Source organism: Virgibacillus sp. M23 (assembly GCF_034190895.1).
GTDB classification, from domain to species: domain Bacteria; phylum Bacillota; class Bacilli; order Bacillales; family Amphibacillaceae; genus Virgibacillus; species Virgibacillus salarius.
Map to the genome: position 1 here is coordinate 1 of NZ_JAWDHA010000027.1, position 50,379 is coordinate 50,379.

A 50,379-nucleotide genomic window follows, 5' to 3' on the forward strand; every position below is an offset into this window, starting at 1 on the left:
CTTCACTTCCATTTAGTGACGCTTGTTTATAATGCCTCGAGATTAGCCGCGGATCGGATTAGACTAGAAATGAAACATAAGACGCTAAAAGCTGCATAAATAAAATTGATCTTTATTAAAAAAACTTAAAAATCATCAAGGAACAACTCTATGCATTTTTAAAAACAGCAATTATGAAATTGATTCAATAAATTAAATTAATAAAATCATCTTTAGAAATTTTTCCTAAGTAATGAGATACATCAACATTTGCCAATGCTTCTTCCAGAGCTTGGCGATTATGACGAACACCTACTAACTTTTCTTCCATGACTTTTATTTCACCAATACCAAAGAAATCCCCATAAATTTTACAATTTCCAATGACACCTTTTTTAACATCTAGTCGCACATCAACAAGACCAGCAGGGAATTTATGTGATGCTTGAATGTTGAAGGATGGTGATTTCCCATAGTTCCATTCCCAATTTTGATAGCGCTCACGCGATATTTGATGGACATTTTCCCAATCTTCCTCAGTTAACTCATAGCGCGGAACATCAGCAACATCCTCTACGTCGAATACATGTCGCAGAATAATCTCTTTAAATTCATCAACGGTAATTTTTTTCTCAAGAAATTCTGAAATGTTAGCAACACGACTACGGATTGACTTAATTCCCTTTGACTCAATCTTTTCTTTTTTAACTTTTAATGCAGAAACAACATTTTCTATTTCAGAATCCAGCATAAGTGTACCATGGCTGAACATTTTCCCTTTGGTTGAATACATGGCATTCCCTGAAATTTTCCGACCTTCTACAGTAAGGTCATTTCTCCCTTGTAGTTCAGCTGGCACACCAAGTTTATTTAAAGCATCAACCACTGGTTGTGTAAATTTAGCAAAATTTTGAAAGCTATTTCCATCATCTTTCGTTATGAAGCTAAAGTTTAAGTTACCTTCATCATGGTATACTGCTCCGCCACCTGATAATCTACGGACGACTTTAATGCCGTTATCATCTACATATTGTGTATTTATTTCTTCGATCGTATTTTGATTCCGACCGATAATAATAGATGGAGCATTCACATAAAATAGTAAATATGTATCTTTCTCACCAAAATTTTGCAATACATATTCTTCAAGTGCAAGATTAATTGATGGGTCTGTAATCCCTTTATTGTCAATAAACTTCATCGTTTATACTCCCTTCAACATAAAAATAGGTATTTGGTATAGCTTTAGTTTAATGTAAATAAGAGTAGTAATCAAAAAATAAACCTAGCGCTCCCAAACCAAACCTTCTTTTGCAATTTGTATTACACCTTGATAAATCTGTTCCGCCTCTTCTTTTAATTGATTCTTATCACCGTACTGAGGCAAATGACTTAAAATTAGCTGTTTAACATTAGCTTGTTGTGCAATTGATGCTCCTTCACTACTAGTCATATGCCCTACATTTGTCCCATCTTGTTCCGCATAAAGATTGCAATCTGTAATCAAAAGATCTGCATTCTTCGCAAAATCAATCCAGTCTATATGATAACTAGTGTCTGCTGTATATACAATAACATGTTGACCATCTGTAATACGCATTCCATAACAAGGGACTGGGTGCTTCGTTTTTAGAAAAGTAATGGTAAACGGTCCTACGCTTAAAGGCAATGCTGGGTCATATTCTATTCCCTTTGTAAATGAATGTGTCAATGAATCAAATGCGTCTCTATCCTCTGTATGTGCAAAAATGGGTAATACACGGCCTACTCCTGTTATATAATAGTTGACCAATCTTGCATACTGTAGAACTCCAATATCAGCGATATGGTCGTAATGATAATGAGACAATAGGACAACGTCCAAATCTGAAATTGCTTTAAACTGTTGCAATTTTGATAAAGCTCCACTACCCATATCTAGCACCATGCTATAACCTCTCGTTTCTAGTAAATAGCATGAAGTTGCTCCATTTGGCGCAGGATACCCACCCCAGCAGCCAATAACAGTAAATTTCATAAGCATACACTCCTATTTTTTATTTTGTTGTAACACAGTATTGACTAATTGAATACTGTTATATTACAATGAGTTTAATTCAATCAAGAGGAGGAATCACATGATAAACGTCATGGAGTTTTTTAGAAATCTACCTAAGAAAAAGTGTAGTAAATGTGGTCATGAAATGGTTGAGAAAGCAGATTGCTACGGTAATTTATGTGACGATTGTGATCATCCAGCTAGATAATGTTATCATTTAATTCTTGATAAAGAAATAATCTTTGTAAGTGCTATTTCCATCAGTGGGGGTTTTGCCTTCACCCCCACGTATTATTTACGATACCGTCGACCTTTGTAATGTGGATAAATCAAAATCACCAGAAACCAACAGCTTTAACCTACCATAAAGTGAGTTTTTATTGCCAAGCTATAAGCTCTCTAGCCCCCAGCCAGAGGTTTTCTCCTTAAAACAAAAGCACAAGCGCCTGATTAGAAGCCTAGCGACTGGAGCGAGTCAACGGAGATAGAGCTTGCGAGCCGATGTTGACTTAGATTAGGGCGGTTCGTGAAGTCGCGTAGTTTCTAGGCGCTGGAGCTGGACGAGGCTCAACACGCCCATCTTTATCCACTTGGGCAAATTTTATAATTTCCTAGACTAAAAAAGCCGAATAGAATTTCAGCTTCTATCCGGCCCACTGTATATATGATTACTGTAAGAATGATATGACATCTTGTGCGGTTTGCTCACCTTGTTCAATACAATCGGGAATACCAGCCCCATCAAAGGAACATCCTGTTAAAAACACTCCTGGTACATGTTTATTAGCCTCATTACGCACTTCAGAAAGACGCTCCAAATGTCCTACAGTATATTGCGGTCGTGAATTCTTCCATCGAGTAATGACGCGAAACTCTGGCTTTGCTTTAATTTTCATGGTCTTATTTAAATCATTTAAAACAACATCCGTCAATTCATCGTCAGATAAGTCGACTACAGACTCGTCATTTGGTCTCCCTACATAGCACCGTAGTAAGATCTTTCCTTTAGGTGTCGTTGTTGGCCATTTCTTATGCGTCCATGTACAAGCTGTGATTTGATAATCGCTGCTTCTTGACACTAGAAAGCCTGTACCATTAATATCCTTTTTAATAGCTGACTGATCGAATGCTAAAACAACATTTGCTGTAGATGTAGATGGAACAGTAGTAAATGGTTTAAAGAAATCATACTGGCTAAAAATTTTTGGTATTGTAAAATGCGGTGTAGCCATGATGATTGCATCAGCTTTATACACATTTCCATTGCTTAGTAACAAATGGTACCCATGCTCCTTTTTTTCCACATGATCAACAGATGTTTGCAAGGAGATGATGTCGTCGTCAAGTACTTCTTCCAAACGATTCACAAGTGTTTCCAATCCATTTGTAAAGGAAAAGAATACGCCTTCTGGATTTTTCTTTTTACGCTTATCCGCCTTTGGCATCGTTTTCTGCAAGCCCTTTATTACACTACCATATTTTTGCTCCAATTGATAAAAGTTCGGATAGGTTGCCTTTAAACTCATTTGGTCAATATCCCCAGAGTGAATTCCAGATAATAATGCCTCAATTTGATTTACTAATAACTCATTTCCAAATCGACGGCGGAAAAAAGCACCTAGTGATTGATCGTCCTTTTGTTTCCCTTTAGGCAATACCAAATCAAATAACGCGCGAGCCTTACCCTTTGGTGAAATTAACTTAGAAGTGAGTAACGGTCCGATATCCTTTGGAACTCCCATAAACGTTCCTTTAGGCATCTTATGTAATCTATCATTAACCAATATATAGGATTGTCCTGTTGCATTACGGACGATTTGCTCTTGTAACCCTAATTCTTCCACAAGTTTAACAGCAGGCTGTTTTCTGACAAGAAGTGAATCCGGACCTTGTTCAATCGTAAACCCATCACGTCTCAAGGTTTTTATTTTTCCACCTAAGCGGCTATTTGCTTCAATTAGCTTAATCTCATAGGGTAGATTTTTTGCTTTTATCTCTTTTTGTAAATAGTAGGCAGCAGATAAGCCTGTTATTCCGCCACCCACAATTGCAATCGTCTTGGTTGGCTTCATTGTACTTCACGCTTTACTTTTTTCAAAACAACTTCAGACAATGTACGAATGAACTGGGGATGAACATTCGGCATTTCCGGACGATAGTATGTTGCTCCTAGCTCGTCACAAACTACTTTGCATTCATAATCATTATCAAATAGTACTTCTAAATGATCCGCAATAAAGCCGACAGGCGCATAGACAAATGTACGATATCCCTTTTGCTCATAAAGATCTCTTGTTAGATCTTGTACATCAGGTCCAAGCCAAGGATCAGGAGTATTCCCTTCACTTTGCCAACCAATTTCATAATTACGAATACCCGTTTCTTTAGCAATTAACTTCGCTGTTTCTTCTAACTGTTGTGGGTATGGGTCACCATTTTGCAAGATTTTTTCTGGCAGGCTATGTGCTGAAACAATTAGGACTGCTTTTTCACGCTCATCCTCTGTCATTTTATCGTAGACAGCAGATATTTGATCTGCCCAATACTTAATAAATCCTGGCTCGTCATACCAGCTTTCTACAGAAGTAATGGATGTCACGCCATGCTTAGCAGCTTCATCATTCGCTCGTTGATTATAAGATTTAACACTAAAGGTAGAATAGTGAGGAGCTAATACAATGGAAACAGCTTCCTCAATACCATCATTTGCCATTTGCTGTACAGCATCCTCAATGAATGGTTCGATATGCTTTAGACCGATGTAAGCTTTAAATTCAACTTCATCCTGTAAAGCATTTAAATTTTCTTCTAATGCCGCTGCTTGCTGCTCTGTTATTTTTGCTAATGGAGAAATTCCGCCAATTGCTTTGTAACGATCTTTTAAATCCTGTAATGCAGCTTCATCTGGTTTTCTCCCATGGCGAATATGCGTGTAATAACGTTCGATATCCTCCTCTTTATAAGGTGTTCCATAAGCCATTACTAATAATCCCAATTTTTGTTTTCCCATTACCAAGCACCTCTTCATTTAGATTTCTTGCTTAAAGATTATTTGTTCTTTCCTGTATATTCATGAATAAAGGCCGTCAGTTTTTCTAATGTAGCCGGTTTGATATCCGGCGTAACCCCGTGACCAAGGTTAAATACATGATTGCCATCTGCAAGGCCTTCATCCAGAATAGTTTTGGTTTTCGTTTTAATCATTTCCCAATTCGTTAGTAGAATCGTTGGATCAAGATTTCCTTGGACTACTTTGGTTACCCCGATTTGTCTAGCTTCAGCAATTGAGGTACGCCAATCCAAACCAATAACATCCACCGGCAAGTCATTCCATTCAAGTAATAAGTGCCGTGCACCAACCCCAAAAATGATTAGTGGTACTTGATGCTTTCTCAACTCGGAGAAAATACGCGTCATTACTGGTTTTATAAACACACGATAATCAGCAGCATTTAAGTTACCTACCCAGGAATCGAAGATTTGAATAACTCGAGCTCCCGCTTCAACCTGGGCATCCACATACGCTATCACCATATCTGATAGTTTGTCCATTAAAGCAAACCATGCATCTGCTTGCTGATACATGAATGCTTTCGTTTTATTGTAATTTTTAGAAGGTCCGCCTTCGATCATATAACTAGCTAACGTAAACGGGGCACCGCTAAATCCAATTAAAGGCACATCTAGCTGCTCTTCCGTCAATAGGCGAATTGTGTCCAACACGTATGGAACATCTGCTTTCGGATTAATTGCACCAAGCTTTTCTACATCATGAAAAGATGTAATTGGATTATGAATAACTGGACCAATTCCCGATTTAATTTCAACATCGACGCCAATAGCAGGTAATGGCGACATAATATCTTTATATAAAATCGCAGCATCCACGCCATAATTTTCAACGGGCAATCTAGTAACATAGGCACATAATTCTGGTTGATGCGTAATTTCAAATAATGAATACTTCTCCTTTAGAGCCCTGTATTCTGGTTGGGATCTCCCCGCCTGACGCATAAACCAAGCTGGTGTATAATCGGTAACTTCCCCCTTATATGCGCGAATTATCGTATCATTTATTTTCTTTGACATACCATCCATCCTTTTCACGTACTTCATTAGCCACTAATAACTATATCGATTAATAGTAAACCTGTATAGTAATGCTTACTGATTGTCATGAATTTGTCTAAATTATCACGTTAATTGTACTGATTTAGAGCGTTTACCTTCTACTTTTGTTAATGGGTTATAAGGAACAATATAATACCTTTTCGATCTAAATAATGCGTCATCGATCGTAAATTCTGTAACACCTTCAACTTCGCCAATTCGCTCATCTATGCCAGCTTTATCACGGTAAATTCGATAGATGACACGTTTATCCGTAGACCCCTCCCATGTCAGCTTACCCCTTACTAGTGATATACTCCCAAAGGAATAACTAGCTTGTAAATTCTTGATTTCAGGGAGGACTATCGGCTTCGGAACAGCTGTAACCTTTTCTGGTTTTGTAAATGACTGGACAAGTGAATCCTGTTTATCCAACTCCGTTAAAATGCTTTTTACAAGCCTTGTTGGGTATTCACTACCACCAGTTAAGTAATGCTCCTTATCCGATTTATCATATCCCATCCATAATGCCATGACGTATTCTGGTGTATAACCGGCAAACCACGCATCTTTTGTCTTTCCTTTGACTTGCAAATGTTGTGTCGACCCTGTCTTTCCAGCTAATGCTTTAGAAAAATCTCCAGCACTTGCAGTTCCACTGGCCACTGTTTCTATAAGCATCTCCGTCATGTTCCAGGCAACCTGGGAATCAAACACTTTCGTAGACTTTGGCTTAGCATGGAATAATAGCTTTTGATTACGATTATAGATACGGTCTATCGCATTCGATTCGATCACTTTTCCTTTCCGTGGAAAAACGCTATAGCTTTCCATTAGCTCAATGGGGGTTATTCCCTCCGTCAGTCCTCCTAAGGCAATTGCAAGTCCTTCATCCTTTATAGAAAGGTTTAGTTTGCTTAAATATTGCTTAGCATTTGTGATGCCAATCTCATTTAAAAGCCAAACAGCCGGTGCATTTTTTGAGTGAATGACTGCATCATAAATAGAAACAGCTCCTTCATAATTATCGTCATAATTTTTGGCCGTATAACCATCATAATCAATTTCTTGATCTGGTATAAGTGTATAAGGCTGAAATTTTTCTTTTTGCATCATAGCTGGTCCATATACTGCAATAGGCTTCATCGTCGAACCTGGTTGTCTTGATACTGTAGCACGGTTCAGGTCACCTAGTTGATAATCTCTACCTCCGATAATGGATACGATCTTTCCGGTTTTCTGCTCCATCATAGCAAAGGCTCCTTGTGTACCAGCAGTATTACCTGGGAAATAATTCTCGTTTTTAAACTGATCATATGCTACTTTTTGTGCAGTATCATTCATATTTACAATAATTCGATAGCCTCCGCGCTTCAGTTCTTCCAATGATAGATCATGCTCAGCTGCGGCTTCTTTCATGACAAAGTCAACATAGCTCGCAGCCCATGGTTTTGGATCCCATTTATTCACATCTAACCCAAGAGATCTCTGTTCCTCTTTAACGCGCTGTTCTGTAGTAATTACACCTGCATCCTCCATCGATCTTAAAACAGTATTACGTCTATCCTTAGCCTTGTCAGGGTGGTTTATTGGAGAATACCCATTTGGTGCCTTAGCAAGCCCTGCCAGCAAAGCTCCTTCGGCAATCGTTAATTCTTCAATTGGTTTGGAAAAGTAATAATTTGCAGCAGTTGCTACACCATATACCCCTTGTCCAAAATAAATTTCATTTAAGTACAATTCAAGAATGCGTTCCTTAGGAAGTGTTTGTTCTAGGTAAACAGCTGCCATCACTTCTTTCGTCTTACGTAACCATGTTTTATCATTCGTGAGAAACAGGTTCTTAGCAAGCTGTTGTGTGATGGTGCTAGCTCCTTCCACTTTACTCATTGCAATAATATCTTTGTATATCGCCCGAAACACAGAACGGAAATCGACACCAGCATGACCATAAAACCGCTTATCTTCAATCGAAATAAACGCCTCTTGAACATGCTTTGGGATATCAGCAAGTGAAGCAAGGGTGCGGTTCTCATTGTATAATCGACCTATGATTTCTCCATCCTCAGTTTCAATCGTAGTTGTAGCATTTAATAAAAATTTCTCATCATCAACTACTAGCCTACCTGCAAATACAATGGCAGCAAAACTTAAGAATCCAATAAAAATAATAAATAGACAGCTATAAAGTATTACCTTTAATTTACGAACAAGGTGGGAACGCTTGGACTTCCTTCTTTCTATTCTGCTCATTTGTTCACCTCTACACATTCACACCTACATTATACGACACAAATCTACAATCTTAAAGTTTTATACTTCATATTAATTAATAATTATTTCAAATAGATTCTAAAGAAAGATTTATGTGAATGCAAACAAAAAACAACCCCTATAGCAAAGCAGAGTTTGTTTTAATCACGATTAAAGATTAACTGATTTGTTAGATAACCATTATTTATAATTTCTTCTAAAATTTTCTCCTTCACTGATTCTTCTACTTTATATTCTGTCCAAACATTTATCTCAAGCTCCTTAGCTTGTAGTGATATTAGTTCAACAGAAATCTTAGCTTTGGAAAGATGCATGTCGATGATGGCAGTTACATCAGCTTGTGCTGCTTGAGTTATTTTCTCAATATCGTATGCATCACTAATTTTTTTGTCGGCGATATTCTCACCAACATAAAACAATAATTCAGGTTCACTGACCTCATATGCAGTAGCATGATACGCTCCATGCATCACATCAAAAGAAAGTTCTTTAATAAGGAAGTTGCTATCGTATTTAGCTTCTAAATAATCCCTAAAACTAGCTTTGGCATTGGCCATCCCCCATGGTGTTCCATGAGCAACAAAAAAAATAAGACATATAGATAAAACCAAAAGAATGGGGACCGTAATTAACACGTTTTTAGAAAGTTTCATAGTGCTTCCACCTTTCCTAGTGTATAGCATAGCATATTTTCTAAATTGACAAATATTTATTTTTCCACGTGTAAGATTTAATAAGAAAAGATATTGACTAACTAGTATCTGTATAGGGTATGATGACTATAAGAGCATTCAAGAAAGGGGAAATATAATGAAAGCTTTTATGACTAATGGAACTGCAGATTTTCTAAAGAAGCTTGAAGAAAAACATACGGATAAACAACTTTGGATCATGAGTTCAAATTCAGGATCACTTGCCTATTATGAAGATGAAAAGAAAAGCATATTTGCATCAGGAAGAGAATACGACATTCTAATCCACAAAGGAAATTTACAGGAAGAGGGATATGTCGTTATGAATAATATTCCAGTAACGGAAGAGGGGCAGCCAGTATTCGAGGATCGTTTTAAAAAACGTAAACACGAAGTAGACATGATGCCTGGCTTTCAAGCATTCCGGTTGTTAAAGCCCAAAAAAGGGAATACGTACGTTGTATTCACACAATGGAAGTCAGTACAAGATTTTGAAAACTGGAAAAACTCGGATCAGTTTAAGCAATCCCATAAAGGACAATCAACAAAACCACCGGCTTATTTCGCAGATAGACCATTCCTTACTACGTATCATATGTTAAGTGACGAATAAGGATATACTAAACTGGGGAGGTCTCAGAAGATGACATTTTCAACACAGTTGGAATAAAATACCTTTCTATGGACAGTTATTCAGCATCCTCGTGAGGTCACGAATTCCGGGGATTTTTACACGATTGCCTTTCCCATAGTAGGTTGGGCATATTCTATGCCCATATGAACACTTGTAGATTCCCTCGTTATAATCCGTAATTAATGGAACTTCCTCTATGTTGTCTTTGCTTAGATACCTTTGATATTCACAACCATTATTGGGGATAAACAAAACACCTAATGATGGAAGTTTCACTTTATACAGTAATTTTCAAGAATAGTCGTTTCTGAATCCGCAGCGAATATACACTGCTTTTGTCGATACGGACCTTTCTCTAAAATTTATAGCACATATTCTATGTACCACAAGGGTGACCTAAAAGCCTTTAAACCAATCGAACATTTACTGGCAGCCGCCCCACTTACCTATATTGAGATTTCACCTTATTACTTGAAGTGGGGGATTACTGCCAGCTATATGTGGAATACAGCCTCTTTCTAAACCATAAGAAAAACGGAGCAAAATTCGCTCAGTCCTTATCACTAAATGCTCAGATTTACGCTTCCTCTAGTAGCTATTATGGAATAATAGCTACTGCTTGCTTGACCACCACTCCGGCTTGCCCACTTCCCTTTCCGTGGGGTTTGTCCTTCAGCTAACTTTTTTAGCAAAACCCGCTCAAAAAAGTGGATCTTCAGGTCAAACATTTCCCACAGGAGTTGAAGCGACCGGCCTTCGCTATTATCAGGCTCTACAACGCTAGCATGAAGTAACACAGCTGTTTTTATACTCACGGATAGCGATTTTCACTTTACCCATTGTAAAAAAAGTCAACCTATTTCTTATGACAAGAATTGTTGCACTTTCTCATAGCGGAGACGAATTACGTAGACTCCTGCGGGATTAGCGCGAGCCGAAAATCCACTTTGCAACGTGTTCTTCTTTGCAAAGTTAGTTGAGGCCGCGCCCGTGGAAAGCGAAGTAATTAGTCGGAGCATTGCCCAATATACATCAAACATTTCAAAATAACTACTTGGCTTAACCAGTCATTGCACTGATTTTATACTTTCTTAACTTATAAGAAAAGCAAGCTAACTGTCATACAGTTGCTTGCTCTCGTTTACTAATTTTTTATAACTGTTAAACCATGATTATGAAAAAAATACATGACTTACTAGTTTTTTACATATTGATCAAAAAACGATTGAAAATTTTCTTCCCCTTTATCTCCTACAATACGAGCTACTTCTTTACCACCTTCGAAATGAATTAAGGTTGGAGTTGATTCTATTCCATACGCACTCCACTGATCATTAAATTCACGAAGATTCATTTTTTTCATATCCACGTTATTATCTTCAGCCAATGGCACAAGATAAGGCGTTGTATTCTGACAATGTACACATAATGGATCATAAAAATAGACAGTAACTGGATCGCCACTCTCCACCTTTTGACTTAAGTCATCTGGTAGAATTTGATTCCCGTAATTTGGATCATCTAACTGATCAATTGTCCCTTGATGAAGCTCCTTGTCACCATAAGGATTTTCATTTGACTCAACCGTTTTATTATTTTTATAATCAATAACAAAATATAGACCGGCAAATAATAGTACGATAACGCCAATAAATACTAGCATTTTTTTCTTCACTTATTTCATCTCCTTTTGCTCTTTCCATAAAATAAGGTGTAACACAAAAATAATGATGAATGCAGTACCTGCTAAAAACGGTATGGATACAAAACCAAAGTAGTTTACATAAGTAAGGTTACACGGAACAAGACCACAAGCTCCTCCTGTATCCTGCAATGCTGGTAACTTTTGCACCAAATAGTGGTAGGTTGAAACAAACATTCCAATTCCACTCATAATTAATCCGGGCAAAGCAATGGAAAGGTCTTTCTTTACTGCTGCAACACCATAGATAATGACTAATGGATACATTAATATGCGCTGAAACCAGCAAAGCTCACACGGTTCATAGTTCATAACTTCTGAAAAAAATAAGCTTCCTAGCAGTGCAATAAAAGCCTGAGCCCAAATAAGTAATAATAAATTCTCTGCTCTTTTAGAAATTTTCCCCATCGAAGAAGTCCTTTCTTTTTTGATAGGATCGACACCAAAATACTGTTCTTTATAAGTAAGCACCCTTTAAAAGCACAACAGTGGATAATATGCAGTCAAGGAACTATAAAGTCAGTCTTATCGCACTATCGAATACTATCCTATTAGTTTACTACATATGTATTATACAAATCTAGGGGGTGAATGACAAAAGGCTAGCTTAAAATCACTCCTATTCTGTGACAATTTTATGAAATTTGCTAGTTAATTACCTGACAAATGATTACGATGAACATACACAGCAGCTTGTGTACGATCATGGACCTCTAGTTTAGATAAAATATTACTCACATGTGTCTTTACCGTTTTAATACCAATAAATAATTTCTCACTAATTTCTTGATTGGTCATTCCATTGCCAATACATAATAACACCTCTAATTCACGTTCTGTTAATTCATCATGCCGTTTTTTTTCAACAGAACGAAAGCTCGACATCATTTTTCCAGCTACTTTCGGCTCAATCACTGTTTCACCTGCAGCAGCCTTTTTAATTGCGTCCGTAATCTCAGTAGCTGAAGATGTCTTTAATAGATAGCTAAAAGCACCTGCTTCTAGTGCTGGAAATACCTGCTCATCATCATAGTAACTTGTCAAGATAATGATCCTACATGGAGGATTCGTAGCCATGATTTTCTGTGTGGCATCAATACCAGTTCCATCCTCCATAATTAAGTCCATTAACACGACATCTGGCTTGGTTTCACGAATAAGTTCTACTCCTTCATTACCACTTGAAGCTTCCCCTACTACATCTATAGCATCGTCTGTTTGCAAATATGCAGTTAATCCCTTCCTCACGATTTCATGATCGTCTACAACAACCACTCGTATCATCGCCTCATTCCCCCTTTAACACGGAATTCGAATATCAATGTAAGTTCCTTCTTGTAAATTAGAACGAACAGAGAATGTCCCTCCTAGCTCTTCACTACGCTCTTTCATTGTTTTTAATCCATAGGATGTTTTTCTTTCATGTAATACATCAAAGCCTTTTCCGTTATCACGAACATGCATAAATAACTCATTGGATCGTTTCGCAATATCAATACGTACTTCGGTTGCATTTGCATGACGCAAGATATTTGATAATGATTCTTGAACTATTCGGAAAACTTGTTCTTCAATTGTTGAAGAAACCGATAACTGATTAGGAATACTAATATGGAATTCAATATTGCTTTTCTGTTGTAATTCATTTATTAATTTAGAAATACCATCTGACAATGACTCTCCAGAAAGGTATACGGGACGTAAGTGCAATAACAATGCACGCATTTCTGCCTGTGATTGAAGTGCGGCTTTAGACACTTCAATCATTTGTGTTTTTGCTTTTTCTGGGTGTTTGTCAAATTGCTTAATCGCCGCTTCCGATAACATCGTTAACGCAAATAGCTGTTGACTGACTGCGTCATGCAAATCTCTAGCAATTCGCTGCCTTTCCTCTATAACAGCTGCTTTATGTGCTGATTTAGCAAATTCAGACTTTTCATCCGCCATTCGTTGTAAGGAACGTACTTGATTTTGTAATTTTTCACCGAGCTCATTCATTTCATTACCAATACGCGTAATCTCGTCTCCTTCGTTAAAATAAACTTTTGTCGTATAATTACCATTAGCAAATTGGGTGATTTGTACAGAAAGATAGTCAAAACGATCCTTAACATCTCCACCAGACTTAAACCCTGCATATACCGAAATAATTAGTGCTAATCCAATATATAACGAGATAAATAAAAATATACTTGCAGCAGATAACCAATTTGGATGAAATAATACATAGATAGAGAGTAATATAGATAAAATCGTTACACATGTTAGAAACAATCCATATATATGTGAACGAATATAACTGTAACGAATACTAGCAAACCGCTGATTCATGTGGTTAACCTCCTACACATAATCTATTCGAATCGATCCAGCTTTTAATTTGATATTAAAGTCAATTTTTCGAAGGGATGTATCATAAGCTTTTGTTTCATAGGTTAAGGAACGATTAATCCCCTCTGCCGTTTGACCAATAACATTTACTTCCCCTGCCTTCACAGAAGCGTACACCTTGAACTCAACACTTTCAGGCATTAGAATTGTTACATCACCTGCGAGTGAATGAATGGTTATCGGTATTTCTTTATCTGGAATAAATGCCTTGGAAAAGTCAAAGTAGAAATCACCAGCCCAGTTACTTAGCTTCATTGGCTCTACTTTCCAATTCTGATTAATAAATTCATGACTACCAAACGAAAACATAGAGGTATGATCCCCATGATCTCCTTTATATTCAACCTTCATTTTTTTTCTACCTACAAGCATAAAGCCAATATAAATAATTAATAATGGCCATAACTTAAATATATCCCCAAATGTAAAGGAAATGATTTCGAATCGATCCAATAGAAGTAACGTTCCGAATAGGATAAAAAAGGAGCCAAAGATCCAGCTCCCCCCAATTTTTTTTAAAAAATCAAATAACCACTTTAATCCAATTACGATGAAAAATATTGGATAAATATATGACCAAGCCAAAGAAAAATTGAAATGAATTACTCCAATATTAGCTAATACGAGCATGACGCCTATTGCAATGAAAGTAATCGCAATAAAATAGCGCACCATATTTTTCATTCTGTTCACCCTTTTATGAAGAGATTAATGTTCGTAGTTTCTTGTTCTTTAAATTATATATGGCAATGAACATAACGACGATTCCACTGACGATAATAATTGTCTGTATCGACACGCCGACAGCAATTAATAATGATGTAATAACATAAGAGATTGGAACAAGTCCTGTTGATACAGTCATTAATAGACTCATCATTCTGCCAAGCATTCGTTTCTCCGTCGACTTTTGTAAAATCGTCATGATTGGTATGTTTACTAATTGTAAAAGGAATGCCAGGCTAGCAACTAAGCCAGCAGTTAGGTAAAGATAGGATGACATACCGATAGAAGTATAGATAACTCCTAATACGATTAAACTAATAATGACAGTTAATCCCTGCTTTTTTAGCTTTATCGATGCTAGGAAAATAGCACCAATCAATGCACCTATCCCCATTGCTGTTTGTACAGTGGCCAAGCTAATTGCATTACCAGCAAAAATGTCCTTTACAATGATAGGCATCCCTATTGAAAATGGCCCTGTAAAAAAGAAGTTCAAGAAGAATGCAGTAAAAACAATGGACATAATCAGTTCATTTTTTCTAGCGTAGGAGAAGCCTTCCTTTAAATCCTCCAACGGTGTCTTCTTCTCCCCTGTCGCGTCCGCTTGCTTCAATCGCATAAATAATACAGTCAAAGAAGCGATAAGTAACATGACAAATGCTACAGAAAAAACGCCTTTAAACCCAAGTAACGCTATTAATGTTCCGCCTAGTGCAGGTCCTAAAATCGGGCTAATCTGTGTCGTCATTTGAATAAGAGAATTACCTCGCTGTAACTGCTCTTTTTCCAAGATCATTGGCGTTAGTGAATTAATAACTGGGTAACTAAAAGCATCGGAAATGCCAAATAATGCAGCAAGCACAATTAAGTGCCATACGGTGACCGCATCCATAAATAAAAATAATAGTAAAACGAAAATTAAAATTGCCCTTGTAAAATCAGAAATAAATAAAATCGTACGCTTATTAAAGCGATCTGCTACTATTCCTCCAACTGTCAATAATAATAACCGTGGTACAGAGGCTGCGAAGAATAACATCCCAAAATAAAATCGATTGTCATCTAATGAGAGCATAAGCCATTCTGCACCAATTAAATAGACATAATATCCTGGTGCAGAAAACAATGATCCAATAAATAATAATATAAAATTACGATTTTTAAATATCGGTAAACCTTCTTGTTGATTTTGTTGTACTGTAGCATCCATTGAAAAAACTCCCCCTCGTCAAATTCGAACTATTCTTAGCTTACTTATATTTATAAACGAGAGAAACCTTCCAAAGGATGCTTTTAATTCAGCCTCGAGACGGATAACAGCGTTTCTTTTGTAACCACTGGTAGAGATTAATACTCACTAGTAAACAAAGAAAACCAATAAGAAACCCAGCGAGCACATCTGTTAAATAATGGACATTAATAATATAACGGCTTATTCCTATTAAAAATATGAGCATAGCAAAGAAAAATTCAATGATAAACCGCCTCTTGGACGATTGTAATCGTTGAGATAGAAAATAAGCGCATAAACCATAACAAACCATCGGTATCATGGCATGACCTGAAGGGAAACTATGACCTTCTGCATTTGCGGCAACTAATATGCTAGGTCTTTCTCTATCAACAAGATGTTTGATCGCAACGTTTATGTAATGCGTTAAGAGTGTGCCACCACTAAGTATTACAGCTGGTAACCAATCCTGATAGAGGAACCAAAATACAACTGCCATAATAATCACGAATGGAATAGTGAATGGCCAAGAGCCTAAATCTGTAAGAAAACGGAAAACCTCATAAAGTATGGAATCTTCGTCTAATCCGATGACAGGATCCCTTGTCCATTGGTCTAGATAAGGAAGTTTATGATTCATGATTTGATATATCCACCAACCGTTAATACACAGAGCTATCATTAAAAGTAGAAGGATATATTTACGGCTATACTGCATGCTTATCCCTCCTATTTCTATTTATAATACATGAAAATAGGTTTTAAAAAAACCAGATAGGGAAATGTATCTATAGAACAAACAAATTTTATAAAGGGTGAGTAATAAATGGAAAAAGAACTACAATTATTAATCGATGGACTAAATGAAGACTTATCGCATGAATATGCAGCTGTCATACAGTATACTTATAGTGCTTCCGTTGTATACGGATTATACCGCTCAGCCCTCAAGCCTTTCTTTGAAGCAGAAATCAATGATGAATTAGGTCATGCTTTATATTTGTCTGAGAAAATAAAATCACTTGGAGGTAATCCGACAACAAAAGCTGCAGATATTCCTCAGCCTACGGAAGTAAAGGATTTATTAGAAGCCACACTTCAATCAGAGGCTGCTACCATTGAACGATATGAAAAACGTAAAAAGCAAGCGGAGAATTTAGGTTATACGGAGCTAGTTGTTAAGCTTGAGGATCTAATTACTGACGAAACACAACATAAAGAGGAAATTGAGCGTCTATTAGCTGACCCTCGATTAGCATCATAAATAAACAGTTTGCTTTCGGAACAAAATTTATTAGCGATTAACCCCTACCTCAAATGAAATGGAGGTAGGGGTTTTTCTCTATATGTATTTACATATATCCGTCCATACATGAAATTATCCTCAATTTTCATGTATACATGCCTAATAAATATTTTTCAATGTTATAATAAGTGAAAAAACATCGAGGAGGTCTTTTGCTTGTTAGAAAAAGTCCATCAGTCCATTGATCAGCTCTATTCAGAAATGGTTCATATACGTAGACATTTGCATCAGTATCCAGAGGTTTCTTTTCAAGAAACAAAAACCGCTGCATTTATTGCTAATTATTATAACGAGCTAGGTATTCCTTGTGACACAAACGTAGGGGGAAACGGTGTAATCGCAACCCTGAAGGGGAAAAAGGCAGGCAAAACGATCGCGTTACGTGCTGATTTTGATGCACTCCCTATTCAAGATGAAAAGGATGTTCCCTACAAATCCAAAGTTGATGGTGTCATGCACGCTTGTGGGCATGACGGCCATACCGCTACCTTACTAATACTGGCAAAGGTTATGAAAGAATATCAAGATCAACTTCCAGGAACCATTGTATTTTTACATCAGCATGCAGAGGAATATGCACCAGGTGGAGCTAAGCCAATTATTGAATCAGGAGCCATAGATCACGTCGATGCGGTATTCGGCACCCATTTATGGGCAACAACACCTGTTGGTGTTCTGCAGACTTCCAAACAAGCATTTATGGCAGGAACGGATCGATTCGAGATTATTATTCAAGGAAAAGGTGGTCACGGGGCTTACCCACATGAAACAAAGGATGCGATTGTGATCGGCTCTCATTTAATTACTCAGCTTCAACAAATAGTAAGTAGACGTGTAGATCCATTAGATACGGCCGTTGTAACTGTAGGCGTATTTGAGGCTGGTGAGGCCTTTAATGTCATTGCAGACAAAGCAAAGATTGTTGGCACTGTACGCTATATTAATCCCGAACTCCAAGACAAGATTATTGAGGATATGAAATGCATTATAAACGGAGTATGTATAAGCAGTGAAGCAACCTACTCCTTTAACTATGTGAAAGGCTATCCTCCGCTTATTAATCATGCAAAAGAAGCTGAATTAGTTCTGCGAATTGCCGAGAAAGATGTTGAGGATATTTATAAAGCAGAGGAAATTAATCCGTCTATGGCAGGAGAGGATTTCGCTTATTACCTCATGGAAAAGCCTGGAGCCTTTTTCTTTACCGGTGCGCAAAAGCATGCAGATCCTTATCCACACCATCATCCTAAATTTGATATTGATGAGAGATCTATGCCTATTGCTGCAAAAACACTCATTCAAGCCTACTTTGCTTATCAGGACCAGGAATAATTACAATTAAGGATTTTATCTCTCAAAGAGCTTGGAACGATTCCGCAGCCTAAGATATAATCGTTTTCCACCGGCAGAGCCCTCTCGCTGGATACGGAAGGTTTCGGTAGTGATTCATCGCACGTAGAAAAGCGCGCCTCTTTTCCAAGGAATCTCGCATTTATTTTAATAACTATCCGCCCGTAAAACGGGCGGTTTTAGTTTCGCCCTATAAGGGCACTTTACCAACGAGACCCCTAAAGGGGCTTCTGAATTGACCGTCAACCGTTTATCTTCCTACCTATTTTTAAATGGATCGACGTATTCACGTTTACTCATGTTGTCTCGTAGTCTATCCTCCGATTCTTGTTCACGAATGTATTTTGCCACAGTTTTTTGATTGAGCCCTACTGTACTGACATAGTAACCTTTAGCCCAAAATGTGCGGTTTCCATGATTGTATTTTAAGTTGGCATGTCTATCATGGATCATTAAAGAGCTTTTACCTTTTAAGTAGCCCATAAAGTAAGACACTGACATTTTTGGTGGTATTTTAACCAGCATATGGATGTGGTCAGTCATGGCATGAGCCTCAATAATTTCTACATCTTTCATCTCACATAAACGTCTTAAGATCACCCCGATGTCTCTTCTGAACTTGCCATAAATTTCTTTCCTTCTGTACTTGGGTATAAAGACTATGTGATACTTACAATTCCATCGGGTGTGTGATAAACTATTGTCACTCGACATGAGTAGATCTCCTTTCTATATATAGAGTCGGTTTGACGGCCAACTCTATTATATCGAAAGGAGATTTTTCTGTTACAACTCTACAAGTTTAATTCTCACACAGGCAGAGCCTGTGGTTTAAAAAACATCAATCAGAAAACAAACTATAATTAGTTTTAACTAATAACTAATTATAGTTTGTTTTTTATTGGTTCTTATTTACTTTCGTCCAAGATTCTTTTTCTTTATATTAATTTTTTCTTTACATACCCAAGAATAAATAGAAAATTAAACAAGCTTCCACTGATAAGGACGATTACCATTCCTAAGTATTGACCTAAAGCGATAAATACAATGGAAAATATAACGGTTTGTATACCAGTTAACTGAAATAACAGTTTCATTAATGACGCTTGACGCACAGCCTTAGAAACTGGATAAAGGTCTATCCACATCACCGTTCTATGATGCTGATAAAGTGCCATCATCTGAAAACTGCTTAAGTATAAAAACAAAATAGCAAAAACTACTTTTAACCAGAATGATGGAATAAAATATATAAACAGTCCGCCTATTACAATCAGTCTTACAAACATACCTAAATAATCGCCGCTTCTAATAAAGGTAACTCGATATAGATAATCATACGTGTATTTCTGCATAAATGGCAAGCTGCTTACCAACTTTACAAGCCATTGTCGCTTGCGTACACGACTCTTTAAATGAGGTACATCAGCAAACATATTAGCAAGACGATAAAATGCTTGCATTCTATTCTGGTCTTTTTCTACGAGTAAATCCCAAACAATTCCTGGCTGCTTACGGCAAGTTTGATAAATATAGAGGAATAATGCTGTAAATAAGACAGTGCTTATACCCGCTAACAGCATATTACCATCGATTAAGAAGTAAAATACCGCTACATTTAGCACTGTTCTAACTGTAATATCTGTTCGACGTACGCCAGGTTCTCGAACCTTAAGCATCCACCAATTTGCAATTAAATTTCCTGCTTTAAATAGGAGTAGAACAGCAATGGTAACCATATAGACTTGACCTGATCGCCTATCATAGATAGTACTATACAGTGGTCCCAATGCTGCAGCAGCTAATAAAACAAGATAAAGTTGAATGATAAAGCTATAAAGCAAGGTATTCCGAAAATAAGGACCCATTTTATGTTCTGCAGCAATTAAAAATACAAGATCAGGCTCTTTAAGTAATGTGCGTACAGGACTATAGCTAGCAATCATACCGAATACTGTACCAATAATTATTGCAGCAGGGAAATTTTCTGGTATTTCTAGGAGCCACTTTTGATAATAAAACGCAAGCGCAGAAATGAAAAAAAGCAGAGCTACAGCAATATGTCCATTAAAAATGTAGCGTAGATAACGGCTTGTCTCTTTTACATGAGCAGCAAATCGATTTTTAAAGAAAGCATGTGAATCAAACATGGCTATCTTCTTCCTTTGTTAATTGAACATATAAATCATCTAATGTTGCACCTGGCATATTAAAGCTTTCACGTAATTCTTCAAGCGTACCCATTGCCCTAATTTCACCATCGTGTAATATTACAAAGCGATCACAATATCGTTCAGCAGTTGCCAATATATGTGTAGACATTAGAACACCAGAACCATTATTCTTCATTTCCTCCATAAGTTGTAAATATGACTGAATACCTAAGGGATCTAATCCAACAAACGGTTCATCTACAATGTACAATGGTGGTTCTATTAAGAAAGCACACATAATCATTACTTTCTGTCTCATACCTTTAGAAAAGTGAACCGGGAACCAATTTAGCTTTTTCTCCATTCTAAATTCTTTAAGTAATGGCTGTAATCTCTTTTCAAAAACTTCTTCTGGTATATCATAAGCCATTGCCGTTAAGCGAAGATGCTCATAAAGCGTTAATTCATCATAAAGTATTGGCATCTCAGGGATATAGGCCATTTGGTTACGATAACTTTCCGCATTTTCTTTAAACGTCTTGCCATTAACAGAGACTGTCCCCTTTTTTGCCTGCATTAAACCAATGACATGCTTAATAGTCGTACTTTTCCCTGCTCCATTTAACCCGATTAATCCAACTATTTCACCTGAATGCACGTCAAAAGATATTCCATGAAGTACATTTTTATGCGTGTATCCGCCGTATAGATTGTTAATATGTAATAATGCTTCCACGATTGGCTCCTCCTCTTCGTCTAGTGTATATTTTATCATTTGTGGAAGGGAAAACCAAAGTAAACTATATGCTTTTTTTCGACAAAACGAATAATACTAGCCTGTTTAACATTCATTGTTAAGGAATAGGTGACTCCCTCTCTAGTAGAGGGCAAATGATTTACAAAAAAATTGTATAATTTTTAAACTCGCGTAAACACTATTTAGTGAAGGGATAAGGATGTAACCAAGTTCACCAGAAACAAGTATTTTTCGTGTGATAAACACAAATGAGGTGTCAGCGATCGAGTATCTAATGTAAATTTCGTGTATTCTTACACAAATGAGGTGTTAGTGATCGATATCTAACTGAATTCGTGGATTAAACACAAAAATGAGGTGTTTGTGAACGGTAATCTAATGATATAAATCCTTTTTTTGAGCACATCTTCCATTAAGAAGATACAACAAAAAGGTTTTGTAAATGAGCGTAGCAAAAAGCTAATTGCTTTTAAGACAGTTGTTTACAATGTCCCCGCGTTAGAAGACATCCTTTTCCTTCATCAGACTAGTCCTTTGGGCTAGTCTGTTTTTGTACAGATCACTTCTATTTCAACTTTCTGTTATTTTCACAATAGAATTCTTTACAATGACGGCTATTCCTATATACAATAAAATAAAAAGCAGAGGAATGGTGATACGAATGAGTCATGAAGATTGTATTTTTTGTAAAATTATTGATGGAGAGATACCCTCCGCTAAGGTGTATGAGGATGAAGACGTCTATGCATTTCTCGATATTAGTCAAGTAGCTAAAGGCCACACATTGGTTATTCCAAAAACACATGTGAAAAATATTTACGAAACACCAGCAGAAGTAGCTTCTAAGCTATTTGAACGCGTACCCAAAATTGCGAATGCAATTAAAGATACGTATAAACCGATTGGAATGAACTTACTAAATAATAATGAGAAGGCTGCCGATCAGTCCGTATTTCACCTACATATCCATATTTTACCTCGCTACGTGGAGAATGACGGATTTTCTTCTAATTGGACAGTGCATACTGACGACTATACATCAAATGATTTACAACAAATTGCAAGCGAAATCAATAGCGCTATTAAATTGTAATAAACTGGCTAAAAATAAAGCTACGAATCTTTATATTCGATGACAAATTTGTTATAATAGCATTATACTCCTGCAGCTGACAATCAGTGTACAGTTGAGGAGCAAAGCGTTACTTGTTTAGAGCAGAGATAGCTGAGAAGAGGAGAGGTATAAATGAATACAAAAGCGCTGGTTACTTTGTCCCTATTAGTAGGTGTTGGTGCAGTACTGCATACAGTAGTTCCGCCGATAATTTTTGGAGTTAAACCCGACATGCTACTTTCTATGATGTTTTTAGGAATCCTTTTGTTTCCTACGTTAAAGCATGTAGCGATAGTAGCGATTGTAACAGGAATTGTGTCTGCATTAACGACGACAGCACCGGGAGGGCAAATCGCAAATCTTATTGATAAGCCAATTACTGCAGTTATTTTTTTACTTTTGTACCTGCTTTTGAAAAATCGCTTAAATAATTCGATTAGTGCCCCACTACTTACAGCAGTGGGTACCATGATTTCTGGTGCAATTTTCTTAAGTATAGCTTTATTCATTATCGGTTTAATGGATGGCTCATTCTTGGCATTATTTGGGCTTGCTGTATTACCAGCTGCATTACTTAATACAATTATTATGGCTGTCGTTTTTCCGATTGTACAGCGTATTATAAAGAGGTCACAGCCACTTGTATCTACTTAATCGATATCAAATCCTCTGGCACAATGTCGGAGGATTTTTTAAAAATTACTTATTAATTACGTTTGACACTATACCCCTTAAAGGTAAATATAACTATGAGGGGAAAGGAGCGAATAAATAATGACTAACAGTAAATCATTATTATTAGGTATCCTAGTTGGAGGGAGTGTTAGTGCAGCAGTTACTTTATTAAGCACTCCATCAACAGGTAGAGACTTTCGCAGCCAAGTAAAAAGCAAAAGTCTAGAATGGAAAGACATGTTATTGAATTTAAAACAAGATGGACTTCGTTTAAAAAAACAAATTCGTGCCACTTCTCAGGAGGGTGCGTCCTTAATTAAGGAGCTCACCCAAGATATGAAAAAATCTGTAGGTGATTGGAAAGCAACTGTAGAACCCCATCAAGAAAATATTCACCATTATTTAGAACAAATTGAGTCGAGTTTAAAAGATTTAGAGGAAAAAGTAAAAACACAGTAATCCCAAAAGGTTAAATCAATAGGAAAAGCACAAAAAGCTTACGCAAGGTTCCCCCTCAGTAAGCTTTTTGTGCTTTTTGAACAAATGTAGGAACTTCAGCGTCACTATCTTGCATAAGATATTCTTCTCCTACTTACTTTGACTTTGCTTGCAAGTCTTCAATCGAATCAATATCCATGTATTCTGGTACAACAAGCCCTATTTTTGCTCCTTCTAGATTTGCACCCATATCTACAAAGTCCTCCTTGAATTCATCATAGAAATCTTTGTGTGTCATAGGCATCCATGCAGCTAAGGTAGCATCTGCATCACCATTGGCAATAGCCTCAAATACAACTGCCACATCTACCGGAGTGATGGTCACATCAAATCCTTTTTGACGTAATACCTCTGCTACAACATTTGCTGATGAGCGTTCTGAATCCCATGGAGTAGACACTAACTCAATGGATACGCCATCTACATCTTCTACGCCTTCTGTCCAGGCTTTTACTTTTTCAGGATTGTCTTTTACCCATTGCTTCGCAACTTCTGCAATATCCTTACCACTTTCAGAGGCTTCATACATGATACCTTCCATGTCTTCAACGCTCCAATTGAATTGATCAATTAATTTATAAGCATTAGGCTTATCCTCTTTTAATCCTTTACGAGCTAATGATTTGATAACCTCTACATCGCCATAAATTCCTTTTGGATCTTCTAAATATTTAATATTATCAAATTTCGCAAACATCCAATGTGGATTCCAGCCAGTAACAACAATCGGCTCTTCATTTTTAATAGCATCTTCCAACTCTGTTACCATCGCAGCTGTTGATGACTGCTCTAATTCCCAGCCAGACAATGTTTCATATTCTTCAATTGCTTTTTCTGTCGTAACCGTTATACCTGCTCCTGGTTCAATACCAGTGATCGTGTAATTCACTGCTTCACTATAATTCGTTTCTTCACTAGCTTCCTTTGAACCATCTGCTTGCTTATCTTCCGATTCACTTGAACCACAAGCAGCTAATACAAATACAGATAGTAATCCAACACATAACATGGCTAACCATTTCTTATTACTCACCTAAACATCCTCTCATTAATTTATATCAATAGGAAAGCTGATACGATTTGTATCAGCTTGTCATTTTACTTATTCTACTCCTTTAACCCATTCATCTACTTTTTCTTGGTTTTCCTCTACCCATGCAGCAGCTGCATCTTCAGGAGAGGTTCCGTTAGAAATTTCAAGCATTACAGCTTCCATATCTTCAGTAGTCCAGTTAAATTGGTCTAGAATTTTATATGCATTTGGCATATCATCTTTAAGCCCTTTACGAACCATCGTATCAATGGTTTCTGCTTCACCAAATGTACCTTTTGGATCTTCTAAATATTTTAATTCATATTTAGCAAATTTCCAGTGAGGAGTCCAACCAGTAACAATAATATCTTCTTCGTTTTCAATAGCTGAACCTAATTCCGTTGCCATTGCTCCACTAGATGAGGTTTGTACTTCCCATCCCTTCAGATTGTCATAATCTGTTAAGGCTTGTTCAGCGGCTCCAACAACACCAGCTCCTGGTTCAATACCAGTAATCGTTTTGTTGGCTTGTGCATCTAAGTCTTCAATGCTATTTACATCCATATATTTAGGCACAACTAATCCAATTTTTGCACCTTCAAGGTTTGTACCAAGTTCTTCTACTTGATCACCATATTCTTCATATTGGTCAGCATGTGTTGCTGGTAACCACGCAGCCACCATACCGTCTGCTTCACCATTTGCGACAGCTTCCCACATTACAGCGTTATCAAGTGGTGTTAATTTCACATCAAAGCCTTGATCTTCTAAAACCTTTCCAACGACGTGTGTAGAAGCAATTTCTGAATCCCATTCAACATAAGCTAATTCAATTTCTTTTGCTTCACCTTCAGAAGCTGTTCCTTCATCAGAACCATTACCTGTTGACTCATCATCAGAGCCACAACCAGCTGCAAATAATGATAATGAAAGCCCTGCTACTAGACCAAGGCGTTTCCAATTACGTTTAAACATAATGCTAATCTCCCCTTTTATTTAAAATTTATATATGGAAACTTTTCATTAGAAAAGATACCAACATAGGTTATTGTTTTTGCTTATTCATATTTTGAGTAATTCGATCGATAATAATCGCAAGAATTACAATTCCCACTCCAGCAACAAAACCAGTTCCTACTTGAGCTCGTTGCAATGCAGATAGTACTTCTCTACCAAGCCCAGGTGCACCAATCATAGAAGCAATAACTACCATAGATAGTGCAAGCATCACGGTTTGGTTTATCCCTGCCATAATCGTCGTTTTTGCCATTGGTAATTCTACCTTAAATAACTTTTGTGCTCCTGTACTACCAAATGCCTCGGAAGCTTCAACTAATTCCTGAGAAACTTGACGAATTCCTAAATTTGTAAATCGAACGGTTGGTGGTGTTGCAAAAATCAGTGATGCAAAAACACCAGGGACCATACCAATTCCGAAAAAGGCAACAGCCGGTATTAAATATACAAAGGCTGGCATTGTCTGCATAAAGTCAAGAATCGGCGTAATAATTGCTGATGCTATTCTACTTTTTGACATCAGAATTCCTACAGGCACACCAATAATTACCGATAAAATACTAGCAAGTAATACAAGTGTAAAGGTACTCATTAAGTGCTCCCATAATTCTTGGTTATAAATAAACCAAAGTCCAACAATCGAAAAAGTAGCTAGACCAAATTTCTTACCGGAAATAAAGAATGCAATAACTGCAACTAAAAGAATTATGATAACCGGCGGAACAGATATTAGAAATTCAGATGTACTCTCCATAAAACTTCCGAAATGTTCTTTGATCGGGTCAAATAAAAAGGAAAACTTCTCCGTAATCCATTCCGTTGCGTCTTTCGTTTTCTCTGCAATCGGTAATTTTGGAACAAAATCTAATACATTATTAAGCATTTTCTAAATTCACCTCTCCATCACTGGATAGTGCAGCAAGAACTGCACCTCGAACAATAATTCCAATTAATTTTTCATTTTCCACTACAGCTACTGGAATTGGTGAATCATGGATAATGTCAAAAATCTCATGCATCGGTGTTTCTCTTTCGACTTTCGGAATATCATTCTTCAAAACCTCTGTTAAGTTATTAATTTCTTTTTTGCGAGCTTCTGATGCATCATCGGCGGTTATATAGCCTTTCAGGTTACGCTTGCTATCTACTACAAAAATGCTAGATAATCCTTCTTCGCGCATGCGTTCTAAAGCTACACGTGGACCATGCTTCTCCATGTTTACTGTTTCTGGGCGTTTCATAATATGCTGTGCAGTCAATACCTTTGAACGGTCAACGTCTTCAACAAACTTTTCAACATAATCATTTTCAGGATTGACTAAGATTTCTTCAGGTGTTCCGATCTGAACAATTGATCCATCCTTCATGAGTGCAATCCGATCTCCAATCCGTAATGCTTCATCTAAATCATGCGTAATAAACAAGATCGTTTTCTGCATAGTCGTTTGTAAATCTAGTAATTCATCTTGCATTTCTTTACGAATTAATGGATCTAATGCAGAGAAAGCCTCATCCATTAAAAGGACTTCAGGATCGTTAGCCAATGCTCGAGCAAGACCAACTCGTTGCTGCATTCCACCTGATAACTGACTTGGTTTCTGATGAATATAATCTCCTAAACCTACTAACTCTAGTGCTTCCTGCGCTTTTTTCTTACGATCTTCCTTTGGAACCTTTTGAATTTCCAAACCGTATTCAGCATTTTCTAGAATGGTACGATGTGGAAACAATGCAAACTTTTGAAATACCATACTTAGCTTTTCTCGACGGACTTCGCGCAATGATTTTTTATCCATCGTTGCTAAATTGTCTCCATCTATCATAATGGTTCCTTCAGTAGGCTCTATCAAGCGATTGATTAGCCGTACTAATGTTGATTTACCACTTCCAGATAACCCCATAATGACAAAGATTTCCCCTTCTTCAACAGAAAAGGACGCCCGATTCACCCCTACTGTGTTGCCTGTTTCTTTTAAGATGGCATCCTTTGACAAACCTTTATCGAGAAGCTTTAGCGTTTGCTTCGGATTTTTACCGAAAACTTTTGATAGATTTTTCGCTTCTATTACTGGCAATTCATTCACCTCTTTTTTCTATTTCAGCCCATGACCCATGATGAAGGGACTAATACTTTTCTATCAGGATAGCTACACAAAAATACGCGTGCAAAACTATCTTGCATGTTATATAGATTTCCACGAGCTCCGAACAAATTATTCAATTACTTTATCTACTATAACGATTTTAAAGATACAATACAAACTTTAAATTCTATTAGTTTTGTATATATTTTTTGTACAGTTTATACTGTAAGAACATTACATTAAATTTGCTTTGTATACCTCCGATTTCCTTTAAAATACTAGTAGATAAACAGTTTTTAATCATTGGGTAATTAGTGTAATCTTGATATATCAAGGCTTTAGGAGGATTTTATGAATAGACCTCAAACAGAAATAATCACCAATAAAATCATGTTGGAATTTTCAAAAACGGTAGAGATGTTCGGATTTACCCCGTTAGAGTCACGATTGTTTGCCTTTTTATACTTATCAGAAAAGCCAAAAACATTAGACGAAATGGCTGAAGCCCTCGGAAAAAGCAAAACTTCCATGAGTACGAGCATACGCTCACTTTCAGATCAGAATCTTGTAACACGTGTTTGGAAAAAAGGGGTCAGAAAAGATCTTTATGAAGCACATACGCAATTATTCAAGTCATTTATGAATTCCTATATTAGCAAATGGATAGATGCAGCGAATCAGCAAAAAGTATCTCTAGAAGATATTAATGACATCATTAAAGAAGGAAAGGATTCTGATTCCAATGCTAAGCTTTATCTTCATATGGAATCAAGGTTACATCATTTAATACAGTTCCATCAGCAAGTCGAGGATTTATTTCGCGAGATGAAGCAGGAATAGTATTTAGGTGCAATAAGCATGAAAAGAAATAATCGCGGACCATTGTTTATAGCAGAACAAAAGTAGCGACTGGAGCAAGTCAACGGGGGATAAGGAATTACGATGAGCTTGCGAGCTGATGATGACTTAGATTAGGGCGATTCATGAAGTCACCTAGTTTCTGGGCGCTTGCGCTGGACGCGGATCAACATACCCATATTTATCCACATGTTAATTTTTATAGTTTCCAGACAATAAAAAAGAAGATAATTTCAGTACATTATCTTCTTTTCTAACCCTTATTATTTTGTTTGATTATACGAATAAATTCATTCATGAGAGAGGGGTAGAAGCCTTCTCGTTGCAGCGCATTAATCGTACTATCCGGTTCAAGCTTTTCTGTTAACATACCTGCAAAATGAATAAGTAATGATGAGAAATGAATCAGACCTTCTTCTTTTTGTGCTTCATATTGTTCGTTAAGCTTCTCGAGGCGCTCCATTAGAATAGCAAATTCTTCTCTTGTTAAATTTCTTTCAATCACTAATTTCGTAAAGGGATATTCATCCATATCAATTATTTTGGAAAGTAGTTGTAAATGAAAAGCTGCTGTCTCAGCCTCATTGAAAGTGCCCACTTTATCATACTCCTCCCCTACTAGCACGCTTTACGTCTACCTTACATAGGCTTAATATTAAACGATCTATAGCAGCATGTCCTTACTTGTATTATAAACTTTTCTTAACGTCCAAAAAAAGTATAAAAAAAGTATTGATTTTTCCCTTTAATCGTACTATCATTCTTGAAGGATAAAAACTTCTAAGAAGCATGATGGAGGGATCAAAAATGAATTGCTGGAAATCAATCAACCTTGCAAAAGAATTTGGCAAAAGTCGTTTGTACCTTGTGTCTTTTTTAACTGCCTTACTCTCATTTATTTTTCTCTATGTACCTATTACATTGGCCCAAGGAACAAATGAAGTGAATGAACAGGGTATTATTCCTTTCCTGCTATTGCTTGTGCTGTTACCGACAGTTCATTCATGTATGCATATACTTCCTTTGATCCTGATGAATAAACGAATAAAAGTAATTTTTAAGATGAAATATAACGTTTTTCCTGTATTTTATTATTATACGAAATATCACTTAACAAAAAAAGCATATTTATTAGTTGCGCTAGCACCTACTATCTTAATTACGATACCTGGGCTAGTTGCAAGCTATTATTTTATCGATTACTCTGTCTATATTATCATATTGACGTCGGCCAATATCGGTATCGCATTTATTGATTTACTTTATGTAGCATATCTTTGGAAAGCACCTAAGCGATCACTAATAGAAAATAGAGAAGATGGTAATGGATTTGATATTTTAATAAGAGCGCATCAACACTAAGATTCTTCTGAGACAAAAGTAAATAAGAAACAATAAAAAAGAACTATAATTAGTTGTGATATTAATTATAGTTCTTTTTTAATTAAAATAAATGATTTAGCATCTGACTCCTGAATAAATGCGTAATCGCCCGATTAGAAACGTAGCGACTGGAGCTAGTCAACGGAGATAAAAGCATCACGGTGTGCTTGCGAGCCGATGATGATTTAGATTAGGGCGATTCGTGAAGTCACCTAGTTTCTGGGCGCCAGAGTTGGAGCACGCCCACATGAACAAATTTTATGATTTCTTATCTTTTGAAAAAGAAGCGCGCTTCTTCTCTGAGTGATGTATTGCTTCCGAAGTCTTCGTAACCCTACGGGAACAGCACAAGTCCGATGACCACTTGTAACTTTTTCCTTTATCAACTTAGTTGAGGCCATCTACGGAAAGCGAGTATATTTCTCAGGATATGGCGATGATACCTATATTAATAAAACGATTATACATATTTATAGTAATTTGTCCCATCCTCTTTCCTTTTTTCTTGAAACTTAGAATATTCTTCTCTGTTCAGAATGTTAATCTTTTGATACAGTAATGAATAGGATATTGTAGAATGTAATTATAGAGGAGAAAAACAAGTTGTTTGTTAAGTACGACAAGGGGGTCCTACGATGAATATTATCTTTCTCTTATATGGATTTATTATATTACTTATTTTTAATTCATTAACGCATCAATTCTGTCTAAAAATGGAAATGGAGACCTTAAAGCAAGGAAAAATGTTTCGAGTTATAAACATTATGGTAACCGTCTTACTTGTGTGTTCCTACGTACGAGTAATGAATGTAATGGTATAAGCACACCCTACTGTTTCATATAAGGCTGTATTTTTTATATCCTAATATGTTATATTTATTGTTAGGGGAGATTATTGTACAAGCAGATTAGGAGTGTTCATGTATGAAGAAAACAGCAATTGCTGTCACATTGACTGCAGGATTATTCACACTTGCAGCATGTAGCTCAGGTGACGATGAAGCGGTCGTGAAAACTAACGCAGGAGATGTGACAAAGGAAGAATTTTACCAAGAATTAAAAGATCGTTATGGTGAAAAGATTCTTCAAGAAATGGTAACTATCGAAGTACTTGAAGATAAGTACGATGTATCCGATGACAAAGTAGATGAAGAAATCAAGAAAATGAAAGACCAGCTTGGTGATCAGTTTGACGCTGCCGTACAACAGCAATTTGGCAGTGAAGACGCATTACGTAGTGTCATCAAAATCAGTCTACTTCAAGAAGCTGCTGTCTCAGAAGATGTAGACATTAAAGAAGAAGAACTAAAAGATCTTTATGAACGAAAAAACACTGAAATTAAAGCACAGCATATCTTAGTAGAAGATGAAAAAACAGCAAAAGAAGTCAAAAAGAAAGTTGATGACGGTGGTGACTTTGCAAAGTTAGCTAAAGAATATTCTACTGATACTGGGAGCGCCGAACAGGGTGGTGACCTTGGTTACTTCTCATCAGGTCAAATGGTACCCGAATTTGAGGATGCTGCTTATAGCATGAAAAAGGGCGAAGTAAGTGATCCAGTTAAAACCCAACATGGTTACCATATCATTAAAGTAAATGATATTCGTGATAAAGAAGAAAATATTGGGAAATATGAAGATGTAAAAGAAGATTTACGTCGTGAACTATTATCACAAAAAATGGATGCAACAAAAGCGCAAGAGAAAATTGATAATATTCTTAAAGATGCAGACATTGAAGTGAAGATTGATAAATATAAGGATATGTTCGAAAAGGAAGAAGCAAAGGAATCTAAAGAGGATACCGAAGCTAAAGGATAACTTTCAAACTTTAAAGGACTAGTCACAATTCGTGGACTAGTCCTTTTGCATACCATATGTCAAGATTTCTCTGTTAAACAGAAGCCCTTAATTAAGATGTTTCTTTTTCTTGCTCCTGCCTTTGCTTCCTTTCCCTTTCTGCCCGTAAACGATCCATATACACCTTTCCCTCTTTTTCAATAAATTGGTGCTCCAATTTTTTCTCGGCATGCATTGCTCGAAATGCCATAAAACCGCTTAGAAAAATAAATATGATCATTACGAATACCCACCAAGGCACTCCTAGTATCATCATTTAGGCCTCCTTGTCCATCTTCTCTACAAAATATATATGAAAAGAACATGAAAAAAATGCCCGTAACTTCATTTCTGTTTATTCTTCAAATAACGGCTTATAGAATGAACGATTGTCCATAGCAAATAGCCGTTCCGTAAATTCCCCTGGATTCACTTTATCAAGTGCCCGATTAAGCATATTCATTTTAGCATCAAATAAATCAATAAGATGCAATATTTCAGCTTCACGAACTAATGGTGGCTTTGGACTCCCCCATTCTGGTTTTCCGTGATGACTTAATACGAGATGCTGTAAGATCACAACCTCCTCTCCCTCAATCTGCATTTCTTTTGCTATCATTCCAATTTCCTCTACCATCATGGGAATATGTCCAAGTAATTTACCTTCGAGCGTATATGTCGTTGTCACAACACCAGACAATTCTTTGACCTTACCAATATCATGGAGGATAATTCCCGCATACAGTAAATCCTTATTCAATTCTGGATATAATTTATGCATTTCTTTCGCAATTGCCAGCATACTCACAATGTGGTGGGCTAAGCCTGATGCATAGTCATGATGATTTTTAGCAGCTGCTGGATAGATGAGTAATGCTTCCTGATACTTCTTTATAAAAGCCCGAACTATTCGTTGTAACGTAGGGTTTTGCATTTCAAATATAGCTTCTGTTAACTTCTCTATTAATCTATCTTTTTCAATAGGTGCTTTTTCTATAAAGTCAGAAACATGTACACCGTCTGTAGGCTGTGCAGGACGTAATGACAAAATTTTCAACTGTGCTTTTCCGCGAAATTGATTCACTTCTCCTGAGACTTTCACTATTTGTTCAGCAATGAAGGTGGCTTCATCTTCTTTTGTACTATCCCAAAGCTTTGCTTCAATCTCTCCCGTTGCGTCGCTTAGTATAAGTGTCAAAAAAGGTTTTCCATTACTTGTTAATCCTTTTGTAGCTTCTCTTATAAGTAGAAATCCATCATAGGAATCGCCAATGGTGACTTGGCCAATTCCTTTTTTAAGGTCACTATTCATTTGATTCTCCCCCTTAGATATTCGTGCCTGTTCTAGATTATCTAAACAAAAAGAGACTGACATTAAATAGCCAAAGCCCATTTATCTGTCAATCTCCGTTGTCCATTAATGTTTTGGAATATAGTCGAAGATCTTTCCGGATTCAATTACCTGAATAAACTTCATTAACCATTCATAATAATTCTGTGCATATCGTAGACGTTCAATATCTTTACTTATTTTATTTTTTAGGTTTTCATCATCTGTCTCTTCATAAATCTTTTCCAATTCCGCAATAGCTTCATCGGCTTCCTCGATGTTTGTCTCTGTATGATGGCGCCAACGGTTACCAAATAATGAAGTAAATGATTTATACCAATCTTCTTCTGATTGATACAAATCCTTTCGTATGCCTTTCTTAAATGTTGATTCAACCATCTTCATATCAGATAATGATCGAACACCTGTAGACATACTTGTTTTACTCATTTCTAAGGCATCGCGCATATCGTCCAACGTCATCGGTTGATCTGCAAAATATAAAACACCGTATAATCTTCCAACAGAAGATGTGATACCATATAAATTCATATTTTTAGCAATGACTTGAATGAATTTTTCTATTGTCTCATCATATAATTCCCAATCTTTTGATACATTTTCCTCTGGCAATGGATGTCCCTCCACCTGCATATATATATAATCTGCAAATAGTTTATCATTATTTGTTAATTAATGCGAACAGAATTTCATAGATGTATATAACTTTTATTTTCTGAAGCTTCAACCATTTCTTTTTTACATGTAAAAACAAGGACTTGCTGCTGTTTAGCAATACGATTTAAAATGTTTATTATACGTTGCGTACGAATAGAATCAAAATGGACAAATGCATCATCTATCATAAACGGTAGTGCATGCCTTTCACTCATACTACTACTAATCGCTAATCGCAAGGAAACATATAACTGATCAATCGTTCCCTGTGATAACTCCTTTATCGTAAAGCGCGTGCCATCATTTCTCTCTACCTTAAACGGAACATCCTGTGATGGAGGATATACTTTTTGATATCGATTTCCGGTCAATTCTGCAAAAAATAATGACGTTTCCTCGATAATTTCGCTCAAATATTTATCGCGGTAAGACCGCTTCGTTCTGAGTAGTAATTCTTTGGCCGTTTTCATAACAGCCCATTTTTTTACTAACTGGTTTAGTTTTTCCTTATCTTGCTCTATAAGATGTATGGAATCTGAATATTCTTCAGACATTTCTATTGAGGTTATCATGGCATTACGATCTGCCAAAGTCTGTCTGCCTTTTTCTAGAGCTTCTTCTAAATTGCTTATGCGTTCTTTTGTTTGCTCTAACTCCATTCGTAAGGAATCTGCATCCATGTCCTCTTGCGTATAATGCTGCCAAGTAGTAGCCTTAAACAAGGCAGAGAGTTGACTTTCCAGCTTTGCTCTGCTATTAGTTAAGGTACGTTTTTCGTCTACTATTTTGGCCTTCTTATAGAAATCCTCCTCTGAATTAACCTCGGCAATTGTAAATAACTTTGCCATTTCTTGTTCATAGGTTTTCATTTTTTCATTCAGATTATATTGATTTTCCATTGTCTCCTGAAGTAGTTGCTGATTAAAGTCTAGTTGCTTTATCGTTTCATCGTTTTCCTCAACGATATGGATAATCCAATCATACTGCTGTTTAATGGGTTTACCTTTCCCATCCCGATTTACTTTTGATAAAAACATTGATATTCTATCTGACATTTTTTCTAATGCTTCTTGATTTTCCGTAATTCTGTCTCTATATTCCTGCAATTGCTTCGACATTCTAATACTATTTTTTAGTTCATGGAAAAATTCCGGCCAGTAAGTCGGATTAATCTCCTGTAAAAAGGGATATTGTTCGTGTTGTTCCTTCATTTGATTTTCGATCCGTTGATATCTTTCCATATGCTGGAACTGTTTTTCTTCCCATTGTAATAAGGATATTTCGGTTGTTTTTAGCTGCTCTTGTAATGACCGAATCTCATTCTTTAACTGCTGTTGCTGTTCAAGCTTACTTTCTAATTCTAAACATTCCTTCTCCGTGACGTTATTACTTGGCTGCGGTTTTTCTGAATGTAGCATATGATCAATTTCAGCTATTGATTTTTTTTGCCAAAACCATTGACCTACACCTGTCATCAACACAAACATAGCAATTACCAAGAATAAATTTCGTTCTATTGTTATTGCGACCAGTAAACAAATCAAAGCTGCTGAAATTGCTGCTAACACAATGTATTTTGCTTTTCTTTCTTTCATTAATTTCTTATACTGCCAGTCTTTACTTCGTTGGTTTTGAACATGGTTTATTTGCTGTAGCATTTCCGAATGCTTAACAGATTTCAACTGATGTTGCCATTCATCGATTGTTCTCTCTGGATAAAGATTTTCTCTTCCAGTATCTATTTGATTCCATAAGATCGTTCGCTGTTTGTTAAGTTGGTTACGTTCTATATCTAATTGCTCTTTTTCAAGATCAAGCTTATCCAAGTCGTTTTTTATATGCTTCCAATGCTTTTCTGTGTGAAAGGATAGATGAGTGTTTTGTAAGTCTTCTTCATTTAAAGAAATGTTTAGATTTTCTAACGTTTTTTCAATATGTAGCTGTTGCTTTTGTAATGCAACCTGCAGTCTGTTATTTTCTTGTTGGTACGCTTCATAAGAAGCTTTATCCGCTAATAAATCCTTTGCTTCCTGTATAATAACTTCGTTTACTTTTCTCTCCTCTAATGAATGAATCGTTTCGGATAACCGACGTATATTTTCATGTGAAACTGCATTTTCACTTTTAAGTGGTAGTAACAACTCTTTTTGCTTTTCCAATCTCTCTCTGCCACTCTCCGGAAAAGCTAACACTTCAGGTAAGTGTTGTAACCGTTCCATAACTGCTTGATATTCCTGAATAATTGGCCAAGCATGATGCTTCTTTTCCAACTTAATTCGCTTTGCCGTTTCTTGTTCTAAATCAATTCGAAGCGCCTGTAGTTCCTTTTCTATTTGCTGAGCTTCTAATTTCTTATTTCGATAGGAACCTTCCGATTTTTTCCATTTATCTAAACGTTCTTGCATTTGCTGTAAATTACTTAATTGCTGGTTAATCGCTGGTTTTTTGCCGTATGGTTTATATAACTCACCTATTTTAGAATCCAATTGCTTCTCAACGGTATACAAATTCGTAGAGCCCGTCATACCAATGCCTAAAATAACATCCCCCAGATCATCTTCTTTCATCGTTGTTATAGTAGCTAAATCATTTGCAGAAAATGAAAAGATTGATTGGTAGATAGCATAATTCATTCCTTTTAAACGTTCTTTTAACCATTGCTCCTCTTCTTCATTGCCATCAGCAGTGTAACAAACAGCAGCACCATTTCGTACTTCATGAAATCGCTCAATAGTAAATCGTACTCCCTTATCAACAACGGTAAGTCTTCCCCCCATTTTCCCACTCGTTTTTGGTCGATAAAACTCTCGTTGCTTAGGTGGTAAACCAAAAAGCATAAAAAGAATGAAAGTATGTAAGGTTGATTTGCCTGATTCGTTTTCTCCATAAATATACGTTACCTGTTGGTTTGAAAAATCGATCGTATCGTCTACCCATTTACCAAAGCCAAATATGGTAGCTTGTTCAAATTTCACGCTCTTCCCTCATTCCTTTAATAGCTCATAAATAAGTAATTCTTTAACAGCTGTTTTCAATGCCATCTCTTCTTCTATTGTTAATCGTTCCACAAATTTACGAGCACGTTTCTGTTGATATATTTCGGCAATAAACGGTTGAATGGATTGATTGTCAATTTCATAGAGTAATTCACTAATGAAATGATCTCCCTTGTATAATTCTCGATCAAAGCTAGCTACCTTTTTACTCACGCTATATCGAAAAATATAACTCCAAACCGATGATTGTATCGTTGCCTCATTTATTAACTCCATCATTTCTTCCATCCTACCATCCTGTTGCCATTTAGTTATTCGTTGATCCGTACTTATTAAAGTTAAATCAATTAATTGTGGTGTTGAATAGGTAAGATTATTTACATGCTCCATTAATACCGATTCCACTTCATGTACGGAATTACATGGGGATACATTAACAACAAGTGGATTAATTTGAATGGCTTGCAGTGGAATGAAAGCCAGATCAGTCGTTCCTTCATTTAATACAACATGATAACAACCTTTCATCCCTGTTTCTTTTCGATTTCTGCCTTGGATATTTCCAGGATAGACTATTGCAGGAGTTTCTTTTAAAATTTGTCGTTTATGGATATGACCAAGCGCCCAATAATCGAAGTGCCTTTCAGATAGTTCTTGTACTTGAAATGGCGCATACCTATCATGTTCTGTATTACTTTGAACACTTCCATGTAGCATTGCGATATGAAATGGAACTGAAGTATCGGTTATTTGAAATTCATTCACTTTATTTGCTACTACAGCACGATTCTCATAACTAAAACCGTAAATCAAAGCTAATACCTCTCCATTTCGTTGGTACGGAAAAGGTTGAACCTCTTCCTTTGAAAATATATATACATTATCGGGATAGGCTACAGGATGTTTATTCCCATTTATGTAATCATGATTTCCATAAGACATGTAAACATAAATTTCATGATTCTGTAATTTTCAAATGCTTTCTTTAATCGTATTTGAGCTTTTAAACTTTGTTTTTCATTATCAAACAAATCTCCAACGATTAACACGAAATCAACACGTTGATTAATAGCGGCTTGTACTAAGTTATCTAATGCTACAAATGTACTCTCCCTCACCTCTTTAAATATAGGGTCAGGTGTATTTGCTAATCCTTTAAACGGACTATCCAAATGCAAGTCAGCAGCATGAATAAACGATAATTGCTTTGACATATAAATTCCTCCATCTTTCTTCATTTTAGCAAACAACCGAATAGAATGCACGTTCGATTAATTACATACAAAAAGATAGCTGTCCGTATAATCAAGCAATTTCTGCTGCTTACAAAGCTTTTCAAGATGGCAAACGATTTGTTAGCTTACCGTCTTAATGAATAACGAGCGTATGAACCCCCGGCATAGCCAGGGGTTTTCTAACATGAACAAAAGCGTAACCGCCCTGTTAGCAACGTAGCAACTGAAGCGAGTCAACGGAGATTAAGGAAGCACGGTGTGCTTGCGAGCCGATGATGACTTATCGTCAGGGCGATTCGTGAAGTTACCTCGTTTCTGGGCGCCGGAGCTGGACGCGGCTCAACAGGCCCATATTTATCCACATGGGCTAATTTTATAATTTCCTGGACTATAAAAAAACTTGTAGAAAACGTAAAGGTTTTCTACAAGTAAAGGTCTATCAATAGGCAAACGATTAACATTTATTCTTTTTTTGATAGCGCGATTGCCTTTTTAAAATCTTTTAAAGAGCTGGATCGACCGTACATCAGCACTCCGCCTTTATAAACTTTTGCACCTAGTAATGCTAATAATACTATCGTGGCTACAAGTATACCGATAGATAAAGCTACCTCCCAAACAGGTATATCAAGCATTCCAACTCTTAAAAACATAATTATAGGTGAGAAAAATGGTATGAACGATGTAATTTGTACTAAACTCGACTCTGGCATACTTAATCCATAGATTGCGATAAAGAAAGCAATCATGATTAAAAAAGTCATCGGCATAATTAACTGCTGTGCATCTTCAATCCTACTCACCAATGAACCAAGCATAGCTGCAAGGGTTCCATAGAGTAAATACCCTAAGATAAAAAATACAATGGCATACACGTAAATAGATATAGACATGTCACCAATTCCAAAATACGTGAAGACTCCCTCCGTAAGCTCATCTTGCTTTGAACGAATTTGTGTATAACCGACTACGAGCAGTAAACCAATTTGAGTCAATCCCAACAATGCGATTCCAATAATTTTAGCAAACATATGAGTGACTGGTGACGCACTTGAGATTAAAATTTCCATCACCCTTGACGATTTCTCTGTCGCTACGTCAGTAGCTATCATGTTTCCATACATGATGACTGCCATATATAATACGAACATCATCACATAAACAATTCCCCGTGCTTGATTTAACTCTTCATCTGTCTTTGCCGTTTTATCTAGTGCAACTGTTTGAAAGGATACCGGGGCATTAATCTCCGCTAATGTAGCTGCATCAATCTCTGCTTGTTCCGTCGCATAGGATACCTTCAATTGCTGGAGTTGTTGCTCTATAAACAGCTGATTTCCTGTTTCCGATACATTATTTGCATAATAGGTCGCTTCGGGTAATTGCTTTTTATTGATCGATAAATTTATAAATGCCTTATATTCCTCATTCTGTACTGCCTGCTTTGCTTCTTCTACCGTTCCATTATAGGAAGTTAGTTCAACTTTTTCATTCGATTGTTCTACAAGCTCATTCAACGGTTCAAAAAGTTCATTGGAATCATCGATAACGACTATCTGATCTGCTTTATCATTAGAGAACATGTCTATAATGGACTGAATATTCACCAGGCCAATAATTAATAGTAACGAAAGTAAGGTGGTAATAATAAATGACTTTGTTTTAATTCGAGTCATATATGTGTGTCCAAGGATAATCCAGAACTTATTCATAAGACGCACCCACTTTCTCTATGAAAATATCATTTAACGAAGGTTCTTCTAATTCAAATTTACGAATAAATCCTTTTCCTTGCAGCGCTTGAAATATATCCTGCGAAATTGCTTCACTTTCTATTTGTAAGCGGCAACCTTCCATTACATTCTTATAGGTCACCACTCCAGGAAAACTTTGCAGAAAATCCAATGGAAACGATGCATGAATAATTAAATTTTTCCTACCATATGAGCGTTTAATATCCTGTAATGACCCTTGAACAACCTGCTTTCCTTTATGAAGAATGCAGAGATGCTCACATAGCTCTTCCACATGCTCCATGCGATGAGAAGAAAATACTATAGATGTTCCCTTGTCTTTTAAATCGATTACTGCTTCTTTAAGCATTTCAACATTGACCGGATCAAGTCCAGAAAACGGTTCATCTAAAATAACTAATTTAGGTTGATGAATGATGGATGAGATGAATTGAATTTTTTGCTGATTACCTTTGGATAGCTCTTCCACCTTCTTATTCATGTATTCTGGTATCTTGAATCGTTCAAGCCATCCCGTTAGTTTATCTACTACTTCAATTTTTTTCATACCACGAAGCTTTCCTAAATAAATAAGCTGGTCTTTAACGGTTAGCTTTGGATATAGTCCTCTTTCTTCTGGGAGATACCCTATTAAATGACTTTTATCATAATGTATGGCTTCACCATTCCAAGAAATATTTCCTTCTGTTCGATCTAATAAGCCTAATATCATTCGAAATGTTGTCGTCTTACCTGCACCATTTCCCCCAAGGAAGCCGAACATTTCCTTTTCAGGGATCTCTAAAGAAAGTGCGTCTACAGCCGTATGTGAGCCAAATCGCTTTGTCACATCTTCTATTTTTAGCGTCATTAAAACCCTTCCCCCTTTTCTTTAATCTGTACTACGATCCAAATGGTTAATTGTTTCATTTTAGCCTGAGCTTTTGCTACGAAAGCAGAAACGTAATGTGCAACATCCTACGAATAACATGACTATAAACCAAGAGAAAATATATATTACATGCTATCCTAAAGCCTTGCCTTAAGTTGATTAGTTTCTTGTAATAGTGAAAATTCAATCAATTGGGGGTTTGGTTTATCCCCCAATATTGGTTTCACATGATTGCTTCAAGTAAGAACCTTAATGCCATATGTGGAATAACACTCTGTACCAAATAGATATCAGAGTCCTGCTCGATTAGCGAGAAATCCTCCTTTAACACCTATCATCCCTATCAAATATAAAATTCAATCAAATATCTTCGCAAGTAGTAATAATAAACTTAATTTCACCTTTCTCTCTTAAAATATTTGCTCATCGGGAAACTTGTGACTTTTATACTAAATCCACCCTACGTAACCGTTAATCCTCCCGTTTTTCTCGGATCTATGTTTTCAAAGTTAGCTATTTCACCTTATAATAAGGTAAAATTTACACACAGTATACATACTAATCTTTTAAATTATCAAGTCTACTTACACGTTAAAGAAAAGGGGTTTTAATGAAGGAATTTACGCAGTCCTGTCGAATATATATAAGTAAGTTACTTCAAGGAGGAGCATATGTTATGAGAAACTATACACTAACTGTATTTAACCGTTCAGGTGAAAAGCTATTGGATGAAACATATACCGCCGCTAGTGATGATGAAGCAAAAGAAATTGGAACAGCTAAACTAGAAGAGGGAGGTTACCTTGAATATACACATCGCTGTGTTACTCCAGAGGCTAAATTAATATTATTTCATCGATAAATTCCCGCCGTTTTTTCTTCAAAGATCCATAAGCTCTGTTTTCACAACGAAACCGATTTTCTATAACTAGAAAGTCGGTTTCAACATGTACTTATTTCCCTTTAAATACCGGTTTTCGTTTCTCCAAAAAGGCTTTAACCCCCTCCTGATGATCTTCCGTGTTTCGTAGTTCCCATTGCGATTGCTTCTCTTCTTCTAAATAATAACGTAATACTTCCTTTTGCTTGGAATGATATATCATTTTGGTTTGCAGCATGGCAGCTAATGGTGTTTCTAATAGTTGATTGGCCAACTTAGTCGCATGAGGCATCGCTTTATCCTCTGCTGTAATGTCAACCAACCCCATTTGTTTTGCCTTTATCCCATCCACTTGTTTTAATCCCCAAATAAATTGCTTTGCTTGCTGTGTACCAAGCCGTTCCTGTAACCAAAAATGACCACCGCCATCAGGTACAAGTCCTACACCAATAAATAGCATGCCTAATTTTGCCTCTTTCTGTGCAACAACAAAGTCAGCAGTTAAAGCAATACTTAAACCCAATCCAGCTACCGATCCATGTATAGATGAAATAATAATTTTAGGCATCATATATAGTTTCAATACAATTTGTTCAATCATTTCCATAATATTATCAAAGTACGATTTATCTGAAAAACCCTTCATCATTGAAATATCTCCACCAGAGCAAAACGCATTTCCTTCTCCTGAAAGAATCACAATTGCATCATCATTTTTTTCAACTTCTTTTATAGTTTGTAACAGTTCTTCCAACATTTCTTCATTTAGTGCATTATAACGTGCTGCCCTGTTGAAGTAAATATATGAAATGCAATCTCTACTTTCGTATATAATCGTGTCTCCCATCTTCTTTACCCCTTTCTGATTTCTATATGTAACCATTCGCTAATATCTACCGATTATCCTGCTTTTAGCAATATTACTTTAATTTTTAAATGGAAAGGAATTTCAGTAAAAGGAGTTTCATGTTTGCTCACCGTTTTAAAAGCTTGGATGCTAACAGTTTAATTAATAAACGTCAAAGAGCGTAGAAAAATACACTTTTTCTACGCTCTACATGCAGCTTTTAACTTATTATTCGTTTTTATCCTCTGATGTACCATAGAGTTCTTCTAAAGGTTTTGTAATAATTCTGCTCACATCATTAATAACTAGATTAAGGCGTTGCTCCTCTTCCATTAATTTAGATATATCTTGATGCTGCTGAACTAATTCAACAACTTGTCTTGCTTTTTCAACTTCTTCTTCAGTAATTTCTTGTCCCTGCATTTGTTTCTCTTGCAAGGCCATTTGAGTATCACGAAAATTATCAAACATCTGCTTTGCAGATGGGTCATTCATTACTGCATCATAGGCAGTTTTTAAGCTCTTAAATTCTTCACTTTCTCGAATTGCTTTTTCTAAATCATAAGCACTATCATAAATATTGGGCAAGACAAATCCTCCTTCATATTTCTTACTCTCATTTACTATAACAAACGAAATACGTCGTGTATAGCGTTTCAAATTTTGCAGTCAATTCAATTATTTATTTTTAAATAATTTTTCGACTGTTATAATAAAAAAAAGCACTGAAGAAAATGAGGGTTTGCCAATGATTGAACAACTAAAAAATATTTTCCCTTCTCTTATTGTCGATAGTGAAGAAAAAGGTTATGTTAGTGAAACCTATCAATGGTTTTTAACACATAATGGGGAAAAAATCGGCATTGCTAAGCAGGAACTATCGGAAAAAGATGGTCGATTAATGCGTACATTTTTAACACCGTATCAAGGACCACCTCTCACTAAAAAGGAAAAAGTATGGAAGCAAATCATTGATCAAAATTTCACGGAAGCTCCTACTTCAATTACTTCTCCCTATCGCTTTGTTTACTTTTCTATGAATAAAAACCAGATAAATCCGGGAGTATTTAAAGAGTCAATACAAACATTGTTCGACTATTCCGTTCCCATCATATGGGAAAACGAACATGAAGGTATTCTTATCGAAGAGAAGCCCATCATAGCAGAGGAGAGTATATCTTACGAACAGATTATTGATATATTAATGAGTGATTTATACGTTAATATTCACTTCTTTGTTGGTCCATATTCCAAGAATTATAAAGATGCTAAGCATCAGTATAAGAGCTTGTTAACCTATGCTAATAGGATATTAACCTATACAGATAAATCGGTAATAAGCTACAAAGAAGCAATTCCTCACATTCTGGTTGGCTTCTCAGATCAAGCATTCAGAGAATATATCGCTGAAACGATTCTACAGGAATTCACCGATGACACCGACTTATTACAGACTATTCACACCTTCCTTCAATGTAATTTAAATGTTTCTGTTGCTGCGAAGGAGTTATATATGCATCGAAACAGCCTGCAATATCGGTTGGATAAATTTATTGAAAAGACTGGTATCGATATTCGGCAATTTCACCAAGCCACAACTGTATATTTAGCATTACTAGCAAATATGCACAAAGAAGATTAATATCTTTGTGCATGTTTGCTGTTTCTATTTGTCCAGGCTTTTTTTATACTATAACTAATTAAACGCTTACAAAAATAAAGGAGGAATAGAGGAATGGCAGAACTTCGTTTAGAGCACATTCAAAAATCGTACGATAAAAAGACGATTGCCGTAGACGACTTTAACCTACATATTCAAGATAAAGAATTTATTGTTTTTGTTGGACCTTCTGGTTGTGGTAAATCTACAACCTTACGAATGATTGCTGGTCTTGAAGAGATAACCGATGGTGAATTATACATCGATGATAAAAAAATGAATGATGTGGCTCCAAAAGATCGGGATATTGCTATGGTGTTCCAAAACTATGCATTATATCCACATATGAATGTATACGATAATATGGCTTTCGGTTTAAAATTACGTAAATTCAAGAAGGATGAAATTGAGAAACGTGTTAAGAATGCTGCAAATATTCTCGGCCTTGAAGCTTATTTAGATCGTAAACCAAAAGCATTATCAGGTGGGCAACGTCAACGTGTAGCACTTGGTCGTGCAATTGTCCGTGATGCCAAGGTGTTCTTAATGGACGAACCATTATCAAACTTAGATGCTAAATTACGTGTACAAATGCGTGCAGAGATTCAAAAGCTCCATCAAAGACTGCAAACAACAACCATCTACGTAACCCATGACCAGACAGAAGCGATGACTATGGCAACACGCCTTGTTGTAATGAAGGATGGAATTATCCAACAAATAGGAGCTCCTAAAGATGTTTATGATAACCCTGATAATGTTTTTGTCGGTGGATTCATTGGATCTCCATCTATGAACTTCTTCACTGGAAAACTAAATGGAAATACTGTGGAAGTCGGAGAAACGAAAATAGAAATACCTGAAGGAAAGCTTAAAATATTACGAGACCAAGGTTACGAAGATAAAGAAATCACTTTAGGTATCCGTCCAGAAGATATCCACGATGAACCAGTATTTATTGAATCATCACCAAACACTAAAATAACAGCTAACATTGAAGTGGCTGATTTGATGGGTGCTGAGACGTACCTCTATTCTAAAATAGGAGAGCAGGATTTCATTGCACGTATCGATTCTCGTACAGATATAAATGTTGGCGAAAATATTGAGCTTGCCTTTGATATGAACAAAGCCCACTTTTTTGACATTGAAACAGAGCTTCGTATTCGTTAAATTTTATATATACTAAAATTGCGGGGAAGCCAATTGGCTTCCCCGTCTTTTCCACCATTATTATTAAGCTTTTGGTCCTAGTTGTTGTTGAGCAGTTTGAACAAGTCTTTTAGTGATTTCTCCACCAACTGACCCGTTTGAACGAGAAGTAGAATCAGGACCTAAAGTCACACCAAATTCTTGAGCAATTTCATATTTCATTTGATCAAGAGCTTGTTGTACTCCAGGAACAACTAATTGGTTTGAACTGTTGTTAGCCATGTTTATCACCTCCTGTAATCATAGTGTGAGCAGATTACAAAAAACTTATCATAAGTTTTCACTGGTAAATTGTAGATTTGTTGGCAAGCATATAATTAACATAATAATTTTTCATAGATAAAAATAGCTGCCGAGAAAATTTTTCTCGGCAGCCTAAAGGTTGCTGATGAAACAGTATGCATTTTATTTTGGATACGTCATTTCTTTCGGATTCACATATTGATCAAATTCTTCTTCAGTAAGCAACCCTAATTCAACAGCTGTTTCTTTTAATGTAGCATTGTCCTTAAATGCTTTTTTAGCAATTTTTGCTGCATTCTCATAACCGATATGTGGGTTAAGTGCTGTCACTAGCATTAATGAATCTTTTAGATTTTTATCGATTTGCTCCAAATTTGGTTCGATTCCCTTGGCACAGCGCTCATCAAATGAAAGTATACTATCTGATAGAATTTGACAAGATTGAAGGAAATTATAAGCAATAACTGGCTTAAACACATTCAACTCAAAATTACCTTGACTTGCAGCAAAACCAATCGTTGCATCATTTCCCATTACCTGAGCTACTACCATTGTAACTGCTTCACTTTGTGTTGGATTTACTTTTCCAGGCATAATCGAGCTTCCAGGTTCATTTGCCGGTATAGTGATCTCGCCAATTCCACAACGAGGTCCACTTGCAAGCCACCGAACATCATTTGCAATTTTCATCATATCCGCCGCTAATCCTTTTAAAGCTCCATGCGCATATACCGTTTCGTCATGACTTGTTAATGCATGGAATTTATTTGGTGCAGAAACAAAATTTTTACCTGTATAGGTATTAATTGCTGCACAAACACGTTCAGAGAACTCAGGATGAGCATTTAAGCCTGTCCCAACAGCAGTACCACCAATAGCAAGCTCCTTGATATGCTGAACACTTTCTTTAATCATAGCTTCTGATTTTTCTAGCATACGATGCCAACCACTAATTTCCTGTCCCAATGTTAATGGTGTAGCATCTTGTAAATGGGTACGCCCGATTTTAACAATATCCTTGTAGGTTTCCATTTTTGAGCGGAAGGTATCTTTCAATGTCTTAATAGCTGGTAACACCGTATCTTCCAATTTCATAACAGACGCAATATGCATTGCTGTAGGATACGTATCATTGGAGCTTTGTGATTTATTAACATCATCATTCGGGTGCAATGTTAACTCACTTTTCTGCTCACTTAACCACTTATTGCCGACATAGGCAATAACTTCATTTACATTCATATTAGATTGTGTTCCACTACCTGTTTGCCAAACAACTAAAGGAAAGTGCTCACTAATTTCCCCACTAATAATTTGTTCTGCTGCAAAATTGATTGCTTCCGCTTTTTTTTCATCTAATAAACCTAATTCCATATTTGCATGGGCAGCACTCTTTTTCAAAATAGCAAACGCTTTAATTATTTCCGTCGGCATTTTTTCATTACCAATTGGGAAATTTTGCTTACTTCGTTGTGTTTGAGCACCCCAATATTTATCAGCAGATACTTGAATTTCACCTATTGTATCTTTTTCTATACGATAATCCATTACGCTTTCCTCCCTATGTACATTCATTCATATAACCTCCTTCTATTGTATCAGAAAATTGACAGATGAAAATATATAGAATGTACGGATTTTCAACCAAGTTGACAAATTTACTTGTTCTTTTTGTACACTGACACAAAATTGTACGCGTTTATGGTTCCAATCCATCTAGCTTTTCTTTTATAATATGTAAGATAGGAAACGATAGTTAAAGTGTGGGAAGACATAGTTTTTCATTCATCATATCTAAAACGATTTCGAAAGCAGAACAGAAGTCTTCTAAAACATTACATAAAGGAGGATTTCGTTATGCCAAATATATGGACACATATACTCTTTTGTGAGGACGTGGCAGATGCTGTAACCCAAACTTATCCATTTTCTAATTACGAAGCATATATGAAACTTGGTGCACAGGGTCCAGACCCTTTTTTCTATTATAATTTCTGGCCAGGAATGAAGAAGGAGCATATACAGAATATCGGAAATGCTCTTCATACAAGGCATTGTGGGGACTTTCTCATTGACTTGCTAATGGAAGCTGGAAAAATGAATGCAAAAGCAAAAGCGTATGTTTTCGGATTTGTCACTCATCATATCTTGGATAGAAATACTCATCCATATATCCATTATCGAGCTGGGTATGAAGAAAATAAACATCAAAAGCTTGAAGTTCTGATTGACACCATAATGATGGAAAAATATCATAATTTAAAAACATGGAAAGCACCAGTTTATAAAGAAATAGATGTCGGTATGTCTCTGGATAGAAACATTAGCTTGCTTTTGTATAACACGATTGAAAAGCACTTTCCTGAGCTAAATCGCCATTCGTCATCATATATTCATAAATCTTATCGCCATATGAAGTTAGCTTTAAAGGTATTATCTGATCCTCATGGGTGGAAGAATACAATTTTAAAATCTTTTATATCCCCTTTTTCACATCAGCCTATCAAGGAAAATACAGATTATCTTAATTTGAATCAAAAAACTTGGTATCACCCAGCTACAAAAAAGCCGAGCAACCAAAGCTTTCTTGATCTATACCGGCAAGCAAGAATGGAAGGTATTGATATCTTAACCCTTGTATATGATTATTGGAAAACAAATGATTTCAAATATGTAACCTTGTTAACTGAAAAGATTGGCAATATTTCTTATGATACAGGCGAGCCATTACATTTAGAATTAGAAAATAGATATTGTGAACCGATTGTCTAAGAATAGTGCTTAAAAATAAGCGCCCAAATCACATTAAAAGCTGGTATAGCTATCGAATCCAGTGGTCCTTTAAATATACCTCCGTTTTCGTAACTTGTTAGCAATATCTCCTTAAAGTATGTACACAAGGCTGAGATATAACGAAAACGGTTCATTTTGAAGACTCCTCCGCCTGTGGTAGGAAATGCATCGGTGAGTCCCACAGTGTGACAGCACTCGGAAACTCACCAGCCGCCGGCGGAAAACGCAGTATATTTGTGAACCGGGTTCGTTCATGACCATCATTTCAAATTGTTCGTTTTATTCTTTTTATTCTTTAATTAACACACTTTTGTCTCACCCTTTTTCACTTACTTTGTGATAACTTTTACCTTTTCAGCGTCATTGGTTAATCTTTTTGCATCTTCCATACCTTTTTCTATATTGACAAATTTAAGAAGAATAATTCCGCCAATAAAAAATATAACTAACGAAATGATTCCTATTCGACTTGAACCTGTAAGTTGCCCAACAAAGGCAAATAGGAAAGGGCCGAAGATTGCTGCAAATTTAGAAGAAATTCCGTAGAACCCGAAGAATTCAGCATGTTTATTATCAGGGACCATTCTGCCAAAAATGGATCTACTAAGTGATTGTGCTCCACCTTGTACCATACCAACACAAATAGCAAGTAGGTAAAAGTGGATCGCCGAAGTCATAAAATAACCTAATACTACAATCCCCATGTAGACGTATAATGAAAGCGTTAATGCTTTTTTAGCACTTATTTTCTTCGCTAACCACCCAAAGAAAAATGTAAATGGTATACCTACAAACTGTGTAATTAAAAGTGCTGCAATTAAACTGTTTCCATCAATACCTATGTCTCTACCGTATATTGTTGCCATTTTAATAATGGTGGATATCCCATCGTTATACATCCAAAATGCAAGTAAAAAAAGTAATAATTGCTTATAATGCTTTAGGTCTTTAAACGTAGAAGCTACTCTGGAAAATCCAATTACTGCATAAGACTTTTCCCGCTTCACAACCTTCTTTTTCTCTTCTTTAATATTTCTAAATAGCGGAAGTGAAAATAGAAACCACCATAAACCTACGGAAGCAAAAGAAACTTGGCTTGCAACGGTAGCATTAGGTAGTCCAAACCAATCGAACTTTAATATCATGAGAATATTAATAGCTAATAATATTCCCCCACCTATGTAACCCCATGCGAAACCTGCTGATGATACTTTATCAATTTCCTGTTCTTCTGCTATTTCTGGTAAGAATGCATCATAGAATACATTACCACCAGAAAATCCAATTGTTCCAATAATTAACAAAAACGAGGCAAAAAGGTAATCACCTTCGCCTACAAAAGCAAGTAAAATACTTGCTAGCATACCCATGTAGGCAAAAAATCGTAAAAACTTTTTCTTAGCTGCAGAATAATCACTTATAGCTCCTAGAATAGGTGCTAGGATTGCCACAATTAATACAGCAATTGACTGCGAATATCCCCAAAAACTTGCTGCAAGATTCTCATCAACACCAACAGCTGCTACGTCGTAATAAAAAACGGGTAAAACTGCAGCCATAATTGTAGTTGCAAAAGCAGAATTCCCAAAATCATAAAGGACCCAGCTAAGGGTTGTTTTCTTCTTCATCTCCATCCCCCTTTCTGTAAAGAATATCAAAATTACCATCTATGCAGTACTACTTTTACAAAAATTTTAAAATAATTATCTATCGAGTAACCACCTTTACATCTCCCAGGATAAGAAAGGCTTCCGCAGCAATACATTGTACGTAGAAAAAGCGTTTCTCTTTTTTCATGGAGTTAACGTATTTTTTTACTGAGCTTTATAGTAATATTTGTTTTATCGTTCGACTTTTGGGTTAACTCTCTTAACTTCGTCCCAGACCCTTTTTTCAAAACCAGTTTAAGAAAAACTGAGCAAAATTCGCTCAGTCCTTATCACTAAATGCTCAGATCTACGCTTCCTATAGTAGCTATTATGGAATAATAGCTACTGCTTGCTTGACCACCACTCCGGCTGCCCACTTCCCTTTCC

The 50,379-nt window shown here is 36.3% G+C and carries 51 protein-coding genes; 15 read left to right on the top strand and 36 right to left on the bottom strand.

Annotated elements, in window-relative coordinates; translation table 11 throughout:
• Positions 1-184 precede the first annotated feature (184 nt).
• Positions 185-1,180 (bottom strand): lipoate--protein ligase, encoded by a 996-nt coding sequence (locus tag RVS70_RS11835; RefSeq protein ID WP_026680608.1) that lies wholly within the window; start codon positions 1,178-1,180, stop codon positions 185-187.
• An 84-nt stretch (positions 1,181-1,264) separates the two neighbouring features.
• Entirely contained in the window at positions 1,265-1,996 is a 732-nt protein-coding gene (locus RVS70_RS11840) for an MBL fold metallo-hydrolase (protein ID WP_026680607.1), read from the bottom strand.
• A 100-nt stretch (positions 1,997-2,096) separates the two neighbouring features.
• Between RVS70_RS11840 and yhfH the strand changes: the two genes are divergently transcribed.
• On the top strand, positions 2,097-2,225 hold the full coding sequence (yhfH, locus tag RVS70_RS11845) for a protein YhfH (protein ID WP_080668645.1): 129 nt from the start codon (positions 2,097-2,099) through the stop codon (positions 2,223-2,225).
• Positions 2,226-2,685: 460 nt separating this feature from the next.
• Here the strand turns inward: yhfH and hemY are convergent, their stop codons facing one another.
• The 5 genes from hemY to RVS70_RS11870 all read right to left on the bottom strand — a co-directional run bounded on the left by hemY (position 2,686) and on the right by RVS70_RS11870 (position 9,054).
• On the bottom strand, positions 2,686-4,089 hold the full coding sequence (hemY, locus tag RVS70_RS11850; RefSeq protein ID WP_026680606.1) for a protoporphyrinogen oxidase: 1,404 nt from the start codon (positions 4,087-4,089) through the stop codon (positions 2,686-2,688).
• Positions 4,086-5,027, bottom strand: coding sequence for a ferrochelatase (hemH, locus tag RVS70_RS11855; RefSeq protein WP_026680605.1), 942 nt, complete (start codon positions 5,025-5,027; stop codon positions 4,086-4,088). Before hemH ends, hemY begins: the two co-directional genes overlap by 4 nt.
• Before the next feature lie 38 nt (positions 5,028-5,065).
• On the bottom strand, positions 5,066-6,106 hold the full coding sequence (gene hemE / locus RVS70_RS11860) for a uroporphyrinogen decarboxylase (RefSeq protein WP_026680604.1): 1,041 nt from the start codon (positions 6,104-6,106) through the stop codon (positions 5,066-5,068).
• Positions 6,107-6,211: 105 nt separating this feature from the next.
• A complete protein-coding gene (locus RVS70_RS11865; protein ID WP_321133418.1) occupies positions 6,212-8,380 on the bottom strand; it encodes a PBP1A family penicillin-binding protein in 2,169 nt (722 codons plus the stop codon).
• Between the two features lie 161 nt (positions 8,381-8,541).
• Positions 8,542-9,054 (bottom strand): hypothetical protein, encoded by a 513-nt coding sequence (locus RVS70_RS11870; protein WP_321133419.1) that lies wholly within the window; start codon positions 9,052-9,054, stop codon positions 8,542-8,544.
• A 157-nt stretch (positions 9,055-9,211) separates the two neighbouring features.
• Between RVS70_RS11870 and RVS70_RS11875 the strand changes: the two genes are divergently transcribed.
• Positions 9,212-9,706, top strand: coding sequence for an antibiotic biosynthesis monooxygenase family protein (locus tag RVS70_RS11875; RefSeq protein ID WP_026680601.1), 495 nt, complete (start codon positions 9,212-9,214; stop codon positions 9,704-9,706).
• Between the two features lie 584 nt (positions 9,707-10,290).
• On the opposite strand, the gene RVS70_RS11880 is transcribed toward RVS70_RS11875, so the two are convergent.
• The 8 genes from RVS70_RS11880 to RVS70_RS11915 form a co-directional block, all read right to left on the bottom strand.
• Positions 10,291-10,542, bottom strand: coding sequence for a hypothetical protein (locus RVS70_RS11880; RefSeq protein ID WP_121604864.1), 252 nt, complete (start codon positions 10,540-10,542; stop codon positions 10,291-10,293).
• Positions 10,543-10,922: 380 nt separating this feature from the next.
• Complete coding sequence (locus RVS70_RS11885) at positions 10,923-11,402, bottom strand: thioredoxin family protein (RefSeq protein ID WP_026680600.1); 480 nt, start codon at positions 11,400-11,402, stop codon at positions 10,923-10,925.
• Positions 11,403-11,837, bottom strand: a complete 435-nt coding sequence (locus RVS70_RS11890; protein ID WP_026680599.1) for a disulfide oxidoreductase — start codon at positions 11,835-11,837, stop codon at positions 11,403-11,405.
• A 243-nt stretch (positions 11,838-12,080) separates the two neighbouring features.
• Positions 12,081-12,713, bottom strand: coding sequence for a response regulator (locus RVS70_RS11895; protein WP_026680598.1), 633 nt, complete (start codon positions 12,711-12,713; stop codon positions 12,081-12,083).
• Between the two features lie 15 nt (positions 12,714-12,728).
• On the bottom strand, positions 12,729-13,760 hold the full coding sequence (locus RVS70_RS11900; RefSeq protein WP_026680597.1) for a sensor histidine kinase: 1,032 nt from the start codon (positions 13,758-13,760) through the stop codon (positions 12,729-12,731).
• A 12-nt stretch (positions 13,761-13,772) separates the two neighbouring features.
• On the bottom strand, positions 13,773-14,504 hold the full coding sequence (gene liaF, locus RVS70_RS11905; protein ID WP_026680596.1) for a cell wall-active antibiotics response protein LiaF: 732 nt from the start codon (positions 14,502-14,504) through the stop codon (positions 13,773-13,775).
• Between the two features lie 13 nt (positions 14,505-14,517).
• The gene (locus tag RVS70_RS11910; protein WP_026680595.1) at positions 14,518-15,756 is read right to left on the bottom strand and encodes an MFS transporter; all 1,239 of its coding nucleotides are present in this window, start codon (positions 15,754-15,756) and stop codon (positions 14,518-14,520) included.
• Between the two features lie 88 nt (positions 15,757-15,844).
• The gene (locus RVS70_RS11915) at positions 15,845-16,495 is read right to left on the bottom strand and encodes a phosphatase PAP2 family protein (protein ID WP_205388400.1); all 651 of its coding nucleotides are present in this window, start codon (positions 16,493-16,495) and stop codon (positions 15,845-15,847) included.
• A gap of 108 nt (positions 16,496-16,603) precedes the next feature.
• On the opposite strand from RVS70_RS11915, the gene RVS70_RS11920 reads away from it, so the two are divergent.
• Together RVS70_RS11920 and RVS70_RS11925 are read left to right on the top strand one after the other, a co-directional pair.
• On the top strand, positions 16,604-17,041 hold the full coding sequence (locus RVS70_RS11920; protein WP_026680593.1) for a ferritin-like domain-containing protein: 438 nt from the start codon (positions 16,604-16,606) through the stop codon (positions 17,039-17,041).
• A 198-nt stretch (positions 17,042-17,239) separates the two neighbouring features.
• On the top strand, positions 17,240-18,415 hold the full coding sequence (locus RVS70_RS11925; protein WP_321133424.1) for an amidohydrolase: 1,176 nt from the start codon (positions 17,240-17,242) through the stop codon (positions 18,413-18,415).
• A gap of 276 nt (positions 18,416-18,691) precedes the next feature.
• Here RVS70_RS11925 and tnpA read toward each other — a convergent pair whose 3' ends face one another.
• From tnpA to RVS70_RS11940, 3 genes are all read right to left on the bottom strand, one after another.
• Positions 18,692-19,147, bottom strand: coding sequence for an IS200/IS605 family transposase (gene tnpA, locus RVS70_RS11930; protein ID WP_121604857.1), 456 nt, complete (start codon positions 19,145-19,147; stop codon positions 18,692-18,694).
• Positions 19,148-19,371: 224 nt separating this feature from the next.
• Positions 19,372-20,583, bottom strand: a complete 1,212-nt coding sequence (locus RVS70_RS11935; RefSeq protein ID WP_321133427.1) for an ABC transporter permease — start codon at positions 20,581-20,583, stop codon at positions 19,372-19,374.
• Complete coding sequence (locus tag RVS70_RS11940; RefSeq protein WP_121604860.1) at positions 20,576-21,322, bottom strand: ABC transporter ATP-binding protein; 747 nt, start codon at positions 21,320-21,322, stop codon at positions 20,576-20,578. The genes RVS70_RS11935 and RVS70_RS11940 overlap by 8 nt, the downstream gene beginning before the upstream one ends.
• 682 nt (positions 21,323-22,004) lie before the next feature.
• Between RVS70_RS11940 and RVS70_RS11945 the strand changes: the two genes are divergently transcribed.
• The 3 genes from RVS70_RS11945 (at position 22,005) to RVS70_RS11955 (ending at position 23,591) form a co-directional block, all read left to right on the top strand.
• Positions 22,005-22,436: an HIT family protein gene (locus tag RVS70_RS11945; protein WP_121604859.1), complete on the top strand. Its 432-nt coding sequence runs from the start codon at positions 22,005-22,007 to the stop codon at positions 22,434-22,436.
• A gap of 153 nt (positions 22,437-22,589) precedes the next feature.
• Positions 22,590-23,111 carry a tryptophan transporter gene (locus tag RVS70_RS11950; protein ID WP_321133431.1) on the top strand — a complete coding sequence of 174 codons (522 nt, stop codon included), beginning with the start codon at positions 22,590-22,592 and terminating at the stop codon, positions 23,109-23,111.
• 120 nt (positions 23,112-23,231) lie between these two features.
• Complete coding sequence (locus tag RVS70_RS11955) at positions 23,232-23,591, top strand: YtxH domain-containing protein (protein ID WP_321133433.1); 360 nt, start codon at positions 23,232-23,234, stop codon at positions 23,589-23,591.
• A gap of 133 nt (positions 23,592-23,724) precedes the next feature.
• Here the strand turns inward: RVS70_RS11955 and RVS70_RS11960 are convergent, their stop codons facing one another.
• The 4 genes from RVS70_RS11960 to RVS70_RS11975 form a co-directional block, all read right to left on the bottom strand.
• Positions 23,725-24,639, bottom strand: coding sequence for a glycine betaine ABC transporter substrate-binding protein (locus RVS70_RS11960; protein WP_034678821.1), 915 nt, complete (start codon positions 24,637-24,639; stop codon positions 23,725-23,727).
• A gap of 93 nt (positions 24,640-24,732) precedes the next feature.
• A complete protein-coding gene (locus RVS70_RS11965) occupies positions 24,733-25,638 on the bottom strand; it encodes a glycine betaine ABC transporter substrate-binding protein (protein WP_026680585.1) in 906 nt (301 codons plus the stop codon).
• Between the two features lie 70 nt (positions 25,639-25,708).
• A complete protein-coding gene (locus tag RVS70_RS11970; protein WP_026680584.1) occupies positions 25,709-26,563 on the bottom strand; it encodes an ABC transporter permease in 855 nt (284 codons plus the stop codon).
• Positions 26,556-27,755, bottom strand: coding sequence for a quaternary amine ABC transporter ATP-binding protein (locus tag RVS70_RS11975; RefSeq protein ID WP_026680583.1), 1,200 nt, complete (start codon positions 27,753-27,755; stop codon positions 26,556-26,558). The genes RVS70_RS11970 and RVS70_RS11975 overlap by 8 nt, the downstream gene beginning before the upstream one ends.
• 360 nt (positions 27,756-28,115) lie before the next feature.
• On the opposite strand from RVS70_RS11975, the gene RVS70_RS11980 reads away from it, so the two are divergent.
• On the top strand, positions 28,116-28,604 hold the full coding sequence (locus tag RVS70_RS11980; RefSeq protein ID WP_026680582.1) for a GbsR/MarR family transcriptional regulator: 489 nt from the start codon (positions 28,116-28,118) through the stop codon (positions 28,602-28,604).
• A 271-nt stretch (positions 28,605-28,875) separates the two neighbouring features.
• Here RVS70_RS11980 and RVS70_RS11985 read toward each other — a convergent pair whose 3' ends face one another.
• Entirely contained in the window at positions 28,876-29,220 is a 345-nt protein-coding gene (locus tag RVS70_RS11985; protein WP_026680581.1) for a DUF1878 family protein, read from the bottom strand.
• Between the two features lie 209 nt (positions 29,221-29,429).
• Here RVS70_RS11985 and RVS70_RS11990 point away from each other — a divergent pair, with 209 nt between their 5' ends.
• The 3 genes from RVS70_RS11990 to RVS70_RS12000 all read left to right on the top strand — a co-directional run bounded on the left by RVS70_RS11990 (position 29,430) and on the right by RVS70_RS12000 (position 31,826).
• Positions 29,430-29,984, top strand: coding sequence for a DUF3267 domain-containing protein (locus tag RVS70_RS11990; RefSeq protein ID WP_026680580.1), 555 nt, complete (start codon positions 29,430-29,432; stop codon positions 29,982-29,984).
• A 656-nt stretch (positions 29,985-30,640) separates the two neighbouring features.
• Positions 30,641-30,826: a hypothetical protein gene (locus RVS70_RS11995; RefSeq protein ID WP_026680579.1), complete on the top strand. Its 186-nt coding sequence runs from the start codon at positions 30,641-30,643 to the stop codon at positions 30,824-30,826.
• A gap of 103 nt (positions 30,827-30,929) precedes the next feature.
• Positions 30,930-31,826 carry a peptidylprolyl isomerase gene (locus tag RVS70_RS12000; protein WP_026680578.1) on the top strand — a complete coding sequence of 299 codons (897 nt, stop codon included), beginning with the start codon at positions 30,930-30,932 and terminating at the stop codon, positions 31,824-31,826.
• A gap of 91 nt (positions 31,827-31,917) precedes the next feature.
• Here the strand turns inward: RVS70_RS12000 and RVS70_RS12005 are convergent, their stop codons facing one another.
• From RVS70_RS12005 to RVS70_RS12040, 8 genes are all read right to left on the bottom strand, one after another.
• A complete protein-coding gene (locus tag RVS70_RS12005) occupies positions 31,918-32,118 on the bottom strand; it encodes a sporulation YhaL family protein (RefSeq protein WP_121604856.1) in 201 nt (66 codons plus the stop codon).
• A gap of 81 nt (positions 32,119-32,199) precedes the next feature.
• Positions 32,200-33,156, bottom strand: a complete 957-nt coding sequence (gene yhaM / locus RVS70_RS12010) for a 3'-5' exoribonuclease YhaM (protein ID WP_034678769.1) — start codon at positions 33,154-33,156, stop codon at positions 32,200-32,202.
• Between the two features lie 105 nt (positions 33,157-33,261).
• Positions 33,262-33,807, bottom strand: a complete 546-nt coding sequence (locus tag RVS70_RS12015) for a GbsR/MarR family transcriptional regulator (protein ID WP_026680575.1) — start codon at positions 33,805-33,807, stop codon at positions 33,262-33,264.
• A 77-nt stretch (positions 33,808-33,884) separates the two neighbouring features.
• A complete protein-coding gene (locus RVS70_RS12020; RefSeq protein WP_321133441.1) occupies positions 33,885-36,827 on the bottom strand; it encodes an ATP-binding protein in 2,943 nt (980 codons plus the stop codon).
• Positions 36,828-36,836: 9 nt separating this feature from the next.
• Positions 36,837-37,790 carry a DNA repair exonuclease gene (locus RVS70_RS12025; protein ID WP_321133443.1) on the bottom strand — a complete coding sequence of 318 codons (954 nt, stop codon included), beginning with the start codon at positions 37,788-37,790 and terminating at the stop codon, positions 36,837-36,839.
• Positions 37,763-38,062, bottom strand: coding sequence for a metallophosphoesterase (locus RVS70_RS12030; protein WP_321133445.1), 300 nt, complete (start codon positions 38,060-38,062; stop codon positions 37,763-37,765). The genes RVS70_RS12025 and RVS70_RS12030 overlap by 28 nt, the downstream gene beginning before the upstream one ends.
• A 482-nt stretch (positions 38,063-38,544) precedes the next feature.
• On the bottom strand, positions 38,545-39,795 hold the full coding sequence (locus RVS70_RS12035; protein WP_026680572.1) for an ABC transporter permease: 1,251 nt from the start codon (positions 39,793-39,795) through the stop codon (positions 38,545-38,547).
• Positions 39,788-40,687 carry an ABC transporter ATP-binding protein gene (locus RVS70_RS12040; protein ID WP_026680571.1) on the bottom strand — a complete coding sequence of 300 codons (900 nt, stop codon included), beginning with the start codon at positions 40,685-40,687 and terminating at the stop codon, positions 39,788-39,790. Before RVS70_RS12040 ends, RVS70_RS12035 begins: the two co-directional genes overlap by 8 nt.
• A 697-nt stretch (positions 40,688-41,384) precedes the next feature.
• Between RVS70_RS12040 and RVS70_RS12045 the strand changes: the two genes are divergently transcribed.
• Positions 41,385-41,570 (top strand): YhzD family protein, encoded by a 186-nt coding sequence (locus tag RVS70_RS12045; protein ID WP_026680570.1) that lies wholly within the window; start codon positions 41,385-41,387, stop codon positions 41,568-41,570.
• A 91-nt stretch (positions 41,571-41,661) separates the two neighbouring features.
• On the opposite strand, the gene RVS70_RS12050 is transcribed toward RVS70_RS12045, so the two are convergent.
• Both RVS70_RS12050 and RVS70_RS12055 read right to left on the bottom strand, forming a co-directional pair.
• On the bottom strand, positions 41,662-42,435 hold the full coding sequence (locus RVS70_RS12050; protein WP_121604853.1) for an enoyl-CoA hydratase: 774 nt from the start codon (positions 42,433-42,435) through the stop codon (positions 41,662-41,664).
• A 228-nt stretch (positions 42,436-42,663) separates the two neighbouring features.
• Complete coding sequence (locus RVS70_RS12055) at positions 42,664-43,023, bottom strand: YlbF family regulator (protein WP_026680568.1); 360 nt, start codon at positions 43,021-43,023, stop codon at positions 42,664-42,666.
• A gap of 160 nt (positions 43,024-43,183) precedes the next feature.
• Here RVS70_RS12055 and RVS70_RS12060 point away from each other — a divergent pair, with 160 nt between their 5' ends.
• Together RVS70_RS12060 and RVS70_RS12065 are read left to right on the top strand one after the other, a co-directional pair.
• The gene (locus RVS70_RS12060) at positions 43,184-44,077 is read left to right on the top strand and encodes a PucR family transcriptional regulator (RefSeq protein ID WP_026680567.1); all 894 of its coding nucleotides are present in this window, start codon (positions 43,184-43,186) and stop codon (positions 44,075-44,077) included.
• 93 nt (positions 44,078-44,170) lie between these two features.
• The gene (locus RVS70_RS12065) at positions 44,171-45,268 is read left to right on the top strand and encodes an ABC transporter ATP-binding protein (protein ID WP_121604852.1); all 1,098 of its coding nucleotides are present in this window, start codon (positions 44,171-44,173) and stop codon (positions 45,266-45,268) included.
• A 63-nt stretch (positions 45,269-45,331) separates the two neighbouring features.
• Here RVS70_RS12065 and RVS70_RS12070 read toward each other — a convergent pair whose 3' ends face one another.
• On the bottom strand, positions 45,332-45,529 hold the full coding sequence (locus RVS70_RS12070; protein WP_026680565.1) for an alpha/beta-type small acid-soluble spore protein: 198 nt from the start codon (positions 45,527-45,529) through the stop codon (positions 45,332-45,334).
• 183 nt (positions 45,530-45,712) lie between these two features.
• Positions 45,713-47,098: a class II fumarate hydratase gene (gene fumC, locus RVS70_RS12075; protein WP_121605874.1), complete on the bottom strand. Its 1,386-nt coding sequence runs from the start codon at positions 47,096-47,098 to the stop codon at positions 45,713-45,715.
• A 309-nt stretch (positions 47,099-47,407) separates the two neighbouring features.
• Here fumC and RVS70_RS12080 point away from each other — a divergent pair, with 309 nt between their 5' ends.
• The gene (locus RVS70_RS12080; protein WP_166530598.1) at positions 47,408-48,322 is read left to right on the top strand and encodes a zinc dependent phospholipase C family protein; all 915 of its coding nucleotides are present in this window, start codon (positions 47,408-47,410) and stop codon (positions 48,320-48,322) included.
• Positions 48,323-48,672: 350 nt separating this feature from the next.
• Here the strand turns inward: RVS70_RS12080 and RVS70_RS12085 are convergent, their stop codons facing one another.
• Complete coding sequence (locus tag RVS70_RS12085; RefSeq protein WP_121604848.1) at positions 48,673-49,971, bottom strand: MFS transporter; 1,299 nt, start codon at positions 49,969-49,971, stop codon at positions 48,673-48,675.
• Positions 49,972-50,379: the final 408 nt, after the last annotated feature.

Coding starts and splice junctions, on each gene's coding strand:
- RVS70_RS11835 (WP_026680608.1), bottom strand. CDS start 1,180: ATGAAGTTTATTGACAATAAAGGGATTACAGACCCATCAATTAATCTT.
- RVS70_RS11840 (WP_026680607.1), bottom strand. CDS start 1,996: ATGAAATTTACTGTTATTGGCTGCTGGGGTGGGTATCCTGCGCCAAAT.
- yhfH (WP_080668645.1), top strand. CDS start 2,097: ATGATAAACGTCATGGAGTTTTTTAGAAATCTACCTAAGAAAAAGTGT.
- hemY (WP_026680606.1), bottom strand. CDS start 4,089: ATGAAGCCAACCAAGACGATTGCAATTGTGGGTGGCGGAATAACAGGC.
- hemH (WP_026680605.1), bottom strand. CDS start 5,027: ATGGGAAAACAAAAATTGGGATTATTAGTAATGGCTTATGGAACACCT.
- hemE (WP_026680604.1), bottom strand. CDS start 6,106: ATGTCAAAGAAAATAAATGATACGATAATTCGCGCATATAAGGGGGAA.
- RVS70_RS11865 (WP_321133418.1), bottom strand. CDS start 8,380: ATGAGCAGAATAGAAAGAAGGAAGTCCAAGCGTTCCCACCTTGTTCGT.
- RVS70_RS11870 (WP_321133419.1), bottom strand. CDS start 9,054: ATGAAACTTTCTAAAAACGTGTTAATTACGGTCCCCATTCTTTTGGTT.
- RVS70_RS11875 (WP_026680601.1), top strand. CDS start 9,212: ATGAAAGCTTTTATGACTAATGGAACTGCAGATTTTCTAAAGAAGCTT.
- RVS70_RS11890 (WP_026680599.1), bottom strand. CDS start 11,837: ATGGGGAAAATTTCTAAAAGAGCAGAGAATTTATTATTACTTATTTGG.
- RVS70_RS11895 (WP_026680598.1), bottom strand. CDS start 12,713: ATGATACGAGTGGTTGTTGTAGACGATCATGAAATCGTGAGGAAGGGA.
- RVS70_RS11900 (WP_026680597.1), bottom strand. CDS start 13,760: ATGAATCAGCGGTTTGCTAGTATTCGTTACAGTTATATTCGTTCACAT.
- liaF (WP_026680596.1), bottom strand. CDS start 14,504: ATGAAAAATATGGTGCGCTATTTTATTGCGATTACTTTCATTGCAATA.
- RVS70_RS11910 (WP_026680595.1), bottom strand. CDS start 15,756: ATGGATGCTACAGTACAACAAAATCAACAAGAAGGTTTACCGATATTT.
- RVS70_RS11915 (WP_205388400.1), bottom strand. CDS start 16,495: ATGCAGTATAGCCGTAAATATATCCTTCTACTTTTAATGATAGCTCTG.
- RVS70_RS11920 (WP_026680593.1), top strand. CDS start 16,604: ATGGAAAAAGAACTACAATTATTAATCGATGGACTAAATGAAGACTTA.
- tnpA (WP_121604857.1), bottom strand. CDS start 19,147: ATGTCGAGTGACAATAGTTTATCACACACCCGATGGAATTGTAAGTAT.
- RVS70_RS11935 (WP_321133427.1), bottom strand. CDS start 20,583: ATGTTTGATTCACATGCTTTCTTTAAAAATCGATTTGCTGCTCATGTA.
- RVS70_RS11945 (WP_121604859.1), top strand. CDS start 22,005: ATGAGTCATGAAGATTGTATTTTTTGTAAAATTATTGATGGAGAGATA.
- RVS70_RS11950 (WP_321133431.1), top strand. CDS start 22,590: ATGAATACAAAAGCGCTGGTTACTTTGTCCCTATTAGTAGGTGTTGGT.
- RVS70_RS11955 (WP_321133433.1), top strand. CDS start 23,232: ATGACTAACAGTAAATCATTATTATTAGGTATCCTAGTTGGAGGGAGT.
- RVS70_RS11960 (WP_034678821.1), bottom strand. CDS start 24,639: ATGTTATGTGTTGGATTACTATCTGTATTTGTATTAGCTGCTTGTGGT.
- RVS70_RS11965 (WP_026680585.1), bottom strand. CDS start 25,638: ATGTTTAAACGTAATTGGAAACGCCTTGGTCTAGTAGCAGGGCTTTCA.
- RVS70_RS11970 (WP_026680584.1), bottom strand. CDS start 26,563: ATGCTTAATAATGTATTAGATTTTGTTCCAAAATTACCGATTGCAGAG.
- RVS70_RS11980 (WP_026680582.1), top strand. CDS start 28,116: ATGAATAGACCTCAAACAGAAATAATCACCAATAAAATCATGTTGGAA.
- RVS70_RS11990 (WP_026680580.1), top strand. CDS start 29,430: ATGAATTGCTGGAAATCAATCAACCTTGCAAAAGAATTTGGCAAAAGT.
- RVS70_RS11995 (WP_026680579.1), top strand. CDS start 30,641: ATGAATATTATCTTTCTCTTATATGGATTTATTATATTACTTATTTTT.
- RVS70_RS12000 (WP_026680578.1), top strand. CDS start 30,930: ATGAAGAAAACAGCAATTGCTGTCACATTGACTGCAGGATTATTCACA.
- RVS70_RS12005 (WP_121604856.1), bottom strand. CDS start 32,118: ATGATACTAGGAGTGCCTTGGTGGGTATTCGTAATGATCATATTTATT.
- yhaM (WP_034678769.1), bottom strand. CDS start 33,156: ATGAATAGTGACCTTAAAAAAGGAATTGGCCAAGTCACCATTGGCGAT.
- RVS70_RS12025 (WP_321133443.1), bottom strand. CDS start 37,790: ATGTCTTATGGAAATCATGATTACATAAATGGGAATAAACATCCTGTA.
- RVS70_RS12030 (WP_321133445.1), bottom strand. CDS start 38,062: ATGTCAAAGCAATTATCGTTTATTCATGCTGCTGACTTGCATTTGGAT.
- RVS70_RS12035 (WP_026680572.1), bottom strand. CDS start 39,795: ATGAATAAGTTCTGGATTATCCTTGGACACACATATATGACTCGAATT.
- RVS70_RS12040 (WP_026680571.1), bottom strand. CDS start 40,687: ATGACGCTAAAAATAGAAGATGTGACAAAGCGATTTGGCTCACATACG.
- RVS70_RS12045 (WP_026680570.1), top strand. CDS start 41,385: ATGAGAAACTATACACTAACTGTATTTAACCGTTCAGGTGAAAAGCTA.
- RVS70_RS12050 (WP_121604853.1), bottom strand. CDS start 42,435: ATGGGAGACACGATTATATACGAAAGTAGAGATTGCATTTCATATATT.
- RVS70_RS12060 (WP_026680567.1), top strand. CDS start 43,184: ATGATTGAACAACTAAAAAATATTTTCCCTTCTCTTATTGTCGATAGT.
- RVS70_RS12065 (WP_121604852.1), top strand. CDS start 44,171: ATGGCAGAACTTCGTTTAGAGCACATTCAAAAATCGTACGATAAAAAG.
- RVS70_RS12070 (WP_026680565.1), bottom strand. CDS start 45,529: ATGGCTAACAACAGTTCAAACCAATTAGTTGTTCCTGGAGTACAACAA.
- fumC (WP_121605874.1), bottom strand. CDS start 47,098: ATGGATTATCGTATAGAAAAAGATACAATAGGTGAAATTCAAGTATCT.
- RVS70_RS12080 (WP_166530598.1), top strand. CDS start 47,408: ATGCCAAATATATGGACACATATACTCTTTTGTGAGGACGTGGCAGAT.
- RVS70_RS12085 (WP_121604848.1), bottom strand. CDS start 49,971: ATGAAGAAGAAAACAACCCTTAGCTGGGTCCTTTATGATTTTGGGAAT.